The organism is Facklamia sp. HMSC062C11, assembly GCF_001810675.1.
GTDB lineage: Bacteria > Bacillota > Bacilli > Lactobacillales > Aerococcaceae > Facklamia > Facklamia hominis.
Genome location: NZ_KV802384.1, coordinates 1 through 57671 on the forward strand (window position 1 = coordinate 1; position 57671 = coordinate 57671).

46 protein-coding genes, 1 pseudogene and 1 other annotated feature (1 of these 48 running past the window's edge) are annotated in these 57671 nt (G+C 38.7%); of the genes and pseudogenes, 5 read left to right on the plus strand and 42 right to left on the minus strand.

Annotation, left to right across the window (positions count from 1 at the left end; translation table 11 throughout):
* Window positions 1-75: 75 nt before the first annotated feature.
* Window positions 76-1395, minus strand: coding sequence for a DEAD/DEAH box helicase (locus HMPREF2758_RS02310; protein ID WP_070608981.1), 1320 nt, complete (start codon window positions 1393-1395; stop codon window positions 76-78).
* Between the two features lie 138 nt (window positions 1396-1533).
* Between HMPREF2758_RS02310 and zwf the strand changes: the two genes are divergently transcribed.
* A complete protein-coding gene (gene zwf, locus HMPREF2758_RS02315; RefSeq protein ID WP_070608982.1) occupies window positions 1534-2964 on the plus strand; it encodes a glucose-6-phosphate dehydrogenase in 1431 nt (476 codons plus the stop codon).
* Between the two features lie 128 nt (window positions 2965-3092).
* Here zwf and HMPREF2758_RS02320 read toward each other — a convergent pair whose 3' ends face one another.
* The 6 genes and pseudogenes from HMPREF2758_RS02320 to HMPREF2758_RS02345 all read right to left on the minus strand — a co-directional run bounded on the left by HMPREF2758_RS02320 (window position 3093) and on the right by HMPREF2758_RS02345 (window position 8788).
* Window positions 3093-4070, minus strand: a complete 978-nt coding sequence (locus tag HMPREF2758_RS02320) for a DHH family phosphoesterase (RefSeq protein WP_070608984.1) — start codon at window positions 4068-4070, stop codon at window positions 3093-3095.
* A gap of 2 nt (window positions 4071-4072) precedes the next feature.
* Entirely contained in the window at window positions 4073-5404 is a 1332-nt protein-coding gene (locus tag HMPREF2758_RS02325) for a DRTGG domain-containing protein (protein ID WP_070608986.1), read from the minus strand.
* 22 nt (window positions 5405-5426) lie between these two features.
* A pseudogene (locus HMPREF2758_RS02330) lies at window positions 5427-6246 on the minus strand (ZIP family metal transporter).
* A gap of 172 nt (window positions 6247-6418) precedes the next feature.
* Window positions 6419-6772 (minus strand): preprotein translocase subunit YajC, encoded by a 354-nt coding sequence (yajC, locus tag HMPREF2758_RS02335; protein WP_070608988.1) that lies wholly within the window; start codon window positions 6770-6772, stop codon window positions 6419-6421.
* A gap of 69 nt (window positions 6773-6841) precedes the next feature.
* Complete coding sequence (gene tgt, locus HMPREF2758_RS02340) at window positions 6842-7981, minus strand: tRNA guanosine(34) transglycosylase Tgt (protein WP_070608990.1); 1140 nt, start codon at window positions 7979-7981, stop codon at window positions 6842-6844.
* 18 nt (window positions 7982-7999) lie between these two features.
* Window positions 8000-8788: a glutaminyl-peptide cyclotransferase gene (locus tag HMPREF2758_RS02345; RefSeq protein WP_083304835.1), complete on the minus strand. Its 789-nt coding sequence runs from the start codon at window positions 8786-8788 to the stop codon at window positions 8000-8002.
* Between the two features lie 87 nt (window positions 8789-8875).
* On the opposite strand from HMPREF2758_RS02345, the gene HMPREF2758_RS02350 reads away from it, so the two are divergent.
* A complete protein-coding gene (locus HMPREF2758_RS02350; protein ID WP_070608992.1) occupies window positions 8876-9493 on the plus strand; it encodes a lysophospholipid acyltransferase family protein in 618 nt (205 codons plus the stop codon).
* A gap of 259 nt (window positions 9494-9752) precedes the next feature.
* Here HMPREF2758_RS02350 and HMPREF2758_RS02355 read toward each other — a convergent pair whose 3' ends face one another.
* The 3 genes from HMPREF2758_RS02355 to HMPREF2758_RS02365 form a co-directional block, all read right to left on the minus strand.
* Entirely contained in the window at window positions 9753-11561 is a 1809-nt protein-coding gene (locus tag HMPREF2758_RS02355) for an ABC transporter ATP-binding protein (RefSeq protein WP_070608994.1), read from the minus strand.
* Window positions 11539-13308: an ABC transporter ATP-binding protein gene (locus HMPREF2758_RS02360; RefSeq protein ID WP_070608996.1), complete on the minus strand. Its 1770-nt coding sequence runs from the start codon at window positions 13306-13308 to the stop codon at window positions 11539-11541. Before HMPREF2758_RS02360 ends, HMPREF2758_RS02355 begins: the two co-directional genes overlap by 23 nt.
* A gap of 137 nt (window positions 13309-13445) precedes the next feature.
* Entirely contained in the window at window positions 13446-13664 is a 219-nt protein-coding gene (locus HMPREF2758_RS02365; protein WP_070608998.1) for a YneF family protein, read from the minus strand.
* A 146-nt stretch (window positions 13665-13810) separates the two neighbouring features.
* On the opposite strand from HMPREF2758_RS02365, the gene lexA reads away from it, so the two are divergent.
* Window positions 13811-14425 (plus strand): transcriptional repressor LexA, encoded by a 615-nt coding sequence (lexA, locus tag HMPREF2758_RS02370; RefSeq protein ID WP_070609000.1) that lies wholly within the window; start codon window positions 13811-13813, stop codon window positions 14423-14425.
* 44 nt (window positions 14426-14469) lie between these two features.
* Here the strand turns inward: lexA and HMPREF2758_RS02375 are convergent, their stop codons facing one another.
* From HMPREF2758_RS02375 to HMPREF2758_RS02445, 15 genes are all read right to left on the minus strand, one after another.
* Complete coding sequence (locus HMPREF2758_RS02375) at window positions 14470-14982, minus strand: adenine phosphoribosyltransferase (RefSeq protein ID WP_006907761.1); 513 nt, start codon at window positions 14980-14982, stop codon at window positions 14470-14472.
* Window position 14983: 1 nt separating this feature from the next.
* Window positions 14984-17314 (minus strand): single-stranded-DNA-specific exonuclease RecJ, encoded by a 2331-nt coding sequence (gene recJ, locus HMPREF2758_RS02380; protein WP_070609002.1) that lies wholly within the window; start codon window positions 17312-17314, stop codon window positions 14984-14986.
* Window positions 17315-17326: 12 nt separating this feature from the next.
* Window positions 17327-18256: a ribonuclease Z gene (gene rnz / locus HMPREF2758_RS02385; RefSeq protein WP_070609005.1), complete on the minus strand. Its 930-nt coding sequence runs from the start codon at window positions 18254-18256 to the stop codon at window positions 17327-17329.
* Window positions 18257-18275: 19 nt separating this feature from the next.
* Window positions 18276-20123, minus strand: a complete 1848-nt coding sequence (locus tag HMPREF2758_RS02390) for an acyltransferase family protein (protein ID WP_070609007.1) — start codon at window positions 20121-20123, stop codon at window positions 18276-18278.
* Window positions 20124-20136: 13 nt separating this feature from the next.
* Window positions 20137-21444 carry a GTPase ObgE gene (obgE, locus tag HMPREF2758_RS02395; protein ID WP_070609008.1) on the minus strand — a complete coding sequence of 436 codons (1308 nt, stop codon included), beginning with the start codon at window positions 21442-21444 and terminating at the stop codon, window positions 20137-20139.
* A 44-nt stretch (window positions 21445-21488) separates the two neighbouring features.
* Window positions 21489-23528: a glycine--tRNA ligase subunit beta gene (gene glyS, locus HMPREF2758_RS02400; RefSeq protein ID WP_070609010.1), complete on the minus strand. Its 2040-nt coding sequence runs from the start codon at window positions 23526-23528 to the stop codon at window positions 21489-21491.
* Window positions 23528-24436, minus strand: a complete 909-nt coding sequence (gene glyQ, locus HMPREF2758_RS02405; RefSeq protein ID WP_070609012.1) for a glycine--tRNA ligase subunit alpha — start codon at window positions 24434-24436, stop codon at window positions 23528-23530. Before glyQ ends, glyS begins: the two co-directional genes overlap by 1 nt.
* A gap of 261 nt (window positions 24437-24697) precedes the next feature.
* Complete coding sequence (recO, locus tag HMPREF2758_RS02410) at window positions 24698-25477, minus strand: DNA repair protein RecO (RefSeq protein ID WP_070609014.1); 780 nt, start codon at window positions 25475-25477, stop codon at window positions 24698-24700.
* Window positions 25478-25485: 8 nt separating this feature from the next.
* On the minus strand, window positions 25486-26406 hold the full coding sequence (era, locus tag HMPREF2758_RS02415) for a GTPase Era (protein WP_070609016.1): 921 nt from the start codon (window positions 26404-26406) through the stop codon (window positions 25486-25488).
* 20 nt (window positions 26407-26426) lie between these two features.
* The gene (locus HMPREF2758_RS02420; RefSeq protein WP_070609017.1) at window positions 26427-26813 is read right to left on the minus strand and encodes a diacylglycerol kinase family protein; all 387 of its coding nucleotides are present in this window, start codon (window positions 26811-26813) and stop codon (window positions 26427-26429) included.
* Window positions 26797-27279, minus strand: a complete 483-nt coding sequence (gene ybeY / locus HMPREF2758_RS02425) for an rRNA maturation RNase YbeY (protein WP_070609019.1) — start codon at window positions 27277-27279, stop codon at window positions 26797-26799. Before ybeY ends, HMPREF2758_RS02420 begins: the two co-directional genes overlap by 17 nt.
* Window positions 27280-27299: 20 nt before the next feature.
* The gene (locus tag HMPREF2758_RS02430; RefSeq protein ID WP_070609021.1) at window positions 27300-29528 is read right to left on the minus strand and encodes an HD family phosphohydrolase; all 2229 of its coding nucleotides are present in this window, start codon (window positions 29526-29528) and stop codon (window positions 27300-27302) included.
* A 20-nt stretch (window positions 29529-29548) separates the two neighbouring features.
* The gene (locus HMPREF2758_RS02435; protein ID WP_070609023.1) at window positions 29549-30514 is read right to left on the minus strand and encodes a PhoH family protein; all 966 of its coding nucleotides are present in this window, start codon (window positions 30512-30514) and stop codon (window positions 29549-29551) included.
* 186 nt (window positions 30515-30700) lie between these two features.
* The gene (gene rpsU, locus HMPREF2758_RS02440; protein ID WP_006907774.1) at window positions 30701-30874 is read right to left on the minus strand and encodes a 30S ribosomal protein S21; all 174 of its coding nucleotides are present in this window, start codon (window positions 30872-30874) and stop codon (window positions 30701-30703) included.
* A gap of 131 nt (window positions 30875-31005) precedes the next feature.
* Entirely contained in the window at window positions 31006-31500 is a 495-nt protein-coding gene (locus HMPREF2758_RS02445) for a Fur family transcriptional regulator (protein WP_070609025.1), read from the minus strand.
* A gap of 67 nt (window positions 31501-31567) precedes the next feature.
* Here HMPREF2758_RS02445 and HMPREF2758_RS02450 point away from each other — a divergent pair, with 67 nt between their 5' ends.
* Entirely contained in the window at window positions 31568-32392 is an 825-nt protein-coding gene (locus HMPREF2758_RS02450; protein WP_070609027.1) for a pyruvate, water dikinase regulatory protein, read from the plus strand.
* Here the strand turns inward: HMPREF2758_RS02450 and HMPREF2758_RS02455 are convergent.
* The 17 genes from HMPREF2758_RS02455 to hisS all read right to left on the minus strand — a co-directional run bounded on the left by HMPREF2758_RS02455 (window position 32386) and on the right by hisS (window position 56315).
* Complete coding sequence (locus HMPREF2758_RS02455; RefSeq protein ID WP_070609028.1) at window positions 32386-33150, minus strand: ABC transporter ATP-binding protein; 765 nt, start codon at window positions 33148-33150, stop codon at window positions 32386-32388. The two genes, HMPREF2758_RS02450 and HMPREF2758_RS02455, sit on opposite strands and share 7 nt — an antisense overlap.
* Window positions 33144-34190 (minus strand): FecCD family ABC transporter permease, encoded by a 1047-nt coding sequence (locus HMPREF2758_RS02460; protein WP_246823175.1) that lies wholly within the window; start codon window positions 34188-34190, stop codon window positions 33144-33146. Before HMPREF2758_RS02460 ends, HMPREF2758_RS02455 begins: the two co-directional genes overlap by 7 nt.
* Window positions 34165-35088: an ABC transporter substrate-binding protein gene (locus HMPREF2758_RS02465; protein ID WP_070609030.1), complete on the minus strand. Its 924-nt coding sequence runs from the start codon at window positions 35086-35088 to the stop codon at window positions 34165-34167. The genes HMPREF2758_RS02460 and HMPREF2758_RS02465 overlap by 26 nt, the downstream gene beginning before the upstream one ends.
* A gap of 44 nt (window positions 35089-35132) precedes the next feature.
* On the minus strand, window positions 35133-35831 hold the full coding sequence (locus tag HMPREF2758_RS02470; RefSeq protein ID WP_006907780.1) for a Crp/Fnr family transcriptional regulator: 699 nt from the start codon (window positions 35829-35831) through the stop codon (window positions 35133-35135).
* Window positions 35832-36147: 316 nt separating this feature from the next.
* Window positions 36148-37902 carry an ABC transporter ATP-binding protein gene (locus HMPREF2758_RS02475; RefSeq protein ID WP_070609032.1) on the minus strand — a complete coding sequence of 585 codons (1755 nt, stop codon included), beginning with the start codon at window positions 37900-37902 and terminating at the stop codon, window positions 36148-36150.
* Window positions 37889-39631, minus strand: coding sequence for an ABC transporter ATP-binding protein (locus tag HMPREF2758_RS02480; protein ID WP_070609034.1), 1743 nt, complete (start codon window positions 39629-39631; stop codon window positions 37889-37891). Before HMPREF2758_RS02480 ends, HMPREF2758_RS02475 begins: the two co-directional genes overlap by 14 nt.
* Window positions 39632-40025: 394 nt before the next feature.
* Window positions 40026-41717, minus strand: coding sequence for an arginine--tRNA ligase (gene argS, locus HMPREF2758_RS02485; protein ID WP_016647883.1), 1692 nt, complete (start codon window positions 41715-41717; stop codon window positions 40026-40028).
* A 484-nt stretch (window positions 41718-42201) separates the two neighbouring features.
* Window positions 42202-43266: a M42 family metallopeptidase gene (locus HMPREF2758_RS02490; protein WP_016647884.1), complete on the minus strand. Its 1065-nt coding sequence runs from the start codon at window positions 43264-43266 to the stop codon at window positions 42202-42204.
* A 182-nt stretch (window positions 43267-43448) separates the two neighbouring features.
* On the minus strand, window positions 43449-45047 hold the full coding sequence (locus HMPREF2758_RS02495; protein ID WP_070609035.1) for a peptide ABC transporter substrate-binding protein: 1599 nt from the start codon (window positions 45045-45047) through the stop codon (window positions 43449-43451).
* A 216-nt stretch (window positions 45048-45263) separates the two neighbouring features.
* Window positions 45264-46733 (minus strand): C69 family dipeptidase, encoded by a 1470-nt coding sequence (locus HMPREF2758_RS02500; protein WP_016647886.1) that lies wholly within the window; start codon window positions 46731-46733, stop codon window positions 45264-45266.
* A 110-nt stretch (window positions 46734-46843) separates the two neighbouring features.
* Window positions 46844-47782 carry a carbamate kinase gene (gene arcC / locus HMPREF2758_RS02505; RefSeq protein ID WP_070609036.1) on the minus strand — a complete coding sequence of 313 codons (939 nt, stop codon included), beginning with the start codon at window positions 47780-47782 and terminating at the stop codon, window positions 46844-46846.
* A 16-nt stretch (window positions 47783-47798) separates the two neighbouring features.
* Window positions 47799-49133, minus strand: coding sequence for a M20 family metallopeptidase (locus HMPREF2758_RS02510; RefSeq protein ID WP_016647888.1), 1335 nt, complete (start codon window positions 49131-49133; stop codon window positions 47799-47801).
* Window positions 49134-49179: 46 nt separating this feature from the next.
* Window positions 49180-50709, minus strand: coding sequence for a YfcC family protein (locus tag HMPREF2758_RS02515; RefSeq protein ID WP_006907789.1), 1530 nt, complete (start codon window positions 50707-50709; stop codon window positions 49180-49182).
* Window positions 50710-50791: 82 nt separating this feature from the next.
* The gene (argF, locus tag HMPREF2758_RS02520; RefSeq protein WP_006907790.1) at window positions 50792-51796 is read right to left on the minus strand and encodes an ornithine carbamoyltransferase; all 1005 of its coding nucleotides are present in this window, start codon (window positions 51794-51796) and stop codon (window positions 50792-50794) included.
* Window positions 51797-51830: 34 nt separating this feature from the next.
* Window positions 51831-53033: an arginine deiminase gene (gene arcA / locus HMPREF2758_RS02525; protein WP_006907791.1), complete on the minus strand. Its 1203-nt coding sequence runs from the start codon at window positions 53031-53033 to the stop codon at window positions 51831-51833.
* 187 nt (window positions 53034-53220) lie between these two features.
* Window positions 53221-54993 carry an aspartate--tRNA ligase gene (gene aspS / locus HMPREF2758_RS02530; RefSeq protein WP_070609037.1) on the minus strand — a complete coding sequence of 591 codons (1773 nt, stop codon included), beginning with the start codon at window positions 54991-54993 and terminating at the stop codon, window positions 53221-53223.
* 2 nt (window positions 54994-54995) lie between these two features.
* Window positions 54996-56315: a histidine--tRNA ligase gene (gene hisS, locus HMPREF2758_RS02535; protein WP_083304836.1), complete on the minus strand. Its 1320-nt coding sequence runs from the start codon at window positions 56313-56315 to the stop codon at window positions 54996-54998.
* Between the two features lie 43 nt (window positions 56316-56358).
* Window positions 56359-56542, minus strand: a binding site (T-box leader).
* 291 nt (window positions 56543-56833) lie between these two features.
* Between hisS and HMPREF2758_RS02540 the strand changes: the two genes are divergently transcribed.
* On the plus strand, window positions 56834-57671 hold the 5' portion of the coding sequence (locus HMPREF2758_RS02540) for an N-acetylmuramoyl-L-alanine amidase (protein WP_070609039.1). It continues 539 nt past the right edge of the window; 838 of the gene's 1377 nt are visible here — the first part of the coding sequence; the start codon lies at window positions 56834-56836; its stop codon lies beyond the right edge, outside the window.

The window sequence follows — 57671 nt, forward strand, 5'->3', positions numbered from 1 at the left end:
GTTTTTTGGTGGACTTATGTCACAGCCTCTTTAACTCTAATTAAAAATCAATCATAGCTAAAGGGAGCGTTATACTTAGCTACGTCGATTCTTAGCTCGCCGTCTACTTTGTTGTTTTTGATAAGATCTAATATTTTCTTTTAATTGTTTCTTGTAGCCCGGTTTAACTTTTGATTTTTTGCTGCGATGAATCATTCCCTTAACCGTGTGATCAATCTCCTGACGATGATGATCAGAACGTTGTGTCCGACGATAACGTTGTTCAATTTCTTTAATTTCGCCATTTACAAGGGTTACTTCTCTAAATTCAATCCCCTTAGCCTCAAGTTGACTTAAACGCTCATCATCATCAGGCTGCACAAAAGTATAAGCGGTACCTGCAATATTCGACCTTGCTGTGCGTCCCACTCGGTGAACAAAAAATTCCAAGTCTTTAGGCAACTCCGTATTAATAACCATGGAGATTCCCGGAATATCGATTCCCCTAGCAGCAAGATCCGACGCCACCACATATTGAAAATCTAACTGTTTGATCTGTTTCATAATACGCTTACGCTCTCTCGCATCAAGCCCTCCATGGACTTTAGCAACTTTTAGCCCTTTTTCTCGCAAGTACTCGGTCATCTGATCTGCGTAATGACGAGTGTTACAGAAAACAACCGCTAAAAAAGGATGCCCTAAGGTCAATAACTGATAGACCAGTTCTTTACGATCCCGCCCCTTTGTATTGATCAAGTAATTCTCAACTTGATCCACTAATATGCGGTTACTATCAATCTTAATAATTTCTGGTTGACTCATGTATTTATTCAAAAATTGAATTAAACTTTGCGGAAAAGTTGCTGAAAAAGCCATCATTTGAAGATCCGCAGGTAAGCGAGAGGCAATTTCATCCACCAAAGATAGAAATCCCATATCTAAGGTCATGTCAGCTTCATCAATTACCATGCAATTTGCTGTTTGAACCCAGAGAGCATTTTCTTTCATAAGATCAAAGATCCGACCTGGAGTTCCAATGACCACCTGCGGTTGCTGATTCGTAAGTCGATCTAATTGTCGTTGCTTGTCACTCCCCCCTATACAAGCCATAATCTGAATCGCAGCGGGGCTATCTTCAACCAATTGAACAGCCACATCATAAAGTTGAGCGGCCAATTCACGACTAGGGGCTGTAATTACAGCCTGAACTTCTTGTCGATCAGCTTTTATCTGATTCATAATAGGTATCATAAAAGCATGCGTCTTACCGGTTCCAGTTTGTGATTGAACAACAAGAGATTCCCCTTTTAGGGCACGTGGTATAACTTCTTCTTGTACCGGCGTCAATGATGAAAAATGAAGCTTTCTTAAGGCTTCATGAATAAATGGTTGAATTGAAAGTTGTTTAAATAACATGGTATTCTCCTTATAATCACCTTATAGGGCTTTATTAATTCTCATTATAGCATACAAAGCTTGAGCTCATAAGACTTTCAGTTGATGGATTTTTATAAATTGGCTATAATAATAGCGTTACAGATAGGGAGGCTCATTATGATAAACGAAGGAATAATATTTACACTATTTGGTGCAAGTGGAGATCTTGCTAAAAGAAAACTCTATCCTGCGCTCTATCAATTATTCTTAAAAAAACATCTTCCAGACTCCTTTGTCCTCTTGGGAAGTGCTCGTAGAGAGTGGTCAAATCAGCATTTTCGAGAGGTAATTGCCGAAAGTATCCATCAAGCTAGACTAGACGCTAGACAATTAAGTCACTTTATGAAGCATTGTTATTACATTTCACACAATGCTAGTCTAAAAGAGGACTATCCCCAATTAAAAGCTAAATTGGACGAACTCGCCCATAATTATCAAGCACCCAATCGTATCTTTTATCTCTCTCTTGCCCCAGAACTTTTCCCTACGATCAGCCGCTATCTAAAAGAAGAAGCGATTATGTCCAGTAACGGTTTTAATCGCTTGGTCATTGAAAAACCTTTTGGCTATAATCAAGCATCAGCGGATCAACTACAAAAACAATTATGTCAATCCTTTGAAGAAGAACAAATTTTTCGTATGGACCATTATCTCGGCAAATCCATTGTCAATCAAATTTTACCCATTCGGCAGGATAACCCCATATTTAGACAGTTGTGGCAACCAGAATGGCTTGACCATATCCAGATTTCCCTGAATGAAGACTTAGGTGTCGCTGGTCGTGCAGGTTACTACGAACAAGCAGGTGTCGCTCGAGATATGATCCAAAATCATGCCTTGCAATTACTAACTCTTGTAACTCTCAGCTTAGACCAGTCAAGTATGGACAGCGACACTTTAAGGCAGCGCAAGATCCAGATCCTAGACCATCTTAAATTAGCAGATCCCCCCATTGATCATGTAGTTCGCGGACAATATAGTGCCAATTCTGACTTGAATCTCCCTAGTTATCGCCAAGAAGACCAGGTAGATCCACAATCCCAAGTAGAAACTTTTCTCGCTTTTAAAGCAGAAATTGATCTTCCAGAATGGCAAGGAGTTCCTATTTATATTCGGTCCGGCAAAGCCTTATCTCAAAAACAAACAGATATAAAGCTGATCTTTAAAAATCAGCACGAAGCTTTATTATCGAATTTTTTCCAAATTAAAATTGCACCTGATCCACATTTTAACTTACAACTTAACCAACAAGATTCATGGTCCCAACATCAATGGCAACCCCTTAATTTAGAATATCGTCTAAAACAAGAGCACTTAGCCCAAATTCCCAGCGATTATGAAAAACTAATTCTAGACTGTATTGAAGGAAATCTTTCTTCATTTGCTCACGCATTAGAGGTGAAATATGCTTGGCGATTTATCGATCAAATACGCCAAACCTTTACAAAAAAAGGGCTTCCTCTTCACTCATACCCTGCCGCTAGTCGAGGTCCTGAGGCAGCCTATCAACTTTTACAAAAAGATCATCGTCATTGGATAGATGATTAACTAATCTAGTTTATGACTAAAAGCCCGATACAAATTAGCTCCTATAGATTTTAGCTAATTCTGTATCGGGCTTTTTATCAACTATTTTGCTAACAAGAGGGTCTTTGTCACTAATTAACAAGAACTAACTAGTTAGACTGGGCTAAATAGTCTCGATTTGTTTGAATAAGTTCTTGAATTAAGGCTTGCCTATCAGCTGAATCCGCCACCTTAGCTCCTGAAGCCATAGCATGCCCACCCCCATCAAAATGCATCGCTACTTCATTAATGCTAGGCCCTTTGGACCGAATGCGAGCCCGATAATTACCATTATGCCCAGCCTGTTGGATAAAAATCACCCAAGAAAGGACCCCTTTTATTCGACCGGGAATATGAGTGATCTGATTGCTCGCTTCCTCCTTAACCCCAAAGTCTGTGAAATCAGACTGATTTAACAGAACAGATGCGACTCCTGCCGGATGAAGAACAATCCGTCCCATCACAAAAGCCATAAAATCCAATTCTTCCTTTGTTAGTTCATTAAAGCGTTGATTAATGGCAGCTAAGTCAATGCCATAATGCATCAACCGACTCACAACTTCAAAGGTTTCTGACCTTGTGTTAGAAAATTGAAAACGTCCCGTATCACCCACGATACCCGCATAAAATAATTCGGCCACCTCTTTAGTCAAATTTAATTGGGGAAACTGGTCAAAGATCATTTGGCATAGTACCTCAGCACAAGATGAGGCTGATTCATCGACCCATTGCCAGTCTCCATATAAATCAACAATTAAATGATGATCAATCTTAATAAGCTTGGATGCTTCTTGATACCACTCACCATCAATTCGCGGTTGGTTAGCCGTATCTAAAACAATGGCTAAAGCATTCTGATAATCAGCAAGCTCTACCGAATCCATTTGACCCATCCAAGTTAATCCTTCACTCATGGTCCCGGCCGCTAAAACATTTTTTTCAGGATAAAGTTCTTTAATAAAACTCTTTAACCCTAGCTGACTACCAATGGCATCAGGATCTGGTCGTTGATGACGATGAATAATAATTGTCTGAAAGGATTGAATGGCTTCAAAAATCTCTTCTCTAACTTTTGCCTCTAATTGCATGGTTATACCTCCCGATAGGTTTTTTCAATAATTTGCATTCCTACATTAGCTTGAGCGACAACCACATTCTCTAAATAAATCTTGACATCCACCAAGGCACTTCGACGGTTTAAATTTAAAATATTAACCTTAAAATAGGGCCGATGTCCTAGCTGAATACTCGTAAAATAATGCAGAGATAAACTTTCTAGCATCACCATTTGTCCAATTTTTTCCTTAAGCTTATCCGTTGCTACTTGCACAATCAATTCTGACAAATAGCCATAAGACAGAGTACCTAGTTGATTCACCATCGGTGCTTCAATTTTGATGCGATAATCATAAGACATGGCAAAGTCCTCTTTTGGAATACGTTCAATATGGTCCGAAATCTTATCTTCAAAAGTTTGAATGCTTTGAGGCTGTTTTTGATGAACTTGAAGAGCTTTCATAACATCATAACGTGAGACGACTCCCAATAAGGTACGATCATCTGCGACAACTGGAATCATTTCAATATCTTCCCAAACCATCTTATAGGAAATAGCTGCCAAAGAAGTGTGGAGATCCGTCGTAATCAATTCCTTAGACATGGCTCGTTCAATACTCCCAGTCTGTCCCAAGCCCATTAAATCATTAGCCGTTACCACCCCAACCAATCGTTGATTAACTACAACCGGGAAGCGCGATAAACCTGAAACCATTGATTTTTGATTAAACTCCTTAACCGTATCTGTTGGTTTCAAACATAGAGTCCTTTCAAAGGGAGTATAGATCTCCTCCACTCGGATTATTTCTTCTTTAAGCATTTGTTCATTCAAAGTTCGATTAATAAGACTGGCAACCGTAAAAGTATCATGAACAGTTGTTAAAAGTGGTAACTCTAAACGATCCGCTAAATCAATAATATCTTTTTGACAAGTAAATCCACCAGTAACTAAAACAGCAAGCCCATTTTTCAAGGCATAGCGCTGAACATCCGCTCGGTTACCGACAATCAAAAGGGTCTCCTTGGCAAAGTACTTTGCCATAGCATCTAAGGTCATAGCCCCAATGATAAATTTAGACAAGGGCTTATTCATTCCCGACTTTCCACCTAATACATGGCCATCAATTAAAGAAAGTATTGAAGAAAAATTCAGGTCCTCAACCCGACTATCTAATTTCTTGGATATCCGAATAGTCCCTACTCGCTCAATGGTCGATACATAACCTAAATCTCTTGCTGTTTGAATTGCTCGATAAACGGTCCCTTGAGACAGACTAAACTTTTTAGCCAGACTTCTAACAGAAATCTTAGATCCCAAGGGAAGCGATTGAATATATCGGAGAATATTTTCTTGTTTATTGGTCATACTAAGCCCCTTCTCAATCAAATTAACCTAAGGCAACATCTAATATCATCATAATAACAAAGCCCAACATAAAACTCAGCGTTGAAAGGTCCGTTGAATGAGCAGATTGTGATTCAGGAATTAATTCTTCAATGACAACAAATATCATGGCTCCCGCTGCAAATGAAAGTGCATACGGTAATAACCGCTGCATAAATAATAGAGCCATTGCTCCAATAACTGCCCCGATCGGTTCAACTAAAGCGGACATCTGTCCAAGGTTAAAGGCTCGAAATTTTGATTTTCCTTCAGCCAAGAGTGGCATTGATAAAGCGGATCCTTCGGGAAAATTCTGAATACCAATCCCCAAAGTTAAAGATAAAGCGGCTGCTAAGGTCATTGAGCCAGAACCATTCGCAACAGCGGCATAAGCAACCCCCAAAGCCATCCCTTCTGGCAAATTATGAATGGTTACTGCTAAGAAAAGCATCCAGGTCTTGGAAATTGAAGTCTTTTCTGGATTAAAGTCCCCATGATCCGCCGCATAATGAAAGTGTGGCACAATTCGGTCAATCAGTCTTAAAAATAGCCCCCCCCGTTAAAAAACCTACCGCAGCCGGAAACCAAGCTGGCAAGCCCATAGAATAGACACTCGCCTGCTCTAATGCCGGTGCTAATAGCGACCAAAATGAGGCCGCTGTCATAATGCCTCCTGCAAAGCCTTGCATCACAGCCAAAAAATGCTCATTCACTTTCCTAACAAAAAACACAGTGGCTGAACCTAATAATGTACAAAACCACGTAAAAATCCCAGCCATAGCGGCTTGAAAGACAGGATTCATTTCTAGAAAAAAATCTAACATACTAACTCCTTTATGAATGGCCAATTATATCATGGCCAAACCTCCTACCTTATTATCAAAAAAAGGCATTGCTCCACTTAAACAAGTTTGTCGCCAACGCCTTTTATTGATTATTCTTTTGCTCGATTAGATCAAAGTCCTTGATCTAAATCTAATTCTCCAAAAATAACTACTAAGACTCACTTACATCTGGATCAACAACGATCTCTTCTTCAACCACTTCTTGTGGGGCCAAATCTTCAACACTTGTCTTATCGGTTTTAACTGACTTTTTCACATTTGCAATTGCATTTAATTCATAGGTTAAGTAGACACCTTCGCAATCCAAAACGACAATTCCTTCTTGATGGTCAACTTCATCGACAATAGCATGCAGACCACCAATTGTTACGACTCCATCCCCGGCTTCTAGAGCGTCCAAAAGTTGTTTCTTTTGATTAGCAACTTTCTTTTGAGGACGAATCAACATAAAATAAAACAAAGCAAACATGACAATTAGTGGCATCAACGATACGAGAAATTCCATTAATAGTTCCTCCTTTAATTTACCTCTTAAGTATAACAGTTTTTTATGACTGCTTTCAATAGCTAACGACTAAAATGCAGGTGCTCCTAGCTTATTATAACCATATTCTTCACGAAAAGCTTGCCTAAACTCCAATAATTGATCCTCTCGAATTGCTTGACGAACTTGTCGCATCAAATTCAATAAGAAATAAGTATTATGAATCGAAGTGAGACGCAAACCAAATGTCTCATCACATTTAATTAAATGTCTGACATAAGCTCTGGTATAGTGTTTACAGGTATAGCAGTCACACTTAGGATCAATTGGTGTATAGTCTCTAGCGTAACAGGCGTTTTTTACAACCAAGCGTCCTTTAGAGGTCATGCAAGTGCCATTTCGGGCTATTCGAGTCGCTAGAACACAGTCAAACATATCTACCCCTCGGATCGCACCATCGATTAAGGCGTCCGGCGATCCAACGCCCATCAGATAACGTGGCTTATTAGTAGGTAATTCTGGCATTAAGTAATCCAAAACGGTGTTCATTTCCTCCTTCGTTTCACCGACAGATAAACCGCCAATTGAATAGCCCGGAAAATCTAAAGAAACCATATCCTTAGCATGCTGAAGACGCAAGTCTTTATAACCTGCTCCTTGGCAAATGCCAAATAAGGCTTGACGATCAGGGTTTTGATGAGCCTCCAATCCTCTTTCTGCCCAACGAGTAGTACGATCGATGGATCTTTTGACATAATCATAGGGTTGATGAAACTCTGGACATTCATCGAAAGACATCATGATATCCGATCCTAAGGCATTTTGAATATGAATGGCTTTTTCCGGTGTTAAAAATAACTTCTCACCAGATAAATGGTTACGAAAATGAACGCCCTCCTCTTCAATATGACGCATATCGCTTAAAGAAAAAACCTGAAACCCACCGGAATCCGTTAAAAGTCCCTGATCCCAATTCATAAAGGTGTGCAATCCACCTGCATCTTCAACAATATCTTCACCTGGACGTAGCCATAGATGATAAGTGTTCGATAAAATGACTCCAGCTCCCATGGCTTTTAATTCTTCTGGTGATAAAGATTTCACGGTTGCTAATGTTCCAACCGGCATATACATCGGTGTTTCAAATGATCCGTGCGGGGTGTGGAGTATTCCCAGTCGGGCACCTGTATGCTTTTCTTCTTTAATTAATTCATATGTTACTGCTGGCACACTATTCCTTCTTTCTAATTACTCATCCTTCAGTCGAACTTCCAGAACAAACGGATAGTATTTACCCGTGATATAAAAACGATCTTGATCAATGTGGGCAATCCCATTAAGACTATCCATCTGACGACGCGCCTCATCACTTAAAGGTAGTTGGTCTAAAATTGACGATAAATCATATACTTTAATAACTTGACCCGTTTCTGGATCAATCTTAATGATTCTATTATCATACCAAATATTAGCAAAAATTGCTCCTTGAGCATATTCTAATTCGTTCAATTGGTCTATTTCGCGTCCTAACAGCGTCACTGTGACTTGTCCCAATCGCTTAAAATCTTCCAAGTCCTGTTGATAAAGCTGACTGCTTCCATCTGATAACCAAAATAGTGACCGATCCGCATCATAGGCCAACCCCCAACCTTGACCTAGATAAGAATAAGTATCCAACAAAGTGAAATTAGGTAATTGCCATTTAAAGACTTTGCCTTCCTTCCATGTCAATTGCCATAAATGATTCCCTTCAATAGTGAGTCCTTCACCAAAATATTGATCTGGCAATTCTACTTGAGTTAACCATTCCCCAGATGTTAAGTCGAGAATACCAACGGCAGACTGCCCATATTTACCGGATCCCAAGTAAAGCTTACCCTGCTCATTTCGTTCAAAACCCTGAGTAAATATCTGCTTTTCTATAGGGAAAACTTCTAATAATTCCACTTTTCCCTCTATGCCTTGGCTATCAACAGCGTGTGTAAATAATAGACAGCTCATGATTATAAGCACGATTCCAGAAAAAACTTTTTGCATTTGAATCCTCCTAAATGTACTTCAAACTTGCAAGTCTGATAGAGATTGGTAAAATAAACATGATCTTAATCAAAGGAGCAAGTGATTATGAATTTTTACCAATTAGCCATCAAAATTGTCCGTCATATCTTCTTTTTATTTAACGGGCGTACCCAAGTCCAAGGACTTGAAAATCTTCCCAAAGAAGGGCCTTATATTATTGCTGCTACTCATCGATCACTCTATGACCCTTTTTACCTTGCTATTGTCTGGGCTCCAGAAGAAATTTCCTTTATGGCAAAAAACTCCCTATTCAAATGGAAATGGTTAGGTTATTTACTCACTAAAGCACATGTATTTCCCGTCAACAGAGAAAAGCCTTCTCCAAAGACCTTAAAATTTGCGGTTAAGCAACTGGAACAAGGATTCCATCTAGGGATTTTTCCGTCAGGAACCCGTCATAGTACTGAGATAAAAAGTGGAACAGCTTTTATCCAACGTTTATCCAAAAAAGCGATCGTTCCTGTCGCAATCCAACCCCCATTAACAAAATGGCAATTTCTAAAAAGACAACCCGCTAAGATTGCCATTGGTCCAGCAATTAACTATGATCCTCAAGCAACCTATGATAAGGCAAAACTCGAACAAATTGACCAAGCCATTGCCAATGCCTTCGATGAGTTAGATCAAAAAATTGACCCTCAGTTCCATTATGATCCTAAATAGAACCGATTCCATCGGACTTAGTTTATCATAATCAATGAATTCCGCCTATGCCTTTTTGCAAACAGATGATAGAGTCATGAGAATACGATTCTATAAAATCCCCTCGAAAGATAGCATCAAAGCTAACTCTCGAGGGGATTATTGTAACTCACAGCAAGTAAGTCTATTTGATTCATATCTTTAATCAGTCACCACTAGTAATTTAGAATCCATACTAGAAAGGATCTGTTTTTAGTTGATTAATTTAAGTAGTTACCTTCTAAAAGTCATCTAGATCAGCATCATCCATAGACTGCAATTGATACATTTGGTAATAACTTCCTTTTTTAGCAATGAGACTTTCGTGATCTCCCTTCTCAATAATGCGTCCCTTATCCAAAACGATAATTTGATGAGCATCTTTAATCGTAGATAAACGATGAGCGATCGCAATAGTAGTCCGATTTTGACGCATTTTTTTCAGTGATGTCTGAATAGCTTGCTCCGTCTCCGTATCTATATTGGCCGTTGCTTCATCAAGAATAAGTATTTTAGGTTGCCGAGCCATCGTACGTGCAAAGGAAATCAATTGTTTTTGACCCGAGGAATATCCTTCACCCCGCTCGATAACAAGATGTTGATACCCTTCTTTTTCTTTTTCGATAAATCGATCAGCCTGGACAAAACGTGCTGCTTCTCGAATTCGATCATCACTCATACTCATATCTAAAAGGCGAATATTCCTTGCGACATCCCCGTAGAAAAGAAAAGAATCTTGCAAAACCAAGCCCATCTCTTGTCTTAATTGGTCATAAGAAAAATCACGGATTGAATGGCCATCAATTAAAACCTCTCCATCTTGAAATTCATAAAACCGCATCAATACGTTAATGATCGAAGACTTACCTGACCCCGTATGTCCAACTAAAGCAACTGTTTGACCAGGTTCAACGGTGAAGCTAACATCATCGAGCACCTTATGTTGTCCATCATAAGAAAAACTAAGATGCTTGATTTCTATCTTAGCATCTGTAATCCTTGCCTCTGGCTGAGGATTCTGCTGAGGAACAAACTCATCATTATCCAAATAAGAAAGAATCCGTGCAGAAGATACAATGCCATCTTGTAATAAACTCAAGGAATCCAACATCATTCCCATGGGCCTAAAAAATTGAACGGCATACTGGGTAAAAGCATAAATAACCCCAACTTCCAATCCGTGTAAAAAGTACTCTTTACCTAACACATAGATTACTAAGGCAAGTGCTAATCCCTCTAAAAGATTAATCACAGGCATTAACATTAACGAATTCATTTGAATCATCGTACGTCGATTTAAATAGTGTTGATGATTTTGTTGATTAAATTCTTGGTAGACACGCTCTTCTTGCCGCATGTTCTGAATCGTTGAAACCCCCATAACCGACTCATTAATTTTAGTATTTAAACGACTTAAATTTTCACGCATTCGTCGATATACCATGGACGAGTATGACTGATAAAACCAGATTAAGCCGATCATGATTGGAACAAAAATTAAAAACAACAAGGCCATCCGTTGATTTAATAGCCACATAGCAATGAATACCGAGCATATCGTCACAAGACCTTCAAATAAAGAGTAAAAGACGAGCCAAAATTCCTTGAGGGTCTCTGTATCATTCGTTATGCGAGATACAATCGATCCCCCCGGAGTTTGGTCAAAAAATCGCATCCCTAACCCATTAATTTTTCGAAATAAGTCATTTCGGATAGACGCTACGGTCTTTTCAGAAGCTAAATTGAAATAATACGTTGATAAATAATTCCCAATGATCTGTAACAAAAGTAAGCTTAAATAAATAAGACAAAACCTTCCCGCAATCTGAAAACTCAGTTGTTGGTGTTCTAAATAATGATCAATAAAATACTGAACTAAACGCGGCATAGCAACTGAAATCAATATCGTACCGGCTGATAATACAACAGCTAATAAAAAGAGACGCCAGAAGTCCTTGGTAAAAGTAAAAATCCGCCGAGTAATCTTCAATTGCTCTTTCATGGTGAACTTTTTAGCCCACACAGATTCATTCCTTGAATTTGCTGCCATCGACTTCATCTCCTTTTAAACGATTTAATTCTTGTTGATGATACATCTTAGCATACCAACCATCTAGAGCTAATAATTCTTGATGATTCCCTCGCTCAACAATACATCCATCTTCTAAAACCAAAATTTCTTGGGCGTGCATCACCGAAGAAATTCGGTGAGCTGAAATAATTGTCATCCGATCTTCAGATGATTCCTTAACAGCATCTAGGATGGCTTCTTCTGTTTTAGCATCTACAGCAGATAAAGCATCATCTAGAATCAGTAACTGTGGATCTATTAGTAAGGCCCGTGCAATTGCAATCCGTTGTTTCTGCCCTCCCGACAAAGCCACTCCTCGTTCGCCTACTAGCGTCTGATAGCCTTCAGGAAAGTCAAGAATATCTTGGTGAATAGCAGCCAACTTGGCAGCCCGCTCCACTTCCTCTTGACTAGCTGTTGGTTTAGCATAGCGAATATTTTCTAAAATAGAGGTTGAGAAAAGAAAAGTATCCTGCGGAACATAGCCAATATGGTTTAATAAGCTATCTAATGAATATTGCTTAATGTCCTGATTGACAAAGGCGATCTGCCCTTGATAATCATCGTACTCTCGCATCAGAAGGTGGAAGATCGTTGATTTACCAGAACCAGTTTTCCCCACAATCCCTAAAGTTTGATTAGCTTCTAATTTAAAATAGCAATTTTTTAATTCAATACTATCATTTCGTTCATAAGAGAAAGCTGCAATATCAAATTCTAAAGGAGCTTGAATAGGCTTTTGAATAGGATTGGGGCTTTCTATAATATGCGATCTTTCTTCCAAAATTTCTTCGATTCGATCATAAGACGCAGCCCCTCTTTGGAGAATATTAAATAATTGTCCCACTGCAATCATGGGCCAAGTAAGTCGGGTAATATAAGAAATGAAAGCAACTAACAATCCAACCGTTAATTGACCTTGAACTACCTGGAAGCCTCCAAAAAAGAGTGCCAAAATGGTAGAGATCCCCATGATCAGCTGACTGCTAGGACGGAATAAAGCATTATAGACATAGACTTTTTGATTGGCTTGAACCACCGCAAAGGTATGATCTTTAAAGTCTTGAATATCTCGCCCCTCTTCGCCAAAAGTTTTTATGACTTTCATGCCAGTTACTGATTCCTGAACCTTATCGTTCATTGAAGCAAAAGCTACCTGGGCTTTCTTAGAATAATAATGCAGTTGACGACCAATATAATTGATGATAATGGCTAAAAATGGAATTGGAATAATAGTAATTAACGATAATTTCCAATCAACCACAAAAAACATCATAAACAAAGTAATTAAACCTTGTGAAAGCGAATCGACCAGTGTTAAGATTCCTCCAGCTGCAACCATCCGAATAGCACCCAAGTCATTAGTTGTACGCGCCATCAAATCACCCGTACGATACTTATGGAAAAAATCCTTATCCATCCGCATAAAATGATGAAAAAGACGCGCTCTTAAAATTTGCTCTAGCTGTGCAGAGGTCCCAAAAATCGCCATCCGCCAAACATAACGCATAGCATATTGAACGATAGCAATTGTAATCAGAAGCAATACCCAATAGAGCAAAGATTGTGGCTGCATCTGATGTGAGGCCATGGTATCAATAATCCGGCCTATAATGAGGGGGACAAAACCCGTAATCAAGCTAAGTAAAGTAAGCATGGTAATACCAATAATATAGGACTTCTTTTCTTGCTTTAAAAACCATCCCAACTTAGCGAACATATTCATGCAGGAATCTCTCCTTTTAAAACTTAGTAATTTCAGTCTACCATTCCATGAAAGAGCATTCAAACCATACGATTCTTATACTCGATTAAAAAATAAAAACCCAGCGACTAACGCTGGGGAATCAACACCTAATATTATTATTGATTACGCATTTTCATTGAATTCATAATCTGTTGGACTTTGCGTTTTGAGGGTTTCTGGCCCATCTGCGCCATCATCTCAGAGATCATTCGTGCATCGAAAGGTGGGTTTTCTTTAAAATATTTAAACATATATTTTCGAGCCGCAAAAAAACCTAGAACAAGTCCAATAATTAAAGCTAAAATAACAATTAAAATCCAAGCATAAGTTGGCATATATCTCTCTCCTTTTAAAACATTCTATCATACTTTTTGATTAAGTAAAATGCTTAATAGTAGCTTCTTATATACAACGAACATCCGTTTGCCTTTGATGGCTGGTTTTGATATAATATAGATAATAATTAGAAAGTGTGGTGTCTATGGCTAAACTATCCAGTAAACAAATGAATGTCCTACGAAGTATCTATGAACTCGTGGAAGCCTCTGGCTACCCACCCACCGTTCGTGAAATTGGTGAAAGAGCTGGTTTATCCTCTCCATCCACTGTTCATGGCCATCTAGACCGCTTAGAAGAAAAGGGCATGATTGACCGAGATGCAGCAAAAACTCGAACCATTGAAATCACTGAACTTGGCCTAAGTACACTGGGAGTTGACTCGAATAAGATCCCTCTCTTAGGTTATGTTGCAGCTGGAAGCCCTATTTTAGCGGTAGAAGAAGCGATCGATTATTACCCAAAACCACAGGATCTTCGCTATGATGCTAGTGAACTATTTATGTTAATTATTAAAGGTGAGTCTATGATTAATGTTGGCATTTTGGATGGCGATATTATTACCGTTCGCAAGCAATCCGCCGCTAATAATGGAGAAATTGTCGTTGCGATGACCGAAGATAATGAGGCGACCTGCAAAACCTTCTTCAAAAAAAATGATCATATTATTTTAAGACCTGAAAATGATACTATGGAGGATATTATCTTACCGCAAGCCACCATCTTAGGAAAGGTAGTTGGCTTGAATCGTTTCTATTAACAGCTTACAAAAAAGACGACTGAGTTCCAGTCGTCTTTTTTAGTTTAATAATGTAATAAGGTGTAATAATCGTGGCCTTTTATCTGCTCGCCCCCCTTAAGATCATCAAGCTCAATCAAAAAAGCACAACCAGCCACCACACCCCCTAATTTTTCGACAAGTTCAATAGCAGCTGCTGTAGTTCCACCCGTAGCCAGTAAGTCATCGACTAATAAGACCCGTTGACCAGGCTTAATAGCATCCTTGTGCATTTCTAATATGTTGCTGCCATATTCTAACGAATACTCTACCTCAATGGTTTCACGAGGTAATTTACCTTTTTTACGAACAGGTGCAAAGCCCACTTGTAATGCATAAGCTACAGGACAACCAATGATAAAACCACGGGCCTCCGGACCAACAACCATTTCAATCTCTAGGTCTTTAGCATAGTCCACAATTTTTTGAGTAGCATATGCGAAAGCTTGACCATCTCCCATTAATGGGGTTATATCTCGAAAAATAATCCCCTCTTCAGGATAATCCTTAATACTTGCAATATAATCTTGTAAATTCATATTATAACTCCTTATTCATCCACTGATAAATGGCATCAATACTTTGAAAGTTCAAAAATGCTTCAGCTTCCATGGATTTTTTATAATTAATCATCGCGTCACAGGATTTAAGATCGACACGTTGATCTAAATGAGCATCTTGCTTATAGATGATGCCCTTTTCTATTTTAACAAACTTTGCTTGAAAAAACACAACGATCATGGTCTTTATTTTAACTAAAGGAATTTTCAAAAATTGAGCGAACTGTGCTAAATCTGCTATTTTTAACTGAGGATTCACTAACAAAGCCTGATAAAGTCGACTAAACTCTTGATGAGTCGGTAATCCCACCAAATACTTGGACTCCGCCACATAAGAAACTAAAATGATTTGTGACCATTTTTTATAATCTAAAACCTGCCGTAAGTGTGATAAATCATCAGGCACTTCTAAAATTACCAGTCGTTGAAAATCAGCGATATTTAAATCTTTATCAGAATATAAACTAAGCTGACTCGATTCTGGCAAGTAAGATTGAAGTTGATCAATTAGTTTCGATTGATTAACCAAATAGAGGGCTTGAGGATAATCTAATTCCCCCTTAAGTCCATTAGAAGAACGTTGGTCAATCAACTGTCCCTTTATAAAAGCAAAATCACGTACAATAAATTGTAAACTCGTCTGATCACGCCAACGGTTCAAACTTAATTCACCTAGGATGCTTAAACGACTCTCTGCCTTAATTAACGTTGTTGACTCAGCCATTGAAAAAGCTACTGCCGTTAGTTCAGCCATTGGTGCATCTAAATGGAATTGCCAACGGACATGTTGTTGATCTTTACCCATTAAGCGTTTATTTTTTATGATTAGCTCTTCTAAAACAATCAGTGGCTTAGGATTTTCCTGTCCAAAAGGTGCTAATTGTTTGATTTCCTGATACAAATCTAGTGTCACTTCATCATCCGTTAATAACAAATCCACCGATATAGCCGGCTCTTCTGCTAGTGAGCGATCAAGTGATCGAATAGCCTCTTCAAGCTTTTGTTTAAAGAGATCAAATTGGCCCTGGGCTATGGTTAATCCGACTGCTTGATCATGCCCACCGAAATGAACACATAAATCTTGAAAAGGTTGAATGAGATTAAAAAGATTAATCGAAGGAATAGATCGACCAGACCCCTTATAAACTCCCTTAGATTCATCGAAATTAAACAGTAGGCAAGGACAATGATGCCGCTCCACTAGACGCCCGGCTACAATTCCCAAAACACCTGGATGCCAATTTGCTTGACCAGCAATAATTATGGCTGGAGGTTCTACGTTTTTAGGATATATCCTTAATAATTCCGCTTCTATCTGCTTAACTAGGTCAACCCTTTCATCATTCTTGGCTTCAATGACTTGTAACAATCGGTTAGCTTCAATTAGATCTAAACTTGCTAAAAATTCTAAACCTGGACTAGGATCCCCTAAACGACCTACTGCATTCAATCTTGGACCAATCACAAAGCCAATGGTTTCCTCATCAATATCTTCTAAACTAATATTTTGATTATTAAATAACGTCAGTAAACCTGAACGATTTGTCTGTTTAAGTTGATTGATACCAGCTAAAACAATCGTTCGATTCTCATCAATCAAGGCAACTCGATCACAAACGGTCCCTATCGCAGCCAACTCTAAAGCTTCAATCGGAATTTCCCCCAGTAAAGCAGTGGCTAATTTCAAAGCAACTCCTGCACCCGATAGATCCTTAAAAGGATAGTTGCCTCTTGGATTAGCTGGATGTATAACCGCGTAGGCGGGCGGTAAATCTGTTTGAATCTGATGATGATCCGTTAAAATGACATCTACGCCTTGATCTTTAGCATATGCTAATGCCTCAAACCCAGCCACACCGTTATCCACTGTAATTATTAATTGTGTGCCTGCTTGAATAAAAGCTTGGTAACGCTCCAAGTTTGGCCCATAGCCATCCGTAAAACGATTAGGAAGATAATAAGTCACCTTGGCCCCAATCGATTCCAAAGCTTCTTTCATAATTAAGGTTGAGGTAATACCATCCGCATCATAATCCCCATAAATTAATATACTTTCTTCCTTTTCTACCGCCTGGGTAATACGTTCGACAGCTAGGGCCATATCTTCCATGTCAAAGGGGTCGTGGAATAAACTCGGTTGTTGATCACATGCAGCATCAATCGCCGCTTGTGATCGTAATCCGCGCTGCCAACATAGACGCAAAAAAGCGGGCGAATACGTCATTCCCGCTGATTGCATTTGTTGGATAAAATCGTTTTGTTCTTGATCGGATTTTTTCGGATAAATCCACTGAGAAAAATGACCTCTCATGTCAAACCTCCTCTAAGATCTTAGAACTTCAAACTCATCGAAATCATTGACCAATGTTGCTTGACTAAAAATCTCCTGTGCTTCCTTTTCTAATTGCTTACACTGCTTCCCTAAATACCTTGCAGAAATATGATTCAGATATAGTTTTTTGACATGGGCCTGTTTTGCATTTTGAGCCGCTTGTGCAGATGTCGAATGATAATATGCACGCGCTATTTTAGCTTCGCTTGCTTGGTGGGTTGCCTCATGAACCAAGACATCCGCCCCTCTGGCAAGTTGAAGAATGTTTCGACAAGATCGAGTATCTCCCAGGATCGACACAATACGACCTGCTTGATCAGGCGCTAAGAAATCTTGGCCATTTAAGATTCGACCATCTTCCAAGGTAACCCTAGCCCCCGCTTTCAATTGTCCAAAAATCGGTCCATTGGGTATTTCGTAAGCTGCCAACTTATCCATGAGCAATTGGCCCACTTTATCCGGCTCGATAATTCGATAGCCAAAACAAAGTATTCCGTGTTCTAGAGGCATATATTCGGCTTGCCAGCCTCTATCCAAATCAAGCGTTCCCCCTTGGGGGGATAATTCATGAATATTCAGTGGATATGCCAACTTCGTCTTAGAAATCCTTAAAGAAGTTAATACAAAATCTTTAATTCCTTCTGGCCCATAGAGATCAACCGGATCTTGTCCTGCTTGATTAGAGCGTGAACTCAAGAGTCCTGGCAAACCATAAATGTGATCTCCATGAAGATGGGTAATAAAAATGCGCCGAATTTTTCTTGGTTTAATATGCGTTCTTAAAATTTGATGCTGCGTCGCTTCACCACAATCAAAAAGCCATACTTCATTCAACTCATCGAGTAATTTTAAGGCTAAGGCAGAAACATTACGGACCTTAGCAGGTACACCGGCTCCTGTTCCTAAAAATTGTAAATGCATCAAGTCATCCTTTCTGAGTTTAACGCTTTGAATAGAGTTCCTTGGCCATAAATTTGGAAAATTCCTTAGCTCCTTCTTCATTTAAATGAACCCCATCCGAAGCAAACCATTCTGCATGCCCACTAGCAAAGGAAGCCCAATCAATCACAGTAACATTACCATAGCGTTCAGCTGCTTGATTGAGTTGATAATTTGCATCTTGTGTCCAAGGCCGATCAACTAAAATATTAACATAGTACTGTTTGCGCTCTAAGCCAATATCTTGGATATAGTCATCTAATTGACCCGTTGTATAAGTCCCATTCGTTCCTAACATTGTAACGACTGTCGATGCTAATTGGTTATTTGCTTTCAGTCGATCAACCACATCATAGGAATTATATAATTGTCGCGCAACTTGAGGATCAATGACAGCCTTAGGAAATACTTCTTTTAAATGCTCCGTCGACGCTGCTAAGGTCGAGTCTCCGATAAAAGTAATATCCAGCCCCGAAGCAAACAGCAGCACTTCCTGATCTAATCCTTCGATATGATTCACAACTTTAGGCGGTGCAACAGATTCATTTTTTGTCTCATCAGCTATCTTAAGGTTACTTTCAATGATTTGTTCAATCTCTTGGGTCTGCTTTGTTCCTTTGGCCTGAGAAGAAATAGCCATTCCCACACTTCCCATCACAAAATTAAAAATATAGCAGCACACAAGAAATTTAACCAGATATAATCCTTGAGGATGATTCCTTAAAAAGTTAAACTGATATTTTGTTTTCTTCCAATTAAAATCTTGCCCAACAGGTAATGAGATCGACTTTTGTTCAAAGAGTTGATAAGTAATTTCTGCTAAACCGATAATTAGAGCAAATTTAAAAATATAATTCAACCCTGGTAAACGATTAAATAGAGCGATATTCTGTGGACTCAATAAATAGACAGGATAGTACCATAGATAATAGGAAAAAGACCTCTTGCCTATCCAAGAAAAGACATTAAAAGATAGAACTTTATTCCAAATCGAAGAGGGGTGAATAGCGGTCAAAATCATCGCCAGCGATAAGATTGAGAAAAGACTTAAACCAAAACGGTAGGCGAATGGCTTAGTCCCAAACATAAATCGGACCATAAAGAAAGCTAAAATATACACTATAACACCAATACCATTTAAGCCGTGTGTAATGGTTTTAGGAATAGGCTTTGGATTTAAGCGTTCAGGTAATAATAATCCCAACGCGCCTCCCAAAGTAAAGGCAGATAGTCGAGTCAGTAAATCATAATAAACTCGCGTTGGATCAGAAGAACCTTGGTAGAGATAAGCCATCAATACTGCTGAAACCAAAGAAATAATTAATAAAATATTAATCGTGATATTTGCCTTTTTATGCCAAGAATAGGTGAGAAAGATCAAAATTGGTGTTAAAATCACCAATTGTCCATATAGAGAGACATACCACAAATGAGTAAATGGGCTGGGATTTGCTGCTTGAACAAAATACGATTGTTCATTTAATATCTGATAATAATTATTAAAAAATCCTAAAGCACTTAATCCCATATTCCGAACATTCGGCAAGTAATTACGGTTGAAAAGGAGAATATAAGTAACCACCATCATGATCATCGCTAACATCGGAAAGAACAACCGCTCAAAACGTTTACGAATGAAAGCGATATAGTTTAATGGTTTCCCTCTTTGATCCGCCACATAAAAATGTCTAAAGTTAAAAAAACCGGCAATAACCAAAAAGAGATTAACTGCGATAAACCCGCCTGGCATGATATGTTCAAAAAAATAATAACCAATTATTGTGAGGATCGCGACCCCCTTTAAACCATCAAATATGGGAATTCGATATCCACTATTTGTTTCCTTCATATTAATTCATCACCTAATCTACAAATTCAAATTGATAGTCAACTAAAAGGACCGTGTCGCCATTCTTAGCCCCTGCTTCTCTAAGAGCCTCATCGACCCCCATCGCTCTCATTTGACGCGCAAATCGTTGTAAACTCTCATCATGATCCATGTTTGTCATCGCATAGAGACGCTCAATGCGTTCGCCAACTAGTTCCCATAGATCTCCATCTAATCGCTTCACTTCAAAATCAGGAGTGTCTTCTTCTAAACGATAAACTTTTTGATCCTGATTATCATCTTGCAAGGCAATAAAATCACTTTCACTCAGCATACGATAAGTTGCTTGTAATAAATCATCCACACCCTGTCTTTGATAAGCCGAAATGCTATAAATAGGAGGGGGCGTCAAGTTTAAATCTTGATAATATTCCTCTAGCTGATGTTCAAAAATCGCTAGGTTTTCTTTTGCCTGGGGTTGATCTAATTTATTAGCCACTATGATCATCGGACGTAGCAGTAAGCGTTCATTATAAGCACGCAATTCATCCATGATCGAAGTAAAATCTTCAAAAGGATCGCGGCCTTGTACTCCAGCCATATCAATTACATGCAATAAGACTTTCGTTCGTTCAATATGACGTAAAAAATCAATTCCTAAGCCGACGCCTTGAGAAGCTCCTTCAATCAACCCGGGTGTATCCGCCACGACAAATTCTTGACCAGATTTTAAATGAACCACCCCTAAATTAGGCGTTAAAGTTGTAAAAGGATAATCAGCTACTTTTGGCTTAGCATTAGAAATCACCGATAAGAGTGTCGACTTGCCGACCGATGGATAACCAATCAAACCAACATCTGCCAAGATTTTAAGTTCTAAGGATAGCTCCCTTTCTTGACCCGGCTCACCATTTTCAGCAATAGAAGGAGCAGGATTTTTATGCGTCGCAAATTTAATATTTCCCCGACCTCCGCGTCCGCCTTTTGCCACTACGCATTGGTCTTGATGATGCAATAAGTCAGCTAATACTTCACCAGTCTGGGCGTCTTTAACAATTGTACCAGGCGGGACCTTTACGTAAAGGTCTTTTGCATTAGCACCATATTTTCCCTTGCTCATACCATTTTCACCAGCTGAAGCCTTAAATAATCGGTTATAGCGAAAACCCATCAAGGTTCTTAATCCCTCATCTACATAAAAGATCACAGAACCCCCATGACCGCCATCACCACCAGCTGGGCCACCGTCTGGACGGTATTTTTCTCTTAAAAAGGCCACCATACCATCGCCGCCCTTGCCGGCTTTCACCATAACTTTTGCTTGATCTAAAAAGCTAGACATTCTATCGCCTCCTTTATCGATATTATTGTATTCTTAAGCAAGTCTTAGTCAATAATTAATCTCGGATCAAAAATTGAAAGAATTAATTGAGTCAACTCACGCATTAATTGATAACGGTTATGCCTTACTTTCGGATCCTCATCATTGATCATATGATCTTCAAAATAATGAGCAATGATTGGACTTAAATCTTGGTAGGCTTGCAATCGATCATTTAAGCCGGAAATATGTTTTAATTCCATCACCTTTTGAATAAATTGAGCTTCCAAATCACTCTGAGCCAACTTCGATTCTAACTGATCTTCTTCAACCACCTTAGTTCCTAAATTAACCACTCGGCTAAGATTTTCAACCATCTGATGGAATTGATCAGGATGCTGTTCTTTAAAAGCTTGAACTAATATAGCGGCATCCACAATTCTTAATGGAACCAAATGTGTCTTGTTCAAACTAGCTTGAATCACATCATAATCAATCGTTTGATTTTCTAATAAAACCTGAACTCTTGCTTTTAGAAAATTAAGAATTTCTTGCCGTAATTCAATCGTACTTTGCTGCAAGTAAGATAATAAGATATCCGAAAAATCAATCGGCCAGTCTTGATCTAAGCAAATCTCAATAATCCCCATAGCTTGTCTTCTCAAGGCGTATGGGTCGTTAGAACCAGTTGGAATAAGACCGACACTAAAGAAGCTCGCTAAAGTATCTAATTTATCGGCTAATGCTAATAAAGCGCCAACTTGACTTTGAGGCAAATCACCTTTAGCTGATGTTGGTAAATATTGTTCAGAAATAGCTTGAGCGACTGATGAAGACTCCCCATATTTTTGAGCATAGAAGCCACCCATCACGCCTTGTAATTCACTAAATTCATCAACCATTAAAGTCATTAAATCAAATTTATAGATTTGAGCAGCTCTCAAAGCATCCTTTTGAACCTCTTCAGACACATTAAGTCGACTAGCCAACAACTGCAGTAATTGATACACACGAACTTGCTTGTCTGCATAACTACCTAATTTGTAATGTTCATTTAAGCGGGTTAAACCTTCTAAGTAATGATCCAAATCATGTTTCAAGTCTTCCTGATAGAAGAACATAGCATCCGATAATCGGGCCCGTAATACTTTTTCATTGCCCTTAATCACTTGGTCGAGGTGTTGGTCATTCCCATTACGAACCGAAATAAAATAAGGCAAAAGCTTTTCTGTATTCTCATCAAGGCAATAGAAATAACGTTGATGATCTCTCATCGCTGTTACTAAAACTGCTTGAGGAAGTTCAAGGTATTCCGACTCAAAGGTTCCATTAAAAGCGGTTGGCCACTCAACAATAGCAGTTACTTCTTCTAAAAGATCCTGATTTTCTGGAACAAGCCAATGTTTCTCTTGAGCGATCTCATTTATTTGTTGGCGAATAATCGACATACGTTCCTCAAATGAAACAATCACAAACCGGTCTTTCAACACAGACTCATATTGTTTTGGATGTTTAATAATAACTTGATCCTGTGTCTTTAAAAAACGATGACCGCGTGTCCATTGATTAGCGGTCACTCCCGCGAATTCGAATGGAATTACCTCTTCGTCTAAAAGCGAGACCATCCAATGGACCGGACGAATATATTCAATATTTAAGTCTGACCATCTCATAGTCACTGGAAAATGGAGCTGAGCAACCAAGTCACCCATTTTCTTTAAAACTTCAGCAGCACTTACTTGTGCAGCCGTCTTCCTTAGAAAGAGATACTCTGTTCCTTTAACCTCTTTAACAAAAAGATCCGCTTCCAAACCCTGCTGTCCTCTCAAAAAACCTTGACCCGCCTTAGTCAACTGACCATTTTCATCACGACCAGCCTTAAGTGAAGGTCCACGCACTTCCTCGATTTGTGCATTTTGAAGATCTGCCAGACCATTAACCCTAATAGCCAACCTACGAGGTGTCGCAAAGGATTCAATCGACTCATAGTCTAAACGTTCATGTTGTAAGAAATCAGCAAAGCGATCCGCTAATTGGTCTCTTAAGGCTATTAAAAAACGTGCGGGAATTTCTTCTAATCCCAATTCAAATAAATACTGTGCCATTAGTTTGCCTCCTTTACCAATGATTCCTTACTACCCTTTAATAATGGAAATCCTAATTCTTTCCGTTTTTCAACGAATAGCTTAGCCACACCACGGGCCAACTTACGAACTCGCCCCAAATAAGCAGCTCGGTCTGATGGTGAAATCAATCCGCGGGCATCCAATAAATTGAAGGTATGAGATGACTTCAAAATATAGTCATAGGCTGGATGAACGAGTCCTTGATCAAGTAAGCGCTGAGCCTCTGCTTCGTAGTCATCAAATTGCCTGAATAACAAATCCCCATCGGATAATTCAAATGAAAACATAGAATGTTCATATTCAGGTTGTTTAAATATTTCCCCATAACGAACACCTTTAGTCCATTCCAATTCATAAACATTATTTACATCAAATAAATACATTGCTAACCGTTCTAAACCATACGTGATTTCAGAAGTTACTGGGTCTGTTTTTAGGCCTCCAACTTGTTGAAAATATGTAAATTGTGAGACTTCCATTCCATCGATCCAAACTTCCCATCCTAGACCAGCACAACCCATGGAAGGATTTTCCCAGTTGTCCTCTACAAAACGAATATCATGCTCTAAAGGATTAATCCCTAGAGCTACCAAAGAATCCAAATAGTATTCTTGGATATCAATTGGAGAAGGTTTCATCACTACTTGAAACTGATGATGTTGATAAAGACGGTTAGGGTTCTCGCCATATCGTCCGTCTGCAGGCCGTCTAGACGGCTCCACATAAGCAGCATTCCAAGGTTCAGGCCCATTCGATCTTAAGAAGGTATAAGGACTCATCGTCCCGGCTCCCTTCTCTACATCATACGATTGAAGAATCAAACATCCCTTACTCGACCAAAACTCCTGCAAAGTTAATATCATATCCTGTAAACACTCAACTGACATTCTATCGCTTCCTTCCATAATGTAAAAAAGGTCCCTATGACCATCTTGGGCCATAGGGACAAATCATAAGCGTGTCCCAGCCTAATCCGTCCATCGATATCTCACAATCAATGGAAGCAAGACACTGGCTAACATTTATTTAAGGATCCCTGTTCATCGACCAATCCTGTCAACTAGTTGAAATTTTACTCAATTTTTCGAAAAAAGTCAATCCACCGTATTAAAGCAAGCCGCTTTAAATAGCTAATTATGACTCATTAATCACTTATTTCGTTTAGGTATTTCTTTTATCATCGCCTGCATTTGATCCATCTCCTGGATATAAGACTGAGTTTTTAGATGGATTCCAACCAACTCATTGTATATCTCAAATAAAAGCCGCCGGAGATCTCGAGCAAGTTCTGGCTCAATCTCTAGTTTCCTAAAGCGAGATAGAGACATTCCTGACAAAGATTGAATTAAAGGAATACTCTCAGCTTTCAAGCGAAGACGATATGAATCCATTGACCAGTGTGCTTGACACAAAAGTCCTTGATAGCGCATAGAAAAGTCAAAAGGCCCTACTTGATTCCCACAGACTCGACAATGCTGCCAATCAAGTTGAACGCCAAAACGTTTAAGCAGTCTTAAATCACAGACTAAATGAACGGCATCAGCTGGATAACCCTCATTTAAAAATGTCAAACTTTTATAAAAAAACTGATATAAGGAGACATCCTTAACATTATCATCAGTTGAGGCATCGATAAGTTGACTAATATAACTAGCATGCGCCAATAAAACAGGATCCTTTTGAATGGCCGGATAAAAGTCTAGACAGTTGGCCTCTCTTAAAAAAGAAAGACCTTGCTGATTCACACGGCCTACAAAAGATTGTCTAGTAAGCGGAATCAAATTAGCCTTAAGGGGATGACTCGGCTTCTGCAGTCCCTTAACAAAAAACATTTTCGTGCCATATTCTTGGGTGAAAAGCTTAACCAAGGCATCGTTTTCCCGATGAGGTCGTTGAAAAAGAACGATACCTTCAAATTTTGAATCCAAACTAGCTCTTAATAGTTTTCCAGACGATAGCCTAAATCATTAAGATTGGCCTGTCGATCGCGCCAGTCTTTTTGAACCTTCACCCACAAGTCCAAATAGACCTTATCCGCTAATAAGTTTTCAATATCTCGTCGCGCCAAACTTCCAATTTTTTTAATCATTTTTCCTTGGTGACCAATAATAATTCCCTTTTGACTTTTTCGCTCCACAATGATACTTGCCTGAACTTCAACTTTATCATCTGGGTTACGTTGCATCGAATGAACCTGCACAGCAACAGAATGCGGAATCTCCTCACGGGTCAACAAAAGGATTTTCTCACGGATTAATTCACTAACCACAAAATATTCAGGGTGATCCATCACTTGATCTGCCGGATAATATTGTGGCCCATTGGGCATCTTTGCTACTAATGTATCTAATAAAGCTTGGATATTAATTCCTTCTTTAGCAGAAATAGGAACGACCGCTTCGAAATTAAATAAAGCTTGATAGCCCTCGATCAACGGCAACAAGTCATCTGGGTGAATGAGGTCAATTTTATTGACGACTAGAAAAACAGGAACCTTGGCCTCACGCACCTTGTCAATCACAAATTGATCACCAGGTCCCATTTTTTCAGAAGCGTTCACTAAGACACAGATCGCATCGACTCCATTCAATGCGCTGTAAGCTGTTTTGACCATGAACTCTCCTAACTCATGCTTAGGCTTATGAATACCCGGTGTATCAATAAAGACGATCTGAGCTTGTTCTCGCGTATATACTCCTTGAATTCGATTCCGGGTCGTCTGAGCTTTATCCGACATAATCGCAATTTTTTGCCCAACAATTTGATTTAGTAGGGTTGATTTCCCGACATTTGGGCGACCAACCAAGGCCACAAAACCAGAATGATAGTCAGGATATAATGATTTTATTGATTCCATAAAACTCCTTTATCTATTCGTTAAAATAAGTTAATTAATTTCGGTAAAAATAATAAGCCACCAATCAAAACAGCTGCTAGAGCGGTTATTAAAACAGCACCTGCTGCAACATCCTTAACCCGCTTGGCTATGGGGTGCCACTGATTGCCGACGGTTAAGTCGGTCAAATACTCAAGAGCGGAGTTTACCATCTCTGCCACGATGACTTGACTTACAGTTAGTACCAATATCACCCATTCCAAGCTTGAAAAGGATAATCTTCCAGCTAAAGCGAAAACCAGCCCCATAGCCACAGCATGAAAACGTAAATTACGTTCATGACAAAAGGCGAAAACGATCCCTTGACAAGCTGTGTTTAGTGACTCTAAAAAATTGGTGTTTTTAAGATGTTTATCGACAGAGGCCATATTCTTTTAATACCTCATCTTGTAGGGCAAACATTTCTTTTTCTTCTTCAGGTGTTTGGTGGTCAAACCCATTTAAATGCAGGAAACCGTGAACCGCTAAAAAGCCTAATTCACGATCAATAGAATGACCATACTCTATGGCTTGTTCTTTAGCTCGTTCAATCGAAATGATGATATCTCCTAAGTGCGGAGCGATCTGTGGACGTTCTTCCAATTCCATAAAAGAATCCAATTCTAACCACTCCTCACCTTCATTTAATGCAAAGGATAGCACGTCCGTGGCTTGATCTTTATTGCGGAAATCCCGGTTCAATTGCTGTATACGCTCATTATCAACAATTGAAATGTCCACTTCACTGTGGGGATTGACCTCTAATTTTTTACTAGCTAAATTAATTAATCCCTTTAATAATTCGCTTTGATCTGGGGTAAGGTAATTTTCATCATCGATAATTTCAATGTTCATCTTATTAACTCCTTTCATACCTAATGGGGATACTCAATCCTTGTGTGGTACATGGACGCAATCCCCTTGATAATTGATTGACGAACCTTAAGTAATTCATCAGCCGTTAAATGACAATCAGCAAATTGCCCATCCTTCAATTTTGATTGAATAATTTGATCTAATAAAGTTTCAATGGCTGTTTGATCATAGTGTTTCAATGTTCTAGACGCCGCTTCCATCGAGTCAGCAATCATCGTAATCGCTGCTTCCTTAGTCTGAGGAATCGGGCCCGGATACCGAAAATCAGCTTCCTCAACAGTAGGATCTGCTTCTTTAGCTTGATAGTAAAAATATTGAGTAGAGGTCGTTCCATGATGCTGTTGACAAATATCAATAATTGATTGAGGGAGTCCCTCTTCTTGAAGTAATATCACTCCCTCAGTGACATGATCAATAATAACCTGAGAAGATTCTTGAGGTGTCAACATTTGATGGGGAGACTCAATGCCACCTGACAAATTCTCCACAAAGAAGAGAGGATGGATCGTCTTGCCCACATCATGATAATAAGCTGCAACCCGTGTCAGTAAAGAATCCCCACCAATCGCTTCAACAGCATTAGCTGCTAAATTTGCGACCATCATTGAATGGTGATAAGTTCCAGGAGCTTTTTCAATGAGACGCTTTAAAAGCGGGTGATTCAAATTTGCTAACTGATTCAATGTCATTGGAGAACGACTCGATAACAATTGATCATAATAGGGTTCCAAAAGTACCCACATTAAAAAACCGAGTAGATTAGATAATAATGTCGATGCAAGAATCCAGAGAACTTGCTTTGAATTGACCGGTATCGATAAAGCGCTCATAATAGGAATCGCTAAAAACAATTGTCCCAATAATGTATAAAGAAAGAAACGCTGTCTTCTAAATGATTGCTTAATATCTCCTTGCCAAAGAATATATATAACCGTTAAAAGACTGGATAACAAATAGAATAAACTCACATAAATCACCAGGGTCTGGCTTTCATTATTTGTAAGTACAAAGATGGCAAAAATATGAACAACTAGAACAAATAGTAAACTATGCTTCAAATTAGTTTTAGTATAAAGAAGCAAAGGGAAAACAGCCATCGGCACTAAAAGATTCGCATATAAAAAGTGATGGATCTGTAGCCATTGGCTCAATTCAATACTTAGCAATGCTCCGGCAAGAATAATGGCATAAGCTGTCAAGTTCTTACTTTTTTGATCCAAGTCTGATCGATCGAAACCTACATAAAACAACCTTACTAATAAAAGTCCATGGATTAGGATGAGTCCCAAGAAAACCCATATTTTCATCGAATTTTTCTGTCGATTTAAATAGCCGTAAAGTTCTAATTGTCGCAAATTAGTTGGCTTAATCACATGTCCAGCTTGAATAATTACTTGACCTTGTAAAATATAAGAAGTTTGAACATTCGCTTCTGCTTCATCTTTTAATCGTTTTGTTTCACTTTCAGAATAAATCAAAGTTGGTTTGATCGAATAACTTAAAATATTTAAAGCGAGCTGCTGAAGTTCTAAAGGTAAAGATCCAGCTGCCATTTGCGTTCTTATATTAAGAAGTTCTTGGCCAAGCTGACTAGCACTTAATTCTTGGCTCATCGTGTCTTTAATCACTTGAAGCAATTCGTCTTGTAGTAAATCCAAGTCCTGAGCATCCAACAGTAGGAGCAGACGCAAATTATCTTGTCGCAATTGATCAATTAATGCTTGTAAGTCTGCAGGTGGATCTAGAAAAACTAGCTGGGCTAAGACACTTTGAAGACTCGGTGATAATTCATCGAAACTTAGAGACTGCGATGCTTCAGGAAGATATTGCTTGATCTGTTCAAGATCAATAGATTGATCCGGCCCTTTATCCTTAATAAGCTCAACTAATTGCGACTGGGTATAAGTTCGATTCTTCCACTCACGAACATAGGAGAAAAACTGATCCAAACGATCTCGTTCTATTTCAAGTAGATCTTCTTGAAAAACATAAATATCTGCAATCGCTTCTCGAGCTCGTTGCCGATTTAACTGAGTTTGATAGCTATCTTCCATCGTCGAAGGGGCTAATATTGTCACATCCGATACGTGGTTGACTTTAAAATCATAAGACCTCGGCTGGACATGATGGTATCCGATAAGTGCAATTAAGCCACTTAAAATAGCGATGATGAATACTGAATAAAAAGGGCCCAGCTTTTCATAAAAAACTTGTAGTCGCCGATTCATGGCAATCTCTCCTTATTTTTTTAAGTAGCCTGACTATACGCCTTAATAATTTCTGCGACAACTGGATGACGTACAACATCCATTTCATCAAAACCAACAAACTGAATCCCTTGAATCCCCCTCAAATGTTCTCTAGCATGAATAAGACCTGATTGAACACCCTTAGGAAGATCAATTTGAGTTTGGTCACCATTAATGATCATTTTAGATCCAAATCCTAATCGGGTTAAGAACATTTTCATTTGGGCTGTCGTCGTATTTTGCGCTTCATCTAAAATCACAAAAGCATCATCTAGGGTCCGTCCGCGCATATAGGCTAGAGGTGCAATCTCAATAACCCCTCGTTCCATTAATCGGTTGGTATGCTCAGCACCATAGACAGCATATAGCGCATCATAGATTGGCCGCAAATATGGATCAACCTTTTCCTTTAAATCTCCTGGTAAAAAGCCTAAATTCTCCCCTGCTTCAACTGCTGGACGCGTTAAAATTAACTTCTTGACTTTCCCTTCGCGCATCGCTTGAACAGCCATTACAACCGCTAAAAATGTTTTTCCAGTTCCCGCTGGACCAATGCCAAACACCATATCTTTCTTTTCTATTGCCTGAATATACTGCAACTGACCATAGGTCTTACAACGAATAGCAGATCCTTCAGCTGTTCGGCCAATTACCCGATCATATAGATCGATAAAATGATCGATCTGATTATTCTTAGCCATCTTAATCGCCGTTACCAGATCCATTTGTCGAAGAGGAATGCCTCGCTCTAATAAGGCTAAAAGGTTCAAGATGATCGATCGCACTTGTTGTGTTGAGAGCTCATCATCCGCCTCAATAGAGATGACCTCCCCCCGATTAGCAATCATTACATCAAAAGCCTCTTCTAATTGACGCAAATTCTTATCATGATTACCTAAGATTTGTAATAACCAATCTGTGTTTGATACATTTACTTGACTTGTATAGGCTCCACGTTGATTCAATCCTCGTTCTCCTTTATTATCCAGATTTACTTTTAGATTACCACAAAAAGTAGCCAATGAGTATCATTATAGCTTGTTGAATAGTATTTTACTTACTTCGTTCGATAAAAAAAGAAGGGGACAAGCCCCCTCTCTTTTTATGAAAATAAAAATTTTCAATATTTCATTTTTGCTTATGCGCTACGTCTAATACTTACGTTTACGAGCGGCTTCTGATTTCTTCTTACGACGAACACTTGGTTTTTCGTAAAATTCACGTTTACGCGCTTCTCTCAAAGTACCTGTTTTAGAAACGTTACGCTTAAAGCGGCGAAGAGCGTCATCCAAAGATTCGTTATCACGAACAATTGTTTTTGACATATGGTTCCCCTCCCTCCGAGCTTATAGTAACCTTTCTTAGAATTAATCTTCTAAACAAAGTCCTTTTAGAATTATACCACGATTCCATTCAGATGCAAAGTCTAGAAATTAATTTTTGGCAATAAATCGATTTATTGAAGCTCACTTTCAGGGAGAAGTTGGCAATCTTCACATAATCCAAAGACTTCAAAACGATGTGATAACACCTTAACACTAGATAGATCCGTATGGACCTGTTCTAAAGGACAAGCATCCAGTACTAAAGCTTTTCCGCAATTCACACAGATAAAATGATGATGGTGATGATGACAATCGTGACCTAATTGGCAAGATAAACGAAAAAGTTGTTCATTTTGGTACTCAGTCGATTCCAGAAGTCCAATTTCTACAAAATCATACAAATTACGATAGGTAGTATTATAGGACATCGTTGGATAAACTTCTTCCAAAGCCTTATGAATCGTAAGTGCCGTCAAATATCGTTGGTTATCTGCAAATAAACTAAGAATCTCTGTCCGCTTTTTGGTAATCTTAAATCCTGCTTCCCTTAATTGTTGGTGTCCCAACTCAATCAGTCGATTCACTTCCGTTGGATATGGAGTTTTTTTCAAGTGAACTGGCTTCATAATTCTCACTTCCTTATAATATGGTAAACTATGCATAAACAATCATCTAAAACATAGGAGTATACTCATGACGCAAACAATTCCATCAATCCATCTCTTCCTGATTTCGGACTCTATCGGTGAAACAGCCTTGAAAGTTGCCCAAGCTGCTATTGTTCAATTTCCTAGTATAAAGTCAGTATTACACAAATGGGTTTTTATTTCAAAAGATGAGGACCTAAGTTCTTTGAAAAAGAGCTTAATCGATCATCAAGGCATTGCTCTTCTAACTCTGGCTGACCAAAACCTAGCAGAGGAAATTACTCAATTTTGCCAGACCCATGACTTAGACTATTTCAATCTACTTCAACCTTTAACACAACTAATTGAAGAACGAACTCTGGTCAAACCTAGCCAAGAAGCTGGAGCCCAACACGAACTGGATGCTGCTTATTTTAAGCGCATTGAAGCCATGGAATTTGCGAGTAAATACGACGACGGAAATAATCCATCCATTTTTGATGAAGCCGACATCCTACTACTAGGCATCTCCCGCACTTCAAAAACCCCCTTATCCATGTATCTAGCCACCTTAGGCTACAAGGTCACCAATCTCCCTTTGATCCCGGAAAATTCACTTCCCGACTCGCTCTTTAAAATCGACCGCAAAAAGATCATCGGTCTAACAAATGACCTTGAAATCATTCAAAAATTTAGACAAAAACGCATGGAAGAGTTTGGTATCCAAGGAGCCAGTCAATACGCTTCCCGCAGTCGTATTCAAGCGGAATTAGACTATGCCGATCAAATATATCAACAACTCGAGTGCCCAGTGATTAATGTTGCTGATCGTTCTATCGAAGAAACTGCCCAACTCATCATCCAGGATATGGACAATGCAATCAATCACTGATCCTTTAACCACTCTTGATACAATTGAAGCAAATATGATCGCACATCCATATCATATGCCGCATTAAGATTAGAATCAGCCAAACTCTCCTGGATAGGCCCACATGACAGGGTCTGTCCATTTTTTAAAAGCAAAGCATGGCTGCCATATTTTTTAGCGAGGGATAAGTCATGCACCACTGAAACAATAATCCGGTCACCTTGACATAACCACTCTTTTAGACCATCATATAAACGTTTTTGATAATTAAGATCAATAAAGTTACTGGGTTCATCTAATATCAAAATCGATGGTTCTTGAGTAAAGGCTTGACTCAAGAACACCTTTTGTCGTTCTCCTCCAGACAAATTATTCAAAGAAGCTCTTCGCTTATGATCAATCCCTGTATCTTTCAAATAATGTTTGACGAGTTGCCAATCTTTAGTTGTCAGATTTTTCAAGAAGCCTTTTAAATAGGGATACCTCCCCAATGCGACCACTTCTTCTACCAAATAATCATGAGAAAGGGACTGAATTTGAGGTAAGAACGCCATGTGCCTAGCTTTTTCTAGGTTAGAATATGTCTTTAGATCTCGTCCCTTCAAAAAAATGGATCCCCTATAATCCATTTCACCAGAAAGCGCCTTTAAAAAACTTGATTTCCCAGCACCATTTGGCCCACAAATCATCCACCATTGACCAACCATTAAGTCCAAACTTGCTAACTCAAATAGGACTTGATCTTTTATCTGGATCGATACGTCTTTACACTCTAACATACGTCACCTCGTGTTCGTTTGACTAATAAATAGAAAAAGACGAGTGTTCCAATAATGGATGTGATAATACCAATCGGAATCTCTAAAGGACGGATCAAAGTTCGTGCAACCAAATCAGCTACGGCTAAAAAGTTCCCCCCTAAAAACAGGCTCACGGCTACCAAATAGCGATGATTCGCCCCAACAATCATTCGACTCATATGAGGAATAATCAAGCCCACAAAGGCAATTGATCCCGCTACCGCCACACTCAAGCCTACCTGAATCGAAACAAAGATTAATAAAAGTAGACGGACACGATAAACATTGACCCCTAGATTACGAGCCTGGTCCCCTCCTAAAGCAAGAGCATTCAGGTCTTGGCTATAACGATAAAGAAACAACACATTAATCACTAAAGCAAAGGCTAAAATGCAAGCATCATGATAAGTTGTCGCAGATAGCGAGCCAAGTGTCCAAAACACTAAGGTCTGCAATTGATCTTTGGCTAACAAAAGCAATAAATTTAATCCCGCAGACACTAACATTGAAAAAATGATTCCTACTAGAATTAAACTTTGATGGCTTAGCCGCTGATCAAATAAACGAGTAAAGGTCAAGACAAGTAACAAGGAAATAAAAGCAAAAGTTGCAGCTAAGATAAAACGACTATCAAATTGATACACAGAAAAATGAGGAAAATAAAGAATCGCTAAACCAGCTCCTAAAGCAGCTCCTGAAGAAACCCCTAATGTAGATCCGTCTGCCAAGGGGTTTTTTAATAAACTCTGCATGGTCAGCCCAGCCAATGATAAGCCTGCTCCAATCAAAAAAGCATTCAATATACGCGGCAAACGAACCGCTAAAATAATCGTCTGATTAGATGGATTTAAACCGCTCCACTCCTCTTTGAAAAGGGAAACCAGAGAAAGGTAAACCTGGTGAAATGAGATAGATACAGACCCCCACACTAAACAAAGCCCAAGGATCATCAAACTGATCATTGGGCCTAGGATCCAAATTAAGAGGAGCCGTTTATTTTTCTTCATATACAAATTCATACAAGGACTTCATAGCATCCACTAAACGAGGCCCTGGACGTGTAAAGGAGGAATTATCAGCTGCAAAGACTTTTTTATCTTTAACAGCAGCCACATCTGCCCAAGCTTCACGACCTAAAATTTCGTCAACGGCTGATGGCGCCCCTTCATCCATCGGCATAAAGCTCGTTACAATGTATGATGGATTTAACTTCAAGACCTGTTCCTCAGAGACTTCAACGAAGCCATCTTGATCCTTAAAAATGTTATCTAATCCTAATAAGTTACCTAATTCATCCATGAAGGTATTCTTACCAGCAGTCCATAAACCAAATTCAATTGGAGAAATTTCATAATAGACTGAATTTGAATCGAGATTCTTTTGACTGGCTTTGTCTTGATATTCTTTAAAAGAAGCTTTCATATCTTCAATTAATTGACTGGCTTCATCTTCATGTCCAACTAATTGCCCTAATAATTCAATCGAATGATACACTTCCTCGATCGTTTGAGCGTCTGTGATAAAGACTTTAATGCCTAAATCTTCCAACTGCTTTAATTGATCTTCACTTAAAGACATCTTAGAAGCAATTACTAATTGAGGATCTTTAGCGATAATATCCTCCACGTTCATTTCTTGACCCGTTGTAATAGATGGAATAGATTCTACCTTATCTGCAGGATAATCCACGTAATCTCCACGTGCAATAATTGTATCCCCCGCACCAATGGCGAATAAGATTTCAGCATCAGACGGCATTAAGGTTACGACTTTATCTACTTTTCCTTCTTCTAAAACAAGCTCTCGACCTGCCATATCTTCAATGGTTAACTCTTCTGCCGAAACTGGGCTCGTCAAGAACAAGGTTAAACATAGAAAAGCTAGTAACAATTGCCATTTCAATAATCTTTTTTTCATAAGACAACTCCTTTTTTAAAAATTTATCACACAAAGTATAACATTTATTCCAATAATTTGCTAAAGTATTTCCAATCTTTATAGATTATATTTTGACGAGTAAAATCTAATTTTCCTTCTTCCCGTAACTCCTTAACGACTTTACCAGCGGTCTCACGCGTCGTCCCTGCCACACTAGCTAATTCCATAATCGTTAAGGGATGCGGGATAATCACATGATCCGGCATAAATTTGCCCATATCATACATCCAAATAGCCAATGTTTGAATAACTCGCATGGTTGCACTAGGAATCGCCGTCATTTGTACCCGTTTTTCTAAATAATATTGAATATCCGTTAAGTTACTATAAACATAGGCCAATTGTTCACTATTTGAACGAACAATATCCTCCATTAATTTCTTTGGAATATAAAACAAATCAACATCTGTGACAGCAATCGCATCATAAATATGTTCACTACGATTCATAAACTCGGCGTAAGGGAAAAAACTCTCTTCACCCACATAATCCAAATAGCGATAATCGCCACTCGCATCTTCTCTCTCCAAGCGAACTAACCCTTTAAAATTAAAATAAGAATAGATAATCGGATCCTCTCGAAAGAAAATATACTGTCCTTTAGAAATATGATGAAATAAAGCCGAAGAAGTAATTTGATTAGCTTGTTCTAAAGTCAGACGAGAAAAAAAGTCATAGTCTTCTAATTGTTCAACATAACGCTCCAAATCTCGGTTAACCATATAAGCCCCCTCTCATTCATTAATACTGCCTTACACAAGGACAAAGCAGCCTATCACGTGTCCTTTTCATGTCATACGTTCATTATGTCATGATTCTGACTTTCTTTCAAGATAAAAGCGATTAAACATTATAATCGATGAGCAAGTATCAATAAGATTTTAATATAAACGTTTATATTTCACTTATTTTTAATGTTAGGCACAAAGGTGCTTTTCCTTCTAGTTATCTTTTATCTAGTAAATTAAAGATCCAGGGAAACTTGCCCTGGATCTTTAATTTAACATTATTAAGACTAATCGACGTTAGACCTATTTTTCATAATGATTGAGCCATCTGAGTCTGCTTATTGTAGATATCAGCATAAAAGCCATCTAATTCCAATAAACTTTGATGATCTCCCCGTTCAACAATCTGCCCTTTATCCAAGACCAATATTAAATCAGCATGGAGAATCGTTGATAGACGATGTGCAATGATGAAGGTGGTTCTTCCTTCTTGCAAGACCTTCATGGCATTTTGAATGATCCTTTCGGTCTGGGTATCAATATGTGAAGTAGCCTCGTCTAATACTAAAATTTTTGGATCATTTACCAGTGTTCTGGCAAAAGCAATGAGTTGCCGTTCTCCCGAAGATAAGGACTGCCCTCGCTCTGCAAGTGGAGTATGTATTCCTTGATCAAGCTTAGCAAGCAAAGTGCCTCCTCCTACTCTTCTAAGCGCCTCCACTAATTGGTCATCCGTTAGTTCTTGATGATATCGGCGGATATTTTCTGCAACCGTCCCAGTAAACAAATAGGGTTCTTGTAAGACAATGCCCATCTGATCCCGAACACTCTCTCTGGAAAAATCTTTAATATCTTGTCCATCAATAAGAATTCTCCCTCTTTGAGGATCATAAAATCGCATCAATAAATTCATTAACGACGACTTACCAGATCCTGTTGTGCCCACCAAGGCAACCGTTTGACCAGACTTCACCTTAAAGTTAATCTCCTGTAAAACTGGATGGTCCGCTTGATAAGCAAAGCAGACATGATCAAAAACAACAGAACCTTCTTGCATCTGAAAGATTGAGTCAGAGTCTTCCTCAACTTGACTATCCAAAAGTTCAAAAACACGATGGGCAGCTACTAAGGCCTGCTGAAGAGAAACATTCATATAGACCATGTTGGTCAAAGGATCAAAGAGCATCATAATATAATTCATCACTAAATAGAATTTACCCACCGAGTAAACCAGGTTCCCCTGAGTATTAACTGCCATAATATAGGCGATGAAACAAACCATCACCATGATCTTAATAAAATTCGACAATGACCATTCAAGAGTCGCTTCAATCTTTAGATATTTTAAGCGATTGGTCAACCATGACTGACTTAATTTAGAAAATTGCTGTTCCACATGCTCTTCCTGATTGAAAGACTGAATTAACGAAATACCTTGGACTAATTCACTGGTAGCCGAATTAATCTCACTACTTGACTCGCGGTCATACTGATTAATTGGCTTAACTAATTTGGAATAAAACTGCTGCCAATAAATAAAAACAGGGATTAAGATCAATAAGGGAATGGCGATTCGATAATCGGTATAAAATAATGCCAAATATGCCCCAATAACCTTGGTAAAGTTCAATAAAATCTGAGTTGAAAAGGTCTGATAAAACTTCAAGCGAATCGTCTCCGTATCATTTACAATTCGCGAAGCGATTTTACCAGCTGGCTTATCATCAAAAAAAGAGACCGGTAAGGACTGCATACGGGCATAGGCTTGGTCACGCATCCAGCGAACAATGCGATTAGAACCTATTCCGGTTAACACACGGCTCAAATAGGATAAAGTGACTGCTAACAGGGAAAGGATTAAATAGATTGTTAGTAACTGCAGCACCTTCCCTGTTTCAAAAGATCCGTGACTTTGAATCGTTTGGGTCAAATAGTCTAATAAATCAGAAATTAACCTGGGACAATAATAGAGTAAAATTGTTGATATAATCAACAATGTAATACCTAACAAGAATAAAAGCCATTCTTGTTTAATGGCTAATAATAACCGCTTAAATTCCTTCATTCACTTTTCCTCCCATCTGCTGCAAATGATACTGATCTGCATACCATCCAGGTTGATTCTGCAATTCTACCGGCGTTCCCTCCTGGATGATACGTCCTTGATCCAAAACAATAATATAATCAGCAGCTTGGACAGCTGAAAGTCGATGGGTCACAATTAGATTAGTTTGCCCAGAGCGAAGTTCATGAATATGGTTAATAATCGTACGCTCTGTATTAGCATCGACGGCAGACAGGGCATCATCTAAAATAAGAATCGGAGCTTTAGCGATCAATGCACGAGCAATAGCCAAACGCTGCTTTTGTCCTCCTGATAAGGCCACGCCCTTTTCACCGACTAAAGTCTCTAAGCCCTGACTCAGTTGATCAATATCCTTAGCTAAATCGGCTGCCTGAAGAACCTGATCCAAATCTTGCTCCGTGGCTGTAGGATTTGAAAAAAGAATATTCTCTTTAACCGATTGAGAAAACAAGAAGTGTTCCTGAGGCACATAGGCAAATTGCTGGCTTAAGGATTGAAGATCATAGTCTTCAATCGCTTGCCCATTAATCAACAACCGCCCCTGATTACCGACCGGCCATTGTCTTAATAATTGCCGGATGAGTGTTGTCTTTCCACTTCCCGTTTTGCCGACGATGCCCAGAGTTTCTCCTTCCTTCAAGGTGACTTGAATATCTCTCAGACTTGGCTGAGATTGAAGTGGATATTTAAAGCCATAATTTTGCCATTCAATGGAATGTATATGGTCTAGTTTAAGCGATCCCGACTTGGAGAGATGATCCTGTGTTTCTTCAAGCTCACGAATTTTACGATATGCAACTCGACCTTGTTGTATATCTGAAAAAATACTTGCAATATCCCAAATCGAATAATTAAGCATCGTTAGATAAAGTTGAAAAGAAACCAACATCCCCAAAGTCACTTCACCTCTTTGTAATAATTGAGTACCATAGCCCATTCCAATAACCATGGCAATTGCTGAAAAGAGACTTGCCGCTTGATTATAAAGCCCAGTGATTTTGATATATGCATTATTACTTTGATTCACTGCTGCAGTTTTTTCTTTAAAATGAAATAGTTCCTCCTCTGCCTTAGACGTCGTACGAATAACACGGACACCTTCCACCACCTCCAACACCTGATCATTCAAATGTGTAACAGATTCTCGCATCGTTTCATAACTTTTTTCTACTTTACTCGTTAGAAAATACATGATTACCCCATAAATTAATAAAGGTATTAAACTTAAAAGCGTCAACTTCCATGAAATGAAGCCTATCATTAGCACCATCAGAGTAATAATTGTCACGCCATCTAAGACAACAGCCATAAAGAACCATGCCATAACATAACCAATCGTTGGTATATCTTCCGTCATTCGCGTCATGAGGTCCCCTGAGCGAAACTGTTCATAAAAAGAACTTCTCATACCTAAAAGTCGTTTAAAGATCTTGATTCGAATGTGATGAATCAAAGAAAAACTTTCACCAAACACTAAATACATTAAGATGGCATTGCCAATGTAAGCAATCACTGCTGCCATAAACAAAGCAAACAAAAAAGCGATTCCTATTTTTCGAGTGAGCTCTCCTGCAACCATATTATCAATGAATAATTGAATAATATAGGTAGGAGCCAATTCTGCAATCGCAGTAATAATAATTGCTACAAATGCTATAGAAAACTTTTTTGAATGCTTACGAATCGTTTCTAAATATAAGCTAAACATTGTATCCTCATTTCTATTTTAAATACACAAAAACGCCTCTCCTATCGTCCATGATAAAAGAAGCGTCTTGAATGATTGCATCGATCGCTGAAGGCAGTCACTTATCTTAGCCTAATTCTACCATTTTCAAAGGAGTATTATACATTAAAGGTTCTAGTAATTTTATAATGTTTTGCATCGTTAACACTCCTTTCTATGATAGTTTATATATCCAATAATAGACCTATATGAAAGCCCTGTCAATCGTTTTTTAAGGATAATATTAAAAAATAAGTCCTCTTGCATGTAATAGCGTAGAATAGGTTGGCGACTAATAGCCATTGATTCCACCCAAGCTAAATCAGCAAGAGGACTTACTATATTCTAAAAGTTTAACAGACTAACTAATCATCCATTACATTCTTTCAGGTGCTTTAATATTTAAGAGTGATAAAGCATCTTTCAAGACAATGGTAACCGCCTTAACTAGTTGAATCCGAGTTTCCAATTGGTCATTTTCTTCTAAGATTCTAACCTTAGCATAGTATTTGTTAGCTTGTTGCGCTAAAGTAATCGCGTACTTGGCGATCACAGATGGTTCATATTCAGTCGCTGCCTTGACAATCACTTCAGGGTAATTTTGCAACAATTTGATAATTTCCCAAGAATTTTCATCATCTAAATTGAAATCAACCGTGCCAGAAACTTCTTTACCATATTTTGCGATCACTGTATTTAACCGTGCATAGGTATATTGAACATAAGGTCCTGTTTCACCCTCGAATTGAACGACTTCATCTAGGTTGAAATCAAATGAGTTCAGACGATCCGATTTTAAGTCGTGGAAGACAACTGCACCCACCCCAACTTGTTGGGCAACTTCCTGACGATTTTCCAGATTAGGATTCTTAGCCGCAATTTGCTCATCAGCAATTTCAATCGCTTCATGAAGCACTTTTTCCAATAAGACAATTTTTCCTTTCCGAGTGGATAATTTCTTACCATTTAAAGTAATCAAGCCAAAAGGAATATGGTGCATATCGTCAGACCAATCATTACCCATTTCTTTCAGAACTGCCTTTAATTGTTTAAAGTGATCACTCTGTTCACTTCCCACAACATAAAGACTTTGAACGAAATCAAAGGTCCGTTTACGGTAATAAGCTGTCGCTAAATCCCGAGTTAGGTAAAGAGTCGCTCCGTCCGATTTTTTAATTAAGGCAATTGGTAAATTATATTTATCCAAGTTAACAACCGTCGCACCATTTTCGATATGAGAAATCCCTTTATCTGCTAGGATATCGATAACTTCTTGCATCTTATCATTATAGAAAGACTCTCCAGTATAGTAATCAAAATGGATATCCAACAAGTCATAGACTTTCTTAAAGGTCTTAATCGATTCATCCTTGAACCAATTCCATAAATCAAGATACTCTTGATTTCCTTCTTCTAATTCTTTAAAAACTTGCCGTGCTTGATCTTCAAGCTCTGGATTTTCTTCAGCTTTTTCATGGAAATCAACGTATAACTTAACTAATTCATTCACTGGGTCGGCTTTAACAACTTCTTCATCTCCCCAGCCTTTATAAGCAACGATTAACTTACCAAATTGGGTTCCCCAGTCACCCAAGTGGTTAATACGAATTGGATTATAATTAATTTTTGCAAGAATTTTTGCAATGGACTCACCCAACACTGTAGAACGCAAGTGACCCATCGACATTGGTTTAGCAATGTTCGGTGAGGACATATCAATCGGAACATTGCCACCCTTACCTACATCCGTGCAACCATAGTCAGAACCTTTGCTTAAGATTTCTCCAATCACCGAATTACCATGAGCACCTTTTTCGATGAAGAAGTTGATATAAGCACCCACTACTTGCACCTTCTCAAAACCAGATGGATCTAGCTTAGCGGCCAATTCCTCAGCAATTGCATCTGGTGCTTTCCGGAAAATCTTTGCCAGACTAAACACTGGGAAGGCATAATCACCCAATTCACTATTACTTGGTTTTTCAATCAAACGACTTAGTTGGTCTTTATCTAAGTGCTCCGACAATTCCTTGTGCAACAATTCAACAATTTTATCTTTTACTGACATCATTTTCTTCCTTTCATATTTGGTTTCGTATAAAAAAAGACCCCTGGGAAAACCCCAGAGGCATATTAAATACACGGTACCACTCTGATTAGCTCGTCCTAAAACAGGCTATCTCTATGCTATAACGTCGCTAAACGTGATAGATTACTCCTAATTTCACCTATCCTATCAGAAAGTGCGCTTTGGTGAAGATATCTTCATCGGCTCTCATCATCCCGACTTGCTGTTGAATAAGGCTCCACTTACTCTCTTTCCCATTTTTTTCTATGAATGACTTCATTATAATTGATTTTTTTAATAAATCAACCCTGTTTCCAAAAATAGTTTCATAAAAATAAATAATTAAAGAATAAAAAAGCGATCATTATAAATCATACTAGCCAATATAAAGAATTTTTATACTATTAGAAAAGCTGATAAAAGAATAATTTAGTCAAATAATTATTTTAATGCATAATTTCTTCTAATAGTAACTTATAACAACTTATAAAGAATCGTAGATTTCAGGAGTCATCTTAGTCAAGATTGCTAGTACTAATTCTTTAGCACTGATGAAATCTTCATAAGCTACAAAACCATAATGAGTATGAGCATAACGAACCGGAATGCCTACGACGATCGTTGGAATGCCCTGATTAGCTAGATGATAGACACTTCCGTTCGTGCCACCACCCTTACGGACAGAAGTTTGAACTTTAATCCCCAAATCTTTTGCCAAATCCACCGCCCAATTCTGAAATCCAGGGTGCGTGATCATAGACACATCAAAATTACGCAACATCGGCCCTTTAGTTAAAGCAGATTGAATTTTGTAATCTGCTGTAAAGGTATCATCTGCCGGGCAACCTTCGTAGACAATCGCTAAATCTGCCTGTAATTGGTTAATGGCTACTTTCGCGCCTCGAGTTCCTACTTCTTCTTGCGTAGTTAGAACACCTTGTATCTGAACTTGACTCTCATCGACTTGATCTTGAAAATCTTTCATGGTCTCTAACAAACAGGCACAACCAATACGACAATCAAAGGCCTTACCCAATAGCACAGACCCATCTTGTAATTCTTCAAAGGAAACATCTGGCACAACCGGATCCCCTATCTGAATTCCCAATGCAACGGTTGCATCGTAAGAAGAAGTTCCCACATCAATAACCAATTTATCCATCTCCAAAGGAGCCTTTCTCTCAGCATCTGTCATAAAATGAGGAGGCGTACTGGCAGTAATCCCTTTAATTTTTTGACCGGAACGTGTTTTGATGATCACCGTATGAGCCGGAACATTGGTTGTCACCCATCCTCCAACTGGTAAAAAGTCCAACATACCATTCGGACGGATAGCTTGAACAATAAAGCCTACTTCATCTTGGTGAGCATCTAATAAAACTCTGACTTTTTGATTCTTAGTGGCCTCATTTTTGTAATTAATAAATAGGTTTCCCATTTTATCATGACGGGTAGTCGCGAAGTCTGCCACATAATTTTCTGCGACTTGACGAACTTCTTCTTCAAAACCAGAAACACCAAAAGCATTCGATAAGTCTTTAATAATCATATTTTAACCTTCTTTCATAATCTAAATCATAACACCCTAGACCTCAATGTCAATATTGCCAAAATTCACTAAAAAGCTCAAACTCGGTCATCAACGTCGATCACATCCAATATAAATGACCTCCGAATGTTAGATTTTGGCCTAACTGACGGAGGTCAATCCCATGACTAGTACTCTTCTAATTATTCGATACTAACATATTTTAAATGGATCCGACCGATTGGATCAGGACGCATTCCTTTAACGGTATCTTTTAACACATAATTATTCTCATTATAGTAAATTGGAATAACTGGCATTTCTTCCATTATGATTGCTTCCGCTTCATGTAGCAATTGATTCCGCTTATCCCCATCAGATTCACTATTGGCCTCATCTAATTTTGCTTTAAAGTCAGGATTTTCCCAACCCGTATCATTATTTCCTGTTTGACTCGTACGATACATACCTAAGAAAGAGCTAGCATCATTATAATCGGCTGCCCATCCCATTCGTGCCACTTGATAATCTAAAGATTCTACCTTATCCAGATAAACTTGCCACTCTGAATTATCGATCTGAGTATTAATTCCAAGATTACGCGCCCAATTTTCTTGGACATATTGAGCAATCGTCGCATGGGCTTCACTAGTATTGATGGATAGATTAATTATTAATTCAGCTGGATCCTTCATTCCCAATTCTTCCAAGCCTTTAGCAAGATAAGCTTTAGCCTGTTCTAGATCACCATCCTTGAAGTAATCTCTTTCCGATTCAAAACTTGGAATTGTTGGTGGGACTAAACCTGTTGCTGGAATATGCGCTCCATGCATCACATTTTCAATTAATCCTTGACGGTCAATCGCTAAAGCAAGTGCCTTACGTATATTTACATTGCTCATGACAGGGTCTGAGATATTACACTTATACCAATAGATCGCAGAGTAAGGAATTTTTTGTAATTCACCTGATTCTTGGAATACTGGTAGATTCTCTAAAGAAATAGTTCCAAAGGGGGATCCTAAATAATCAAGATCTCCACTCTGATACATGGTACTGGCTGTTGATTCCGATTCAACAATTTGAACATTCACTTGATCCAATTTAACTTGATCTTTATCCCAATACTGGTCATTTTTACTCAAGGTATAATCACTATTATGATTCCAACTTGATAAAACAAAAGGACCGTTAGACACATAGTCTTCTCCAGCCTCCATTGCCCAATCTGGGTTACTTTCAACCACTTTATGGTTGACCGGAGCAAATACATAGTGATTAATTAATTCAGGAAAATAAGCCACCGGATGGGCTAAAGTTACTTCAAAGGTTAAATCGTCAACTGCTTTAATACCCACCTCTTCTAATGAACCTTCTCCTAAACTATAGGCCTCGGCTCCCTTAATATCATAGAAAAGATTAGCCCGCTGAGCTACTTTTTCAGGATCCAATATACGTTCCCAGGCATACTCAAAGTCTGCTGCTGTCACAGGATCCCCGTTAGACCATTTAGCTTCTGCTCTCAACTTAAAGGTATAAACTAAGCCATCTTCACTGACTTCCCATGATTCCGCTGCCCCTGGGACTACTTCCCCTTCATTATTCATCTCTGTTAGATTTTCAAAGACATTATCAATAATGACTCCCGAGGTCGTATCCGATGAAAGGCCTGGATCAATCGTCGGCGGTTCAGCACCTGTTGATAAATTGAGAACCTTATCTTGAGCCAAAGCTGTTGAAGGTGCCAACAATTGACCTAAAGTCAATAGAGTAAGACCCATTGTTTTTAAGAACTTCTTCATAATATACCCTCCTACTAATACTTCATTAATTATTAAGGGATTATATCACAGCTAAAGCTCATTTGTCTAGTTATAATTTAATCTTTTTTTAATAAAAATACGAAATTCCACTGTTTAAAAATAGAGACCATAACGCTTAAGTCATAGCCTCTAACATTTATAAATTTCTTAATTTTTTATGATCCATAATAGCAAATCATGCCCGAATCTAAAATATTATAGGTCTGGATTATGATAAACTGGCGTATTCTTTAACAATTCAACCATCATTTGATCCGTTAATTCTTTCCATTTATCCATCATCTTTTGAGCACGTTCAGCTGAAATTTCTGTAAGATACTTAGCCCGCTCTTGGGGATCTTCAATCGATAAGGCTTTTTCATCACTAGCCTTTAAGTCTTCAGCCATCATCTTTCTTGCTTCATCTTTTGCAGGTACGATAAAGTCTTCTTTTAAGAGGTCATAGTTTTGATCCATTAATGCACCAGCGAGACGGAAAGTCCAATAAGCACCACCTGATGAGAAATTCGTGTCTCCCATACGGTAAGCTTCTGGCGTTTCAGTGATACCTGAGTAGAAAGGCACATAAACACTTGATTCAGGTTGCCCCATATTGAGCCAGTGAACCCCTGCAATATCATTTGGTAGATCTTGACGAATTTGAAGGATATGTGATTCCATTGTTTGGGGAACACTTGCTGGTCTTAGCGTACTTTCTTGGTTAGTGCGATAATCATAGTCTGTACCTTCAAAATGAGATGAGAGTACTTTTTCAATATCTTCAATATCCATTTTTTCATCTGCTTTCATCAAGAATGGGAAATCATAAGATTCTAGATCTTGTTCAACGCTTGGTGTGAGTAATTTTTGACCATACCAAACTCGAGGATAATTATAGACTTGATCCTCTTCAGTATCCGTACCATAGGCTTTTTCAAAGCTAAAAGTGTCTCCTTCTTTATAACGATTAGCTTCTTGAGCAACTTTTAAAATATCCTTCGAAGCCATAAAGTTTTCTTTATCTTCAAGGTTCACTTCTTCAATCACAATTTGATTAGCAATCACTGCATATGAGTCATCTGGAATTCGTTGAGCTACCCATTGGTGACCAGTTGCGATTTCCATATACCAGACTTCATCTTTATCTGAGAAGATAACACCATTACCCTCAGCAGCACCCTTTTCTTCAACAATCTTTCCTAATCGTTCAACCCCTTCACGGGCAGATTTAATATAAGGTAATACCACAGCATTCAAGCTATCCTCTGCAATACCATCTTCAACCAAAGGATCAATGTTCAATACATCATCATTGGCTGATAGGGATTCCGTTCCGGACATAGCCACGCCTTCAGAGTTTATTCCAGCTTCGTCAAAACTTCCTTCTGACTCATCACCTTCTGGGGTAGCAGTCGTCTTAAAACGTTCTTGTGGTAACTCCACTGTAAAACCATTCCCCTTTGATACATACTGAGTTTCTTCATTTTGTCCCCCCGGACGAACCACAAAATATTTTGGCCATGCCGCCGACATATCCTCATTTCGAGCAATCATTGTTGAACCATCCACGGTAGCATTTTTACCAACAATGACACTCGTACAAGCCTCAGCAAAAGGTACTGGAAGTACTGTCATCACTAATAAGCTACTAACCAATGATTTACGATATCTCTTAAGTTGTTTCATTTTGAATCCTCCTATTATTTAAAAAAGGCCAATTAACATCGCTCTAAGCAGGTGTTAATCGGCCTTTTATATCGAACAAACAATTTTATTTATCCTAAGGGTTTAAAATATTATTGAATAATCGTTGCTGCTCCATCTTCGATGAAGGCTTTTAAGTTTTCAAGCGAAGTGATTACCGCCTGACCCCCTTGGGTATTTTCCACAAATTGAATGGCGGCTTCAACCTTTGGTAACATCGAACCAGGTGCGAATTGATTTTCTTTAATATATTCTTTCATTTCGTCAACCGATACGGTTTCCAATTTCTTTTGATCCGGTTTGTTATAGTTCACATAGGCATAATCAACACCGGTTAAGACGATGAATAGGTCTGCACCGAGATCGTTGGCTAATTTCTGGGAAGCGAAGTCTTTATCGATAACAGCTTCAACACCCTTTAGTTGACCATCTTCTTCAATGACAGGCACACCGCCACCACCAGTTGCCACTACCACATGACCCGCATTCACTAGGCTTGAGATAGCGTCTAATTCTTTGATAGCCACTGGTTTTGGTGATGCAACAACTTTACGCCAACCTCGACCCGCATCTTCTTTAAAAGTAGCATCGGTCTTAGCCATTTGTTCTTTGGCTTCTTCTTCCGTATAGAAAGGACCGATTGGTTTCGATAAGTTAGTAAAAGCTGGGTCTTCTTTATCGACAATCACTTGCGTTACAACGGAAGCCACTGTCTTATCGATGCCTTCTTTGGCCAATTCATTCTGCATGGCATTTTGTAACCAATAGCCAATAGATCCTTCAGTCATCGCAACCAAGCTGTCCAATGGGAAGGCTGGGTTCTTTTCAGAATCTGCTGCAATATTTTGTAAGAGTAGATTTCCTACTTGAGGACCATTTCCGTGTGTGATAATTAATTCGTGTCCACTCTTAATCAAGTGAACTAAGTAACTTGCCGTATCTTCTAAGGCTTTCTTTTGTGCTTGGGCAGATGGGTCCGATGATAGGATCGCATTGCCTCCTAAGGCTACAACAATTTTTTTCTTTGACATAAAACTCCCCCTTAAATTATTTAGTGATCAATGCTTTTAGAGCATTCGCATAGATTTCCATGGTTTCATAGAAATTCTTTAAAGGCATATGTTCATCAACCTGGTGCATGGTATCTTCTACACCTTCTTGAAGCGCTCCAAAAGCAACGCAATTCTTCATTGTACGAGCAAAAGTAGCACCACCCGATGAAATCGGTTCAGTCATGTCTCCCGTTAACTCACGGTATACAGCTAATAATTTAGTCACCAATTCAGAATCAACAGGAACATAAAGAGAAGCTAAATAGTCAAATTCTTGATAGCTTAACTCATAATCCTTAGCGAAATCCGATAATGTTTTAACTAACTGATCTTTATCGGTCTTAACGGGAATTCTTAAATCGAGTCCTAGCTTAGATTCATGATCATTAATTTCAAGATTAGCCACATTACACGTTAGTTTACCAGAATCTTCATCTTCCACTTTTCCAAAGATTTTTTCTCCCGTCACATCTTGTGCCAAAGTATCAGCAACAAACTTAAGAATTGGATGATCTACTTTTGTAGATAGAGCTTCAATCAAGTGACTTAAGGCATTGTCCCCATCTAATGAATCTTTTGAGTGAACAGATACGCCTTTTACGGTTAGGCGATCCCCATCTAATTCATATTTATAAGCTTTTTTATCAAGTTCTTTCGCTAAATCTTCAGCTAATTCTCCTTGATAAGCAGCCTTATCTGGAACGACATTAAAAGCACCTGGATTTGAAATATGAAAATCTTTGCTACCAGGACCTACGAGGTGCAATTGAAGCAGACCTTTTTCTGCATAAGTTAATGGAAAAGCAGAGTCCGGAACAATCCCCATAGTAACTGGCTCTTCTTTTTCATTATAGCGATTTAAACAGCGCCATAAGGTCTCTTCATCTGTCCCAAAAATAAATCGCACACGTTGGTTTAATTCATAACCTTGATCAAGCAATGCTTTAAAAGCGTACAAAGCAGCAATAGATGGCCCTTTATCATCTTGTGTTCCACGACCATATAATGCATCACTAGTCCGGATCATTTTAAATGGATCATTGGTCCAATCAGAGGGGTTGCCTACAGGAACTACATCTAGATGGCATAAGACACCAAATAGTTCCTCACCTTGACCCATTTCAGCGTAGCCATAGTATCCTTCAGGATCAATGTAAGTCTTCATTCCTAAGGATTCACACGTAGCCAATGCTCTTTCAAGCATACGCTGTATATCTTCGCCAAAAGGTGTTTCACTAGCACTTTCATCTAAGACAGAGGGAATAGCTATCCATTCTTCTAAGGTTTTTAAGGCTTCTTCTTGAACGGACTGAGTTAATTTATATTCCATAATACTCCCCTTTCAATTGATTAAAACTAAACTATACTATACTATACTATATTGCTAAATACGCTCCAGCTAATAATAAAACAAGACAAACTACAAAGACAATGATGATTAACTTCTTCATGAATTTCCACCATGTACCTATTTCAATATTAGCAATGGCTAAAGCCCCGACAACCACTCCAGATGTTGGTGTAATCAAGTTCACAATACCTGAAGCACTTTGGTATGCTGTAACAACGATCGAACGAGCAACATTGGCAAATTCGCCAAGCGGAGCCATAATCCCCATTGTTGCTGCAGCGAGTCCTGAAGTTGAAGGAATCAAGAAGGACATTGGAATATAGAAAATATAAGTCAATGTCGTAAAGGCCCACTTAGGCAAGTTAGCTAGAGACATTTCACCCCAGTGAAGTACCGTCGCTGTAATTTGACCATCGTTCATTACAACTTGGATACCACGAGCCACTGCACAAATTAAAGCCACTGAAATTAAGTCAGTAACACCATTAATAAATACTTCTACGAAACGACTTTCATTCATCTTATAGTATAAAGCAATAATCACTGACATCATGAAGAATAATACAGAGATCTCAGTTAAATACCAAGTACCAAATGGAATCAATGATTTACCAACTAAAGCACCAATGATAGGAAGTCCAGTAATCCAATTTGTTAAACTTTCAAAGAAAGTCCAATTTTCGTTTAAATCTCCCCAAGGGATTAAAGCTAAAATCATTAAAACGAAGGTAAGCATGAAGATAATTAAAACACCTTTTTGTTTACCAGTTGGTGCTGGAGCATCTTCTTCAACAGCCCATTTTTCTTTATCTGATTCAATATGATCTGCAATATAAGAATTTCGTTTTGGATCTTCCATTACTTTTTTAGCATAGCTTGACACATACCAAGCACCAATCACATAGGTAACAGCAAAGAAAATTAAACGAAGAGCCATACCATCAGCGGTAGAGATACCCGCCATATCAGAAGCAATTACGGTTGCGAATGGGTTAACAGTAGAAGATAGAACCCCAAGTCCAGAACCAACTAAGACCACTGCCACAGCCACTAAGGCATCCATTCCTACCCCAACCATCAAAGGAATCAATAGTGGATAGAAGGCAACTGTTTCTTCAGCCATCCCATAAGTTGATCCACCAAGGGCAAAGACAAACATCAATACCCAGATTAAAATTGATACATTTTTACTATTATTTTTAATTAATGAAGCAATTCCCGCGTCAATGGCACCGGTTTCATTAACAACTCCAAGGAAACCACCTACCATTAAAATAAAGAAGGATACTTCTAGCGCACCGGGTGTCGAATCAGTTCCTAGAAAACCACGAATTGGTGCTGAAAATAAGTCCCAAAAGCCTTGAGCTGTTTTTTCTACAGTATGATAAGTCCCTGCAATAAAATTCCCATCAGCATCTACATCATAAACACCCGAAGGGATAATCCAAGTTAAAATAGCTACAACGGCTGTAATAATAAATAATATGGTAAAGGCATTTAACATTTTGCGTTTTTTAGGTGTTTGTTCAACCTGATTTGTATTCATGTCAGACATATTATTTCCTCCTTAACTTTAAAAAAATCCGGTCATAGCTTATGACCATAACCGGATTAATATGTCATTTTTTATAGGCAAATTATACTTTAGGGATGAACAAGTTACCATTAGTAACTGCCATCACTGCTTTAATTGAGTGCATACGGTTTTCAGCTTGTTGGAATTGACGAGCGTGATCGCCGTTGAAGACATCATCAGTTACTTCCATTTGATCAATACCAAATTTATCTTTCATTTCTTTACCATAGCGAGTTTCAGTATCGTGGAAGGCTGGTAAGCAGTGTAAGAAGATCCAGTCTTTGTTTTCGATCTTATCTGTTAATTCTTTATTAACTTGATAAGGTTGAAGTAATTTGATACGTTCTTCGAACTTATCTTCTTCACCCATCGATACCCATACGTCTGTATAGATAACATCTGCATTCTTCACGGCTTCTTCAACATCATCTGTTACACGAACAGTCGCACCAGATTCTTTAGCATATCCTTCAGCACGTTTAACGATTTCTTCATCAGTAAACAATTCTTTAGGTGCAGCAATCGTTACGTTAACACCTACTAAAGCTCCCATCACGATCAAGCTGTTAGCCATGTTATTACGACCATCACCACAGTAAACCAAAGTTTTACCTTTTAATTCACCGAATTCTTCTTTAATGGTCATAAAGTCTGCGATCATTTGAGTTGGATGCCATTCGTCGGTCAAACCATTCCATACTGGAACGCCAGCATATTTACCTAATTCTTCAACGTCTGTTTGTTTAAATCCACGGAATTCAATTCCATCAAACATTGATCCTAATACAATGGCTGTATCCTTAACAGATTCTTTCTTACCCAATTGGATATCATTAGATCCCATAAATTCTGGAGCAGCTCCTAAATCATTAGCTGCAACTGTAAAGGCAGAACGTGTACGTGTTGAAGTCTTTTCAAAAAGTAATACAATATTTTGACCTTTTAGGTATTCATGTGGGATATGACGTTTTTTCAAATCTTTTAAGTGAATTGAAAAATCAATCAAATATCTTAATTCATCGGGTGTAAAATCAATTTCTTTTAAAAAGTTTTTTCCTTGGAACATGGGCATTCTCCTATCTATTTTACTGACTTAGCGACTAAAATTTTTCACGAACTAATGGCATTGACATGCAACGAGGACCACCACGACCACGAACTAATTCGCTACCTTCGATTTGGTGAATCTTAACGCCTGCTTTGCAAAGTAGATCATTAGTAATGACGTTACGGTTGTAAACCACAACTTCACCTGGCGCAATAGCTAATGTGTTAGCTCCATCATTCCATTGTTCACGAGCACCGGCAACAATTTCGCCACCACCGCAACGTAATAGAGAAACTTGGTCAACACCTAAAGCTTTAGCTAAGGTATCTTCTAATTTACCTTCCATTTCATCCACTTTGACATCGTCTCCATTTGGAGTTAAACGAATAACTTTCAATCCACCTTCGATTTCTGGGTGAATGGTAAATTTATCATGGTCAATGTGGGTAAATACCGTATCTAAGTGCATGAATTTACGATTGTTAGCAATTAAGAAAGCATAAACTTCTTTATAGTCTGTTTCTTTAAATAAACGTTTAGCTAATTTCAAGATTGAACGTTTATCAGTACGTTGTGAGATACCAACAGCAAGCACTTGACTAGATAGTACTAATTCGTCCCCACCTTCGATACGAGTAGATTCTTCACGGCTATAGAAGCGAGGAGTATCCTTATATTCTGGGTGGAATTCAAAGATATATTTTGCATAAAGTGTTTCACGATTACGAGTATCTGAGTACATATGGTTAATTGTTACACCATTACCAATTGTCGCAAATGGGTCACGTGTGAAGTAAAGGTTTGGCATTGGATCCACTGCAAATGGATAATCTGCATCAAGGTCATCTAAAGCAGTTGTTTTCACATCTAGTTCAGATTTCTTGAAACCTTCCATAGATTTTAGAACCATATCGAAAGTATCTAAAGCTAATAATTGTTCACGAACAGCTTGATATTGTGGTCCTTCTGCAAGTCCACATTCTGCCATCCAATCGTCAACAAATTGTTCTTTAACGCCACCTGCATCGATTGCTTCTGCAGCTAATTTTTCAAGGTATACAGTTTCAATACCTTGATCTTGTAATGTTTTAGCAAAGTTATCATGTTCTGCTTGAGCTGCTTCGAGATAAGGAATATCATCGAAAAGTAAACGATCTAGGTAGTCTGGCATTAAGTTTTCTAACTCTTTACCAGGACGGTGAAGTAAAACCTTTTTTAAGCGACCGATTTCAGAAAATACTTGAATATTTGACATTCAAATTCCTCCCTTTAATTGATGTATTCATTATAACCCACAAGGGAACCGTTTACGTTAACGATTTCGCATCAGCAAAACCAATTGATCACATTTTATTAGTTATCGATTTCATAAAAAGAATGCAAAGCAAACGACATAACCAATGCAAGATTAATCACATTGGTTATGTCGTATTTATCACAAATTATTTAGGATACTTAATGACTAAATGAAGGTCATCTAATTGGTCTTTAGCAACGGTATTTGGCGCATCGGTTAAGAGATCCTGTCCACGTCCTGTCTTAGGAAAAGCAATAACTTCTCGAATATTAGGCTGTCCCGCTAAGATCATTACTAAACGATCCAATCCCAAAGCTAATCCTCCATGTGGAGGGAATCCAAATTCTAGCGCATCTAATAAGAAAGCAAATTGACTTTGAGCTTGTTGCGGTGTAAAACCTAACAACTCAAACATCTGATCCTGCATCTCCCGCGTATGAATCCGAATCGATCCACCCCCAACTTCGTAACCATTCAAAACAATGTCATAAGCTTTAGCCCTTGCTTGGTCTGGGTGTGCCTTCAACTCAGCTACGTCTGGATTTTGGGGTGCTGTAAATGGATGGTGCATAGCTACATAGCGGCCAGCTTCCTCATCATATTCAAATAAAGGCCAGTCGGTCACCCATAAGAAAGCTAATTCTTGTGGATCATAAAGCTGGTGTTCCTTGGCTAAGTAGGTTCTTAAAGCCCCTAAAGAATCAGCAACCACTTGTTTCTTATCTGCCACAAAGAATAAGATGTCACCTATTTTAGCATCTAATCGTTCTTTAATCAAGTCCTGATCTTCATTAGATAAAAACTTAGCAATTGGGCCATTAAATCCTTCTTCAAGTACCTTTGTCCAGGCTAAACCTTTTGCTTTATAAGGCTTAACAACGTTAAACAAAGCGTCCGCCGTCTTACGAGTATATTCGTCGGCTTTTCCCTTAAGATTAATCGCCTTAACTTGGCCACCGGCCTCGACAGCACTCTTAAAGACACCAAAATCACTGGTAGCCGCAAAATCACTCAGATCAGTTAGCTTCATATCAAAACGAATATCTGGTTTATCAGATCCATATTCATTCATGGCTTGGTCATAAGTCATCGTTGGGAAAGCCTCATTAATTTCTATTCCACGAGTCGCTTTCACCACTTCCTTCAACATGGCCTCAACCCCTGCTTGAATCTCCTCTTGTTCCAAGAAACTTGTTTCTAGGTCGACTTGGGTAAATTCAGGTTGACGATCACCTCGTAAATCCTCATCTCGGAAGCACTTCACAATTTGATAATAACGGTCAAATCCAGCACCCATTAACAATTGTTTAAATAATTGTGGAGATTGAGGTAGCGCAAAGAACTTGCCCGCATTTTGCCGGGTGGGAACCAAATAATCACGAGCTCCTTCGGGAGTTGATTTTGTTAAGAAGGGTGTTTCCACATCAATAAAACCTGCATTATCTAGATAATGACGAATAGTCTTGGTGACGACATGTCGTAAACGGATATTTTCAAAGACTTGATGGCGTCTTAAATCAAGCATTCGATATTTCAGACGTACTTCTTCATCGGTATCAATATTATCTTCAATATAAATAGGAGGTGTCTTAGCTTTCGCATGAATGATCAGCTCTGTCGCCATCACTTCAAATTTTCCAGTTGGAATCTTTGGATTAATTTGATCTTCCGCCCGATATTGAAGCTCCCCTGTTATCTCGATGACATATTCAGAGCGCAACTTGTCCGCTGCTTGGAAATCTTCAGCAGATAGCTTACCAGAGTTAAATACCACTTGGCAAAAACCTTCGCGGTCACGCAAGTCAACAAAGATGACTCCTCCTAAATCCCGTCTTTTTTGAACCCATCCTTTGAGGGTGATTGTTTTTCCTACCCATTCATCACTGACTAAACCACAATAAACTGTTCTTTTTGCCATAACTATTCTCCTTTAAAAAATGCATCAACCACGGAAGTATCCATCGTCAAACGTCGGAAGACTCCAACAAAATCCTCCAGTAAATCTTCGAGGGAAAGCGTTGTTTCCTGACCATTAGCCTGATTCTTGAAAGTCAACTGACCCGATGCTACCTCTTTTTCGCCCAATGTAACCACTAACCGACTCTCCAACTTGGCTGCCGTCTTAAATTGTGACTTTAAAGAGCGATTTAAATAATCCCGTTCAGCAATTAGTCCCGCTCCTCTTGCTGCTTGAACCACTTGGGTAGCCAATCGATTCGCTTCTTGCTCTAAACAAATAACATAAACATCGACAGCTTCGTAGCCGGGCAAGTCGATGCCCTCTTCTTCCAGCAATAATAAAAGACGTTCCATACCCAATCCAAAGCCAAAACCTGATTTTTGAGGGCCACCCAAATCTTCGACCAATCCACTATAGCGTCCCCCACCACAAACGGTTGATTGAGCGCCTATCGCTTGATCTTCAACAATAAATTCAAAAATCGTCTCTTGATAATAATCTAATCCTCGTACAATACGATCATCCACTTGATAAGGAATGTTCAGAGCCTGAAGTAACGATTGAACTTCTTCAAAATGCTTTTGACTCGTTTCATTCAAATAATCCAATATTGAAGGTGCTTGTGGCAGAAGTGCCTGATCCTTAGGGTCTTTTGAATCGAGAACCCTTAGCGGATTATCATGAAGTCTCCGCTGTGAATCTTCACTCAATTCATCAAAATGCGGCTCAAAATAATCAATTAGAGCCTGACGATAAGCTTGGCGAGCTGTTTTTTCGCCTAAGGAATTTAGATGAATTCGAATTCCTCTTAAACCTAATTCTTGGAAAAATTGCCAAGCAAGGGCAATCACTTCAACATCGGTAGCTGGATTATCTGACCCAAAAACCTCAACACCAATCTGATTAAATTGACGCTGACGGCCGGCTTGAGGACGCTCGTAGCGAAACATTGATCCAATATAATAAAGCTTCAGAGGCTGAGGATATTCTGGACCAAACAGCTTGTTTTCAATGTATGCTCGAACTACCGGTGCCGTCCCCTCAGGACGAAGAGCAAGTCGACGTCCGCCCTTATCCTCAAAATCGTACATCTCCTTGGAAACGATATCGGTCGTATCCCCAACTGACCTTGCAAACAAATCATAAGATTCGAATAAAGGGGTCCGAATTTCTCTGAATAAATATTGATCAAATAAATCTCGGGCCAAATCTTCAACATACTGCCAACGCGCAACATCCTTTGGCAGAATATCTTCCGTCCCTTTCATCTTCTGAATCAAATTGCTTCCTCCTTTTTTAAATATAAAAATCGCCCTAGCCATAGCATAGGACGATTGAACGTGGTACCACCTAATTTTGCAATGTAACCATTGCCTTAAATAACTTAACGCGCTAAACGGGATAACTTTGCATTATCCTTCTCCGTAGTGTCTTCACTATTGCATGAACAGTCTCACCATCTGTTCCTCTCTGTTTGCGAGCTACTTGTCTACTTCAACGAATTAATTTTGTTTATAGCTTACTTAATCTCCCTCTTTTTGTCAAGAATAATAATAGATATCTATAGATTAAATAATTAGCAGTTTTAAAGATTGCTTCCTAAAATTGTTGACAATTGACAAATTTCCCCCTTCATAAGCATTTCAAAAGCAATCTTAATCCCTTAGATTTTGTTAAAAGACAAACGGGTCACAAAATGATTACTTTTTAATGACATTTTATAAAAAAAGAAGAAAGCGTCAACAAAGTTATTATAATAGAAGTATTATGAAGCCCGTCTAGGAAGGAAGGCGCCCTGATGCCAATCTCGTTTAACCTATCTAAGAAGCAACTAGCCATTCTCTTCACCGTCACTAGCCTATTTATTGCTAGTCTAACTCTTAGTTATCTAACACGAACCAGCCCCTTAACGATTGTTCGTCCCGGAGTTACCCTTCGTCAAGAACCCTCTACAGGATCCAAAGCACTCGCTGAAATCGACCCTAAGAGCCAAGTTTCCTTGCTTAGCCGTAATGAAAACTGGTTAAAGGTACGTTATCAAGGTAAGATCGATGGTTGGATCCCCCAATGGCTACTTGATCAGCCAGAACTCCCCTCTGACCAGGAAATCGGCTTAAAAACTAAAGGAAAAACACCTCTATATAGCAAAGCAGATAAAGATAGCCCGGTAGTCACTGAACTACCAACGGATAGCTTTAGCAATGTTCAGTTTATTCAAGGAGACTGGATCAAAATTTATTATCAAGACTATGAAGGTTTCGTACAAAAAAAGCAAGTTCAACTCCTTGCTAGCAAAGATGCTAAGCTACAACGTCAAGCCAAAGAAGAGTCGGAAAAGAAAGAAGCAAAACGTCAAGCAGCCTATGAAAAGCTTAAGGACCAATTAACAATCCGCCAAGAAGGAGCCTATTTCTTTGAAAGTCCCTCCTATCAATCCAAAGCTCTCTATCAAGCCTCATATCTTCAACAATTCACTCTGCTTGAAGAAGTCAAAAATGAAGAAACGGGTGAAATATTCTATAAAGCTAAAGATGATCAAGGCCGAGAAGGTTACTTAAATCCAATGGTTGTTTCACAACCGGTCGATTCGATTGATCATAAGACTGAGCCAAAAGTACTCACACTTAAAGAGGCGA

Bases quoted from the DNA above. Each gene is read 5' to 3' on its own strand.
- HMPREF2758_RS02310 (WP_070608981.1), bottom strand. From the start codon at position 1,395: ATGTTATTTAAACAACTTTCAATTCAACCATTTATTCATGAAGCCTTA.
- zwf (WP_070608982.1), top strand. From the start codon at position 1,534: ATGATAAACGAAGGAATAATATTTACACTATTTGGTGCAAGTGGAGAT.
- HMPREF2758_RS02320 (WP_070608984.1), bottom strand. From the start codon at position 4,070: ATGCAATTAGAGGCAAAAGTTAGAGAAGAGATTTTTGAAGCCATTCAA.
- HMPREF2758_RS02325 (WP_070608986.1), bottom strand. From the start codon at position 5,404: ATGACCAATAAACAAGAAAATATTCTCCGATATATTCAATCGCTTCCC.
- yajC (WP_070608988.1), bottom strand. From the start codon at position 6,772: ATGGAATTTCTCGTATCGTTGATGCCACTAATTGTCATGTTTGCTTTG.
- HMPREF2758_RS02345 (WP_083304835.1), bottom strand. From the start codon at position 8,788: ATGCAAAAAGTTTTTTCTGGAATCGTGCTTATAATCATGAGCTGTCTA.
- HMPREF2758_RS02350 (WP_070608992.1), top strand. From the start codon at position 8,876: ATGAATTTTTACCAATTAGCCATCAAAATTGTCCGTCATATCTTCTTT.
- HMPREF2758_RS02355 (WP_070608994.1), bottom strand. From the start codon at position 11,561: ATGGCAGCAAATTCAAGGAATGAATCTGTGTGGGCTAAAAAGTTCACC.
- HMPREF2758_RS02360 (WP_070608996.1), bottom strand. From the start codon at position 13,308: ATGAATATGTTCGCTAAGTTGGGATGGTTTTTAAAGCAAGAAAAGAAG.
- HMPREF2758_RS02365 (WP_070608998.1), bottom strand. From the start codon at position 13,664: ATGCCAACTTATGCTTGGATTTTAATTGTTATTTTAGCTTTAATTATT.
- lexA (WP_070609000.1), top strand. From the start codon at position 13,811: ATGGCTAAACTATCCAGTAAACAAATGAATGTCCTACGAAGTATCTAT.
- HMPREF2758_RS02375 (WP_006907761.1), bottom strand. From the start codon at position 14,982: ATGAATTTACAAGATTATATTGCAAGTATTAAGGATTATCCTGAAGAG.
- recJ (WP_070609002.1), bottom strand. From the start codon at position 17,314: ATGAGAGGTCATTTTTCTCAGTGGATTTATCCGAAAAAATCCGATCAA.
- rnz (WP_070609005.1), bottom strand. From the start codon at position 18,256: ATGCATTTACAATTTTTAGGAACAGGAGCCGGTGTACCTGCTAAGGTC.
- HMPREF2758_RS02390 (WP_070609007.1), bottom strand. From the start codon at position 20,123: ATGAAGGAAACAAATAGTGGATATCGAATTCCCATATTTGATGGTTTA.
- obgE (WP_070609008.1), bottom strand. From the start codon at position 21,444: ATGTCTAGCTTTTTAGATCAAGCAAAAGTTATGGTGAAAGCCGGCAAG.
- glyS (WP_070609010.1), bottom strand. From the start codon at position 23,528: ATGGCACAGTATTTATTTGAATTGGGATTAGAAGAAATTCCCGCACGT.
- glyQ (WP_070609012.1), bottom strand. From the start codon at position 24,436: ATGTCAGTTGAGTGTTTACAGGATATGATATTAACTTTGCAGGAGTTT.
- era (WP_070609016.1), bottom strand. From the start codon at position 26,406: ATGGAATCAATAAAATCATTATATCCTGACTATCATTCTGGTTTTGTG.
- HMPREF2758_RS02420 (WP_070609017.1), bottom strand. From the start codon at position 26,813: ATGGCCTCTGTCGATAAACATCTTAAAAACACCAATTTTTTAGAGTCA.
- ybeY (WP_070609019.1), bottom strand. From the start codon at position 27,279: ATGAACATTGAAATTATCGATGATGAAAATTACCTTACCCCAGATCAA.
- HMPREF2758_RS02430 (WP_070609021.1), bottom strand. From the start codon at position 29,528: ATGAATCGGCGACTACAAGTTTTTTATGAAAAGCTGGGCCCTTTTTAT.
- rpsU (WP_006907774.1), bottom strand. From the start codon at position 30,874: ATGTCAAAAACAATTGTTCGTGATAACGAATCTTTGGATGACGCTCTT.
- HMPREF2758_RS02445 (WP_070609025.1), bottom strand. From the start codon at position 31,500: ATGAAGCCAGTTCACTTGAAAAAAACTCCATATCCAACGGAAGTGAAT.
- HMPREF2758_RS02450 (WP_070609027.1), top strand. From the start codon at position 31,568: ATGACGCAAACAATTCCATCAATCCATCTCTTCCTGATTTCGGACTCT.
- HMPREF2758_RS02455 (WP_070609028.1), bottom strand. From the start codon at position 33,150: ATGTTAGAGTGTAAAGACGTATCGATCCAGATAAAAGATCAAGTCCTA.
- HMPREF2758_RS02460 (WP_246823175.1), bottom strand. From the start codon at position 34,190: ATGAATTTGTATATGAAGAAAAATAAACGGCTCCTCTTAATTTGGATC.
- HMPREF2758_RS02465 (WP_070609030.1), bottom strand. From the start codon at position 35,088: ATGAAAAAAAGATTATTGAAATGGCAATTGTTACTAGCTTTTCTATGT.
- HMPREF2758_RS02470 (WP_006907780.1), bottom strand. From the start codon at position 35,831: ATGGTTAACCGAGATTTGGAGCGTTATGTTGAACAATTAGAAGACTAT.
- HMPREF2758_RS02475 (WP_070609032.1), bottom strand. From the start codon at position 37,902: ATGAAGGAATTTAAGCGGTTATTATTAGCCATTAAACAAGAATGGCTT.
- HMPREF2758_RS02480 (WP_070609034.1), bottom strand. From the start codon at position 39,631: ATGTTTAGCTTATATTTAGAAACGATTCGTAAGCATTCAAAAAAGTTT.
- argS (WP_016647883.1), bottom strand. From the start codon at position 41,717: ATGTCAGTAAAAGATAAAATTGTTGAATTGTTGCACAAGGAATTGTCG.
- HMPREF2758_RS02490 (WP_016647884.1), bottom strand. From the start codon at position 43,266: ATGATTATTAAAGACTTATCGAATGCTTTTGGTGTTTCTGGTTTTGAA.
- HMPREF2758_RS02495 (WP_070609035.1), bottom strand. From the start codon at position 45,047: ATGAAGAAGTTCTTAAAAACAATGGGTCTTACTCTATTGACTTTAGGT.
- HMPREF2758_RS02500 (WP_016647886.1), bottom strand. From the start codon at position 46,733: ATGAAACAACTTAAGAGATATCGTAAATCATTGGTTAGTAGCTTATTA.
- arcC (WP_070609036.1), bottom strand. From the start codon at position 47,782: ATGTCAAAGAAAAAAATTGTTGTAGCCTTAGGAGGCAATGCGATCCTA.
- HMPREF2758_RS02510 (WP_016647888.1), bottom strand. From the start codon at position 49,133: ATGGAATATAAATTAACTCAGTCCGTTCAAGAAGAAGCCTTAAAAACC.
- HMPREF2758_RS02515 (WP_006907789.1), bottom strand. From the start codon at position 50,709: ATGTCTGACATGAATACAAATCAGGTTGAACAAACACCTAAAAAACGC.
- argF (WP_006907790.1), bottom strand. From the start codon at position 51,796: ATGTTCCAAGGAAAAAACTTTTTAAAAGAAATTGATTTTACACCCGAT.
- arcA (WP_006907791.1), bottom strand. From the start codon at position 53,033: ATGTCAAATATTCAAGTATTTTCTGAAATCGGTCGCTTAAAAAAGGTT.
- aspS (WP_070609037.1), bottom strand. From the start codon at position 54,993: ATGGCAAAAAGAACAGTTTATTGTGGTTTAGTCAGTGATGAATGGGTA.